The organism is Amycolatopsis samaneae (assembly GCF_039541975.1).
Lineage (GTDB): Bacteria > Actinomycetota > Actinomycetes > Mycobacteriales > Pseudonocardiaceae > Amycolatopsis > Amycolatopsis samaneae.
The window spans coordinates 397,412-452,891 of the sequence record NZ_BAABHG010000008.1 but is presented as its reverse complement, the minus strand read 5'-3'; the positions used below and the strand labels follow the sequence as shown (position 1 = coordinate 452,891).

At 70.7% G+C, this 55,480-nt stretch carries 60 protein-coding genes (2 of these 60 cut by a window edge); 36 read left to right on the top strand and 24 right to left on the bottom strand.

The window, feature by feature from the left end:
* Together ABD987_RS23500 and ABD987_RS23495 are read left to right on the top strand one after the other, a co-directional pair.
* A protein-coding gene (locus ABD987_RS23500; RefSeq protein ID WP_345397443.1) for a helix-turn-helix domain-containing protein crosses the window boundary here: on the top strand, positions 1-647 show its 3' portion. Its footprint begins 154 nt before the window's first position; the window shows 647 of its 801 coding nt (coding positions 155-801); its start codon lies off the left edge, out of view; the stop codon is at positions 645-647.
* 20 nt (positions 648-667) lie between these two features.
* Positions 668-1,030: an antibiotic biosynthesis monooxygenase family protein gene (locus ABD987_RS23495; RefSeq protein ID WP_345397440.1), complete on the top strand. Its 363-nt coding sequence runs from the start codon at positions 668-670 to the stop codon at positions 1,028-1,030.
* On the opposite strand, the gene ABD987_RS23490 is transcribed toward ABD987_RS23495, so the two are convergent.
* Positions 1,003-2,166 carry a C40 family peptidase gene (locus tag ABD987_RS23490; protein ID WP_345397437.1) on the bottom strand — a complete coding sequence of 388 codons (1,164 nt, stop codon included), beginning with the start codon at positions 2,164-2,166 and terminating at the stop codon, positions 1,003-1,005. The two genes, ABD987_RS23495 and ABD987_RS23490, sit on opposite strands and share 28 nt — an antisense overlap.
* An 80-nt stretch (positions 2,167-2,246) precedes the next feature.
* Here ABD987_RS23490 and ABD987_RS23485 point away from each other — a divergent pair, with 80 nt between their 5' ends.
* From ABD987_RS23485 to ABD987_RS23460, 6 genes are all read left to right on the top strand, one after another.
* A complete protein-coding gene (locus ABD987_RS23485; RefSeq protein ID WP_345397434.1) occupies positions 2,247-3,056 on the top strand; it encodes a biotin--[acetyl-CoA-carboxylase] ligase in 810 nt (269 codons plus the stop codon).
* Positions 3,057-3,147: 91 nt separating this feature from the next.
* Entirely contained in the window at positions 3,148-3,723 is a 576-nt protein-coding gene (locus ABD987_RS23480) for a PH domain-containing protein (RefSeq protein WP_345397431.1), read from the top strand.
* The gene (locus ABD987_RS23475; RefSeq protein ID WP_345397428.1) at positions 3,723-4,667 is read left to right on the top strand and encodes a hydroxymethylglutaryl-CoA lyase; all 945 of its coding nucleotides are present in this window, start codon (positions 3,723-3,725) and stop codon (positions 4,665-4,667) included. Before ABD987_RS23480 ends, ABD987_RS23475 begins: the two co-directional genes overlap by 1 nt.
* Positions 4,664-5,245 (top strand): GNAT family N-acetyltransferase, encoded by a 582-nt coding sequence (locus tag ABD987_RS23470; RefSeq protein WP_345397425.1) that lies wholly within the window; start codon positions 4,664-4,666, stop codon positions 5,243-5,245. The genes ABD987_RS23475 and ABD987_RS23470 overlap by 4 nt, the downstream gene beginning before the upstream one ends.
* 116 nt (positions 5,246-5,361) lie before the next feature.
* Positions 5,362-6,237 (top strand): TNT domain-containing protein, encoded by an 876-nt coding sequence (locus ABD987_RS23465; RefSeq protein ID WP_345397422.1) that lies wholly within the window; start codon positions 5,362-5,364, stop codon positions 6,235-6,237.
* The gene (locus ABD987_RS23460; protein WP_345397419.1) at positions 6,234-6,509 is read left to right on the top strand and encodes a hypothetical protein; all 276 of its coding nucleotides are present in this window, start codon (positions 6,234-6,236) and stop codon (positions 6,507-6,509) included. The genes ABD987_RS23465 and ABD987_RS23460 overlap by 4 nt, the downstream gene beginning before the upstream one ends.
* 160 nt (positions 6,510-6,669) lie before the next feature.
* Here the strand turns inward: ABD987_RS23460 and hisN are convergent, their stop codons facing one another.
* Positions 6,670-7,458 (bottom strand): histidinol-phosphatase, encoded by a 789-nt coding sequence (hisN, locus tag ABD987_RS23455; RefSeq protein ID WP_345397416.1) that lies wholly within the window; start codon positions 7,456-7,458, stop codon positions 6,670-6,672.
* Between the two features lie 42 nt (positions 7,459-7,500).
* Here hisN and ABD987_RS23450 point away from each other — a divergent pair, with 42 nt between their 5' ends.
* Entirely contained in the window at positions 7,501-8,211 is a 711-nt protein-coding gene (locus ABD987_RS23450; protein ID WP_345397549.1) for a response regulator transcription factor, read from the top strand.
* Between the two features lie 13 nt (positions 8,212-8,224).
* Complete coding sequence (locus tag ABD987_RS23445) at positions 8,225-9,508, top strand: ATP-binding protein (protein WP_345397546.1); 1,284 nt, start codon at positions 8,225-8,227, stop codon at positions 9,506-9,508.
* On the opposite strand, the gene ABD987_RS23440 is transcribed toward ABD987_RS23445, so the two are convergent.
* The 3 genes from ABD987_RS23440 to ABD987_RS23430 form a co-directional block, all read right to left on the bottom strand.
* Positions 9,509-9,982, bottom strand: coding sequence for a Pvc16 family protein (locus tag ABD987_RS23440; RefSeq protein ID WP_345397413.1), 474 nt, complete (start codon positions 9,980-9,982; stop codon positions 9,509-9,511). It lies immediately after the preceding gene.
* Between the two features lie 3 nt (positions 9,983-9,985).
* The gene (locus ABD987_RS23435; protein ID WP_345397410.1) at positions 9,986-10,618 is read right to left on the bottom strand and encodes a helix-turn-helix transcriptional regulator; all 633 of its coding nucleotides are present in this window, start codon (positions 10,616-10,618) and stop codon (positions 9,986-9,988) included.
* 225 nt (positions 10,619-10,843) lie between these two features.
* Positions 10,844-11,827, bottom strand: a complete 984-nt coding sequence (locus tag ABD987_RS23430) for a GlxA family transcriptional regulator (RefSeq protein ID WP_345397407.1) — start codon at positions 11,825-11,827, stop codon at positions 10,844-10,846.
* A gap of 71 nt (positions 11,828-11,898) precedes the next feature.
* Here ABD987_RS23430 and ABD987_RS23425 point away from each other — a divergent pair, with 71 nt between their 5' ends.
* Positions 11,899-12,669 (top strand): NAD(P)H-dependent oxidoreductase, encoded by a 771-nt coding sequence (locus tag ABD987_RS23425; RefSeq protein WP_345397404.1) that lies wholly within the window; start codon positions 11,899-11,901, stop codon positions 12,667-12,669.
* Here the strand turns inward: ABD987_RS23425 and ABD987_RS23420 are convergent.
* Complete coding sequence (locus ABD987_RS23420) at positions 12,666-13,547, bottom strand: NAD(P)-dependent oxidoreductase (protein WP_345397401.1); 882 nt, start codon at positions 13,545-13,547, stop codon at positions 12,666-12,668. The genes ABD987_RS23425 and ABD987_RS23420 overlap by 4 nt on opposite strands.
* Positions 13,548-13,647: 100 nt before the next feature.
* Here ABD987_RS23420 and ABD987_RS23415 point away from each other — a divergent pair, with 100 nt between their 5' ends.
* Positions 13,648-13,998: a winged helix-turn-helix transcriptional regulator gene (locus ABD987_RS23415; protein WP_345397398.1), complete on the top strand. Its 351-nt coding sequence runs from the start codon at positions 13,648-13,650 to the stop codon at positions 13,996-13,998.
* Between the two features lie 79 nt (positions 13,999-14,077).
* On the opposite strand, the gene ABD987_RS23410 is transcribed toward ABD987_RS23415, so the two are convergent.
* Entirely contained in the window at positions 14,078-14,644 is a 567-nt protein-coding gene (locus ABD987_RS23410) for a flavodoxin family protein (protein ID WP_345397395.1), read from the bottom strand.
* A gap of 92 nt (positions 14,645-14,736) precedes the next feature.
* Here ABD987_RS23410 and ABD987_RS23405 point away from each other — a divergent pair, with 92 nt between their 5' ends.
* From ABD987_RS23405 to ABD987_RS23350, 12 genes are all read left to right on the top strand, one after another.
* Positions 14,737-15,153 (top strand): MarR family winged helix-turn-helix transcriptional regulator, encoded by a 417-nt coding sequence (locus ABD987_RS23405; RefSeq protein WP_345397392.1) that lies wholly within the window; start codon positions 14,737-14,739, stop codon positions 15,151-15,153.
* Positions 15,154-15,209: 56 nt separating this feature from the next.
* Complete coding sequence (locus ABD987_RS23400) at positions 15,210-16,139, top strand: SRPBCC family protein (protein ID WP_345397389.1); 930 nt, start codon at positions 15,210-15,212, stop codon at positions 16,137-16,139.
* Between the two features lie 146 nt (positions 16,140-16,285).
* Positions 16,286-17,071, top strand: a complete 786-nt coding sequence (locus ABD987_RS23395) for a helix-turn-helix domain-containing protein (RefSeq protein WP_345397386.1) — start codon at positions 16,286-16,288, stop codon at positions 17,069-17,071.
* Entirely contained in the window at positions 17,059-17,358 is a 300-nt protein-coding gene (locus tag ABD987_RS23390; protein ID WP_345397383.1) for a DUF397 domain-containing protein, read from the top strand. Before ABD987_RS23395 ends, ABD987_RS23390 begins: the two co-directional genes overlap by 13 nt.
* Before the next feature lie 79 nt (positions 17,359-17,437).
* Complete coding sequence (locus ABD987_RS23385; RefSeq protein WP_345397380.1) at positions 17,438-18,571, top strand: sensor histidine kinase; 1,134 nt, start codon at positions 17,438-17,440, stop codon at positions 18,569-18,571.
* Positions 18,568-19,239 (top strand): response regulator, encoded by a 672-nt coding sequence (locus ABD987_RS23380; RefSeq protein ID WP_345397377.1) that lies wholly within the window; start codon positions 18,568-18,570, stop codon positions 19,237-19,239. The genes ABD987_RS23385 and ABD987_RS23380 overlap by 4 nt, the downstream gene beginning before the upstream one ends.
* A 104-nt stretch (positions 19,240-19,343) precedes the next feature.
* Complete coding sequence (locus tag ABD987_RS23375; RefSeq protein ID WP_345397374.1) at positions 19,344-20,981, top strand: acyl-CoA carboxylase subunit beta; 1,638 nt, start codon at positions 19,344-19,346, stop codon at positions 20,979-20,981.
* A 7-nt stretch (positions 20,982-20,988) separates the two neighbouring features.
* Positions 20,989-21,210, top strand: a complete 222-nt coding sequence (locus ABD987_RS23370) for an acyl-CoA carboxylase epsilon subunit (protein WP_345397371.1) — start codon at positions 20,989-20,991, stop codon at positions 21,208-21,210.
* Positions 21,211-21,266: 56 nt separating this feature from the next.
* Positions 21,267-21,680 carry a helix-turn-helix domain-containing protein gene (locus tag ABD987_RS23365; protein WP_345397368.1) on the top strand — a complete coding sequence of 138 codons (414 nt, stop codon included), beginning with the start codon at positions 21,267-21,269 and terminating at the stop codon, positions 21,678-21,680.
* Between the two features lie 360 nt (positions 21,681-22,040).
* Entirely contained in the window at positions 22,041-23,657 is a 1,617-nt protein-coding gene (locus ABD987_RS23360; protein WP_345397365.1) for a purple acid phosphatase family protein, read from the top strand.
* Between the two features lie 160 nt (positions 23,658-23,817).
* Entirely contained in the window at positions 23,818-24,438 is a 621-nt protein-coding gene (locus tag ABD987_RS23355; RefSeq protein WP_345397362.1) for a PadR family transcriptional regulator, read from the top strand.
* Positions 24,419-26,032 (top strand): DHA2 family efflux MFS transporter permease subunit, encoded by a 1,614-nt coding sequence (locus tag ABD987_RS23350; RefSeq protein WP_345397359.1) that lies wholly within the window; start codon positions 24,419-24,421, stop codon positions 26,030-26,032. The genes ABD987_RS23355 and ABD987_RS23350 overlap by 20 nt, the downstream gene beginning before the upstream one ends.
* Positions 26,033-26,092: 60 nt before the next feature.
* Here ABD987_RS23350 and ABD987_RS23345 read toward each other — a convergent pair whose 3' ends face one another.
* Positions 26,093-27,952, bottom strand: coding sequence for a glycoside hydrolase family 3 protein (locus ABD987_RS23345; RefSeq protein WP_345397356.1), 1,860 nt, complete (start codon positions 27,950-27,952; stop codon positions 26,093-26,095).
* Between the two features lie 120 nt (positions 27,953-28,072).
* Between ABD987_RS23345 and ABD987_RS23340 the strand changes: the two genes are divergently transcribed.
* Positions 28,073-28,702, top strand: coding sequence for a Maf family protein (locus ABD987_RS23340; protein ID WP_345397353.1), 630 nt, complete (start codon positions 28,073-28,075; stop codon positions 28,700-28,702).
* Positions 28,703-28,802: 100 nt separating this feature from the next.
* Positions 28,803-30,155, top strand: a complete 1,353-nt coding sequence (locus ABD987_RS23335; protein ID WP_345397350.1) for a dicarboxylate/amino acid:cation symporter — start codon at positions 28,803-28,805, stop codon at positions 30,153-30,155.
* Between the two features lie 220 nt (positions 30,156-30,375).
* Here ABD987_RS23335 and ABD987_RS23330 read toward each other — a convergent pair whose 3' ends face one another.
* A complete protein-coding gene (locus ABD987_RS23330; protein ID WP_345397347.1) occupies positions 30,376-31,107 on the bottom strand; it encodes a hypothetical protein in 732 nt (243 codons plus the stop codon).
* Positions 31,108-31,156: 49 nt separating this feature from the next.
* Here ABD987_RS23330 and ABD987_RS23325 point away from each other — a divergent pair, with 49 nt between their 5' ends.
* The 7 genes from ABD987_RS23325 to ABD987_RS23295 all read left to right on the top strand — a co-directional run bounded on the left by ABD987_RS23325 (position 31,157) and on the right by ABD987_RS23295 (position 36,839).
* A complete protein-coding gene (locus ABD987_RS23325; protein ID WP_345397344.1) occupies positions 31,157-31,438 on the top strand; it encodes an SAV_915 family protein in 282 nt (93 codons plus the stop codon).
* A gap of 133 nt (positions 31,439-31,571) precedes the next feature.
* Positions 31,572-33,353, top strand: coding sequence for an acetyl/propionyl/methylcrotonyl-CoA carboxylase subunit alpha (locus tag ABD987_RS23320; RefSeq protein ID WP_345397341.1), 1,782 nt, complete (start codon positions 31,572-31,574; stop codon positions 33,351-33,353).
* A 58-nt stretch (positions 33,354-33,411) separates the two neighbouring features.
* Entirely contained in the window at positions 33,412-33,906 is a 495-nt protein-coding gene (locus ABD987_RS23315) for a DUF1707 SHOCT-like domain-containing protein (protein WP_345397338.1), read from the top strand.
* Positions 33,907-33,938: 32 nt separating this feature from the next.
* The gene (locus ABD987_RS23310) at positions 33,939-34,316 is read left to right on the top strand and encodes a DUF1707 SHOCT-like domain-containing protein (RefSeq protein ID WP_345397543.1); all 378 of its coding nucleotides are present in this window, start codon (positions 33,939-33,941) and stop codon (positions 34,314-34,316) included.
* A 75-nt stretch (positions 34,317-34,391) separates the two neighbouring features.
* The gene (locus ABD987_RS23305) at positions 34,392-35,663 is read left to right on the top strand and encodes a sensor histidine kinase (protein ID WP_345397335.1); all 1,272 of its coding nucleotides are present in this window, start codon (positions 34,392-34,394) and stop codon (positions 35,661-35,663) included.
* A complete protein-coding gene (locus ABD987_RS23300) occupies positions 35,660-36,298 on the top strand; it encodes a response regulator (RefSeq protein ID WP_345397332.1) in 639 nt (212 codons plus the stop codon). Before ABD987_RS23305 ends, ABD987_RS23300 begins: the two co-directional genes overlap by 4 nt.
* Before the next feature lie 10 nt (positions 36,299-36,308).
* Positions 36,309-36,839, top strand: coding sequence for a GNAT family N-acetyltransferase (locus ABD987_RS23295; RefSeq protein WP_345397329.1), 531 nt, complete (start codon positions 36,309-36,311; stop codon positions 36,837-36,839).
* Positions 36,840-37,154: 315 nt separating this feature from the next.
* On the opposite strand, the gene ABD987_RS23290 is transcribed toward ABD987_RS23295, so the two are convergent.
* A complete protein-coding gene (locus ABD987_RS23290) occupies positions 37,155-38,894 on the bottom strand; it encodes a glycerol-3-phosphate dehydrogenase/oxidase (protein WP_345397326.1) in 1,740 nt (579 codons plus the stop codon).
* Between the two features lie 238 nt (positions 38,895-39,132).
* On the opposite strand from ABD987_RS23290, the gene ABD987_RS23285 reads away from it, so the two are divergent.
* Both ABD987_RS23285 and glpK read left to right on the top strand, forming a co-directional pair.
* Positions 39,133-39,888, top strand: coding sequence for an MIP/aquaporin family protein (locus tag ABD987_RS23285; RefSeq protein WP_345397323.1), 756 nt, complete (start codon positions 39,133-39,135; stop codon positions 39,886-39,888).
* 34 nt (positions 39,889-39,922) lie between these two features.
* A complete protein-coding gene (glpK, locus tag ABD987_RS23280; RefSeq protein WP_345397320.1) occupies positions 39,923-41,437 on the top strand; it encodes a glycerol kinase GlpK in 1,515 nt (504 codons plus the stop codon).
* A 72-nt stretch (positions 41,438-41,509) separates the two neighbouring features.
* Here glpK and ABD987_RS23275 read toward each other — a convergent pair whose 3' ends face one another.
* From ABD987_RS23275 to ABD987_RS23240, 8 genes are all read right to left on the bottom strand, one after another.
* The gene (locus ABD987_RS23275) at positions 41,510-42,046 is read right to left on the bottom strand and encodes a hypothetical protein (protein WP_345397317.1); all 537 of its coding nucleotides are present in this window, start codon (positions 42,044-42,046) and stop codon (positions 41,510-41,512) included.
* Between the two features lie 53 nt (positions 42,047-42,099).
* Complete coding sequence (locus ABD987_RS23270; RefSeq protein WP_345397314.1) at positions 42,100-42,906, bottom strand: VOC family protein; 807 nt, start codon at positions 42,904-42,906, stop codon at positions 42,100-42,102.
* Positions 42,907-42,993: 87 nt separating this feature from the next.
* Positions 42,994-43,581, bottom strand: coding sequence for a hypothetical protein (locus tag ABD987_RS23265; protein ID WP_345397311.1), 588 nt, complete (start codon positions 43,579-43,581; stop codon positions 42,994-42,996).
* 5 nt (positions 43,582-43,586) lie between these two features.
* On the bottom strand, positions 43,587-44,237 hold the full coding sequence (locus ABD987_RS23260; RefSeq protein WP_345397308.1) for a class F sortase: 651 nt from the start codon (positions 44,235-44,237) through the stop codon (positions 43,587-43,589).
* 151 nt (positions 44,238-44,388) lie between these two features.
* Positions 44,389-45,051 carry a hypothetical protein gene (locus ABD987_RS23255; RefSeq protein WP_345397305.1) on the bottom strand — a complete coding sequence of 221 codons (663 nt, stop codon included), beginning with the start codon at positions 45,049-45,051 and terminating at the stop codon, positions 44,389-44,391.
* 111 nt (positions 45,052-45,162) lie between these two features.
* Positions 45,163-45,789, bottom strand: coding sequence for a hypothetical protein (locus tag ABD987_RS23250; RefSeq protein WP_345397302.1), 627 nt, complete (start codon positions 45,787-45,789; stop codon positions 45,163-45,165).
* A gap of 241 nt (positions 45,790-46,030) precedes the next feature.
* Complete coding sequence (locus tag ABD987_RS23245) at positions 46,031-46,489, bottom strand: hypothetical protein (protein WP_345397299.1); 459 nt, start codon at positions 46,487-46,489, stop codon at positions 46,031-46,033.
* A gap of 77 nt (positions 46,490-46,566) precedes the next feature.
* Positions 46,567-47,970 carry an NAD(P)H-quinone dehydrogenase gene (locus ABD987_RS23240; RefSeq protein WP_345397296.1) on the bottom strand — a complete coding sequence of 468 codons (1,404 nt, stop codon included), beginning with the start codon at positions 47,968-47,970 and terminating at the stop codon, positions 46,567-46,569.
* Between the two features lie 129 nt (positions 47,971-48,099).
* Between ABD987_RS23240 and ABD987_RS23235 the strand changes: the two genes are divergently transcribed.
* Positions 48,100-48,552: a gamma-glutamylcyclotransferase gene (locus ABD987_RS23235; RefSeq protein WP_345397293.1), complete on the top strand. Its 453-nt coding sequence runs from the start codon at positions 48,100-48,102 to the stop codon at positions 48,550-48,552.
* Positions 48,553-48,594: 42 nt separating this feature from the next.
* Here ABD987_RS23235 and ABD987_RS23230 read toward each other — a convergent pair whose 3' ends face one another.
* The 6 genes from ABD987_RS23230 to ABD987_RS23205 form a co-directional block, all read right to left on the bottom strand.
* Positions 48,595-49,437: a DUF559 domain-containing protein gene (locus tag ABD987_RS23230; protein ID WP_345397540.1), complete on the bottom strand. Its 843-nt coding sequence runs from the start codon at positions 49,435-49,437 to the stop codon at positions 48,595-48,597.
* Positions 49,438-49,672: 235 nt separating this feature from the next.
* Positions 49,673-50,983, bottom strand: a complete 1,311-nt coding sequence (locus tag ABD987_RS23225) for an amidohydrolase (protein WP_345397290.1) — start codon at positions 50,981-50,983, stop codon at positions 49,673-49,675.
* A 273-nt stretch (positions 50,984-51,256) separates the two neighbouring features.
* Entirely contained in the window at positions 51,257-51,574 is a 318-nt protein-coding gene (locus ABD987_RS23220; protein WP_345397287.1) for a hypothetical protein, read from the bottom strand.
* 55 nt (positions 51,575-51,629) lie between these two features.
* Entirely contained in the window at positions 51,630-52,628 is a 999-nt protein-coding gene (gene meaB, locus ABD987_RS23215) for a methylmalonyl Co-A mutase-associated GTPase MeaB (protein ID WP_345397284.1), read from the bottom strand.
* Positions 52,629-52,631: 3 nt separating this feature from the next.
* Complete coding sequence (gene scpA / locus ABD987_RS23210; RefSeq protein ID WP_345397281.1) at positions 52,632-54,800, bottom strand: methylmalonyl-CoA mutase; 2,169 nt, start codon at positions 54,798-54,800, stop codon at positions 52,632-52,634.
* Positions 54,797-55,480: the end of a methylmalonyl-CoA mutase family protein gene (locus ABD987_RS23205; protein ID WP_345397278.1), read on the bottom strand. 1,194 nt of this gene lie beyond the right edge of the window; 684 of the gene's 1,878 nt are visible here — the last part of the coding sequence; its start codon lies beyond the right edge, outside the window; it ends in the stop codon at positions 54,797-54,799. The genes scpA and ABD987_RS23205 overlap by 4 nt, the downstream gene beginning before the upstream one ends.

Genomic DNA, 55,480 nt, shown 5'->3' with positions numbered 1-55,480 from the left:
TGGTGCTACGCCTGTCACGCGCTCTGGACATTCCCTTGCGCGAGCGGAACACCCTGCTGCTGGCCGCCGACTACGCACCGGCCTACCGTGAGAGCAGCCTCGACGACGAAACCATGACGTCGATCCGGTCGGCGCTCGACACCATGCTGACCGCGCACGAGCCGTACCCGGCGGTGGTGGTCGACCGCCAGTGGAACGTGGTGACCGGCAACAGGTCCATGGCTGTGCTCATGGACGGCATACCCCCGCACCTGCGGCAGCCACAACCCAACGTGTACCGCTTGGCCCTGCATCCCGACGGGCTGGCGTCGCGACTGGCCAACCTCCACGAGGTCCGAGCGCTCTTCCTCGAACGACTGCTTCGCCAGGTCAACGCCACCGGAGACACCCAGCTGCGCGCGCTGTACGAGGAAGTCAGCCGGTATCCCGTCCCCGCGGCCATGGAGCAGGCCGGCGACGTCGAAAACTCGCCAAGCCCGATACAGGTTCCGCTACGCGTCCGAACTCCCCACGGAGAGCTGTCGATGTTCAGCACCATGGCCACCTTCGGCGCTCCGGCCGATGTGACGCTGTCCGAGCTGGCGATCGAGTTGTTCTATCCCCTGGACGGATTCACCGCGGCCGCGCTCCGCGCACTGGCCTCATGATCGACAGGAGTGTGCTCACCATGAGTGATGGCGTCACGTTCATCAACGTTTTCGAGATCCCCGCGGACCGGGTGGACGAGTTCGTCGGCCACTGGCGGGAACGGGCCGAGCTGCTGCGGGACGCGGCCGGCTTCCGGGATGTCCGCCTGCACCGCGCATTGCTGCCGGATTCGCGGTTCCAGCTCGTCAACGTGGCGCACTGGGACAGCGAGGAAGACTGGCTGGCGGCGACGCGGAACCACGGGAAGTTCCGCTCGTCGGTCGCCGAGGCCGCGCAGATCGCCACCCCCAACCCCGCGCTGTACGAGGTCGTGGTCGAGATTCCCGGACGCGCGGAAACCGCACCAGGCGCTCGTCAGGCGGGGCGGCCCGCGCCGGCGTAGTCGTCACCGCGGGTGTGGTAGGTGTGGATCTGGACCGCCTGGCCCTCGGTCGGCGCGTTGATCATCAGCCCGTTGCCGAGGTAGAGGCCGACGTGGTGGATGTCGACCGCCGGGTTGCCGTAGAAGACGAGGTCGCCGAGCTTCGGCTCCTGGTCGCCGGGCACCCGCTGGGTCGCGAGGTACTGGGTGTGCGCGGTGCGCGGCAACGCGACCCCGGCGCTGTCGTAGGCGGCCTTGGTCAGCCCGGAGCAGTCGAACCCGGCGGATCCCGCCTCGGGACCGTTGCCGCCCCACACGTAGGGCAGGCCGAGCTGGCCGAGCGCGAACCGGGTCGCGCGCACCGCCGGCGTGCCGGACTTCGCCGGGTCGAGCGAAAGCGTCGCGTACAGCTGGGCGGTGCCGAGCACGCGCTGCCGGAACAGCTCCGCCGACGTACTTTTTCCCGCGGAGGCGGCATCAGATCCAGTGTCGTTGCCGCCGCCCGCGAGACTCTTGTAGTTCGCGACGGCCTTCCACCAGCCGTTGCCGCCGCCGAGATCGCCGCCGCCGGAGCACAGCGCCCGCCCGGCCGCCACCGACGCCGAGTCGAGGTCGGTCACCGCGGGCTTCGCGATCCCGGGGACCCCGCCGCCGTATTTGGCCCACTGCGCCGGGGAAAGGCCGAGCGGGCCGCGCCGGGGGTCCGCGGTCCGGCCGTGGTTCGAGTGCGCCGAGCCGACCCCGGCCAGTGTCACCCAGGACAGGTGGCAGCCGGGCTGCTCGGACCGCAGCTGGAGCTCGCCGTTGGCGTAGCCGATGAGCGCGTTCGCCGGGATGTCCAGCGGCCCGGCCAGTTTGTCGGCCCAGTCCTGGAGCGGGTTCCGGCCGCCGCTGGCCCCGCCCTGGCTCGGCTCGGTCGCCTTGACCGGCGCGCTCACCTCGAGCACCGACGGACCGGACGCCGGGGCGCCGGTCTTCGCCGCGGGCACCGGGACGGGCGGCGGCGCGGCGGCCGGGGCGTCCTCGCGGGTCACCAGCCAGCCCGCGGTGGCCAGCCCGGCCACCAGCGGCAGGGCGACCAGCCCGCGCAGGGCCGCGCCACGGGCCCACGAAGTCGGTTTCGGAGCGGCGTCGGGCGCGGGTTCGGGCGGCGTCACGTCGTCCAGGTTAGAAGAGCCCACATCCGGGTAACGAGCGAACGGCTTGCGCGTTAGGGGGACTCTCATATTGTGGGCGCATGGCGTCCATCGATGGTGACCTCCTGCGGGACCGGCTGGGTGACCGGTACGCCGCGGTCGAGGTCGTGCCCAGCACCGGCTCCACCAATGCCGACCTGCGGGAATCCCTCACGAAGGGCGCCGCCGACCGGACGGTGCTGATCGCCGAGGAGCAGACCGCCGGGGTCGGCAGGCGGGCCAGGACCTGGGTGTCGCCGAAGGGATCGGGCCTGTACCTCAGCGTCGGGCTCCGCCCGCACGGCGTGTCGTTCACCGCGCTGGGCTCGCTGTCCATCGTCGCCGGGCTGGCCGTGCGCGCGGCCGCCGAGCGGCTCGGGGTGGACGCGGTGCTGAAGTGGCCCAACGACGTCCTCGCCGGGCCCGCGCACGCGAAGTGCGCGGGCATCCTCGCCGAAGCGATCGCCGGGCAGGACGCCGCCGTGGTGCTCGGGATCGGGCTCAACGTGCTCCCGCTCGGGGAGAACGTCCCGGCGGGCGCGGGCGGGCTGCCCGCGACGTCGCTGGCCGAACAGGGCGCGACGGCCACCGACCGCGGCGAGGTCGCGGCGCTGCTGCTGGCCGAGCTGGACGACCGGGAGCGCCGCTGGCGCCTCGCCGGGGGCGACCTGACCGAGGCCGGGCTGCTCGGCGAGTACCGGCGGCACTGCGCCACGCTCGGCCAGGACGTCGAGGTCCAGCTGCCGGACGGCACCGCGCTGACCGGCAGGGCCGCCGACGTCGACCCGGCGGGGCAACTGCAGGTCGACGTCGCCGACGGCCGCAGGCACACGGTGTTCGCGGGCGACGTCGTGCACGTTCGGCCCGCCTGAGGAGAAACGCCGCGTCACCCGGCCCGGCGGGGCATCGGCGCCGGTACGGTTAGGGCACCAGCGCCACATCACACCCAGGGGAGCGTCCGCCGTGGCCTATCCGGACGACCTGCTCAGCGAGCAGGAGCGCGTCATAGTGCACAGTCACCCGCATTTCAAGATGCTGATCTGGCCGTTCATCGCGCTGATCGTCGTCCTCGGCGGGGGCGGCTGGCTCGCGATACTGGCCAAGGGCGCGGCCGCGCCGTGGAACTCCGTCGGGCTGATCGCGCTCGCCGTCGTCGCGCTCGTGCTGGTGGTGTGGCTGTTCCTGGCCCCGCTGGTGCGGTGGCGCACGACGCACTTCATCGTCACCACCGACCGGCTGATCGCGCGCGAGGGCGTGCTCAAGCGCACCGGCATCGACATCCCGATGTCGCGGATCAACAGCGTGCAGTTCGAGCACGGGCTCACCGACCGGATCTTCGGCTGCGGCACGCTGATCATCGAGTCGGCCTCGCACGAGCCGCTGCGCTTCGACGACATCCCGAAGGTCGAGCACGTGCACACCGTGATCTACCGCGAGGTCAACGACAACCCGTACGACGACTACCGCGAGGGCGGGCCGCAGGACACCGAGCCCCTGCCCCCGCAGGGGCATCCGCCGCGGGGAAACCGGAGGGCCTGATGGGCGCGCGCGAAGCGGGACTGCCTGCGGTCGTCCCCAGCCGCACCGGGCTGCCGAACCAGGTGACCATCTGGGAGGTCGGGCCGAGGGACGGGCTGCAGAACGAGAAGTCGATCGTGCCGGTCGAAGTGAAGCTGGAGTTCCTCGACCGGCTCGCCGGCGCCGGGCTCACCACGCTGGAGGCGACCAGTTTCGTGCACCCGAAGTGGGTGCCGCAGCTGGCCGACGCCGAGCAACTGCTGGCGGGTCTCGACCGCCGCGACGGCGTCCGCTACCCCGTGCTGGTGCCGAACGAACGCGGCCTGGACCGCGCGCTGGAGGCCGGTGTCGCGCACATCGCGATCTTCGCCAGCGCCACCGAGACCTTCGCACAGCGCAATCTCAATTCCACTGTGGACGACCAGTTCGCGATGTTCGAACCGGTCGTCACCCGGGCCCGCGCCGAGGGACTCGAAGTACGCGGCTACCTGTCGATGTGCTTCGGCGACCCGTGGGAGGGCGTGGTGCCCGCCGAGCAGGTCGTCAAGGTCGGCAAGCGGCTGCTCGACCTCGGCTGCTCGCAGCTGTCGCTGGGCGACACGATCGGCGTCGCCACCCCCGGCCAGGTCGAAGCGCTGATCTCGGGCTACCGCGAGGCCGGTACCGAGGTCGGCGCGCTCGCCGTGCACTTCCACGACACCTACGGCCAGGCGCTGTCGAACACCCTCGCCGCGCTCCGCTGTGGTGTGTCCACTGTGGACTCCTCGGCGGGCGGGCTCGGCGGCTGCCCGTACGCGGAGTCGGCGACCGGGAACCTGGCCACCGAGGACCTCGTGTGGATGCTCGACGGGCTGGGCATCGAGCATGGCGTGAACCTGGACGCGCTCGTGGAGACCAGCGTGTGGATGGCGGGAAGGCTCGGCAGGCCGAGCCCGTCCCGTGTGGTGAACGCGCTGGCGGGATGACGAGCTTCGCCGAGCTGACCGGTGAGACCTGGCCGTTGTTCGAGCGGCTGTTCGGGCCCGGCGGGGTGCAGGGCGGCTGCTGGTGCGCGTTCTTCCGGCTGCCCGGCCCCGAGTTCAAACGGCTCGGGCGCGACGGGCGCAAGGAGCACGTCCGGGGCGAAGCGGACGCGGGCAGGCCGCTGGGGCTGCTCGCGCTGGTGGACGGCGAACCGCTCGGCTGGGTCGCGGTGTCCCCTCGTCCCGACAACCCGCGGCTGAAGCGGTCCCCGATCGCCGCGACGACGGTGCCCGCCGACGTCCGGGTGTGGTCGGTGACCTGCTTCTTCGTGCACCGGCGCGGACGGCGGCGCGGGCTGGGGGCGGAGCTGCTTTCCGCGGCCGTGGATTTCGCGGCGCGGGGCGGCGCGGAGGCCGTCGAGGGCTATCCGGTCGAGGTGACCGGGAAGCGGCCGGGCACCGATCTCTACCACGGCACGGTCAAGATGTTCCTCGGCGCGGGTTTCGAGGTCGTCGAGCGGCGCGGCCCGGGACGGGCGCTCGTGCGGCGATGGCTCGCCGACGCGCGGAGACCTGGGTGAGTTCTCCCCCGATCAGGGAAATGTCCGCTGCGAACGGAACCGGGCAGGGGCAAGATGCGTCGAATCCTGTGCCGCCCTTCTGCCGATGGCGGGACGACCGAGCCGGAGGGGGTGCCGTGACCGAGCCGCCGTCGTCGCCAGTGCCGGGCGACACCGAAGTGGAGACCGGTCCGGTCCAGGTGCCGCCGCAGTACGGCGGCCTGCTGGATTCCCGTGGTTTCGACGAGGTGCCGACGCCGCCGTCCGGGTTCGGCGCGCCCGCGCCGTGGCCGCAGGCGGTGTCCGCCGCGATCCCGCCGCCACCGCTGCCTCCGGTCGCGCCGGTGGCTCCGGTCGCGCCGCGCCCGCCCGCGCCGCCGGGCAGGCCGCCGCTCGGGGCGCCGCGGACCGAACGGGAGAGCGTCGTCGCGCTCTTCCTCGTGCACCTGTTCCCGATCGGTCACCTGCCGGTCGCCACCGACCGTCCGGCCCGGCAGCTGCCGCTGCCCGGCGACGCCGGGGCGGTGGGACCGTTCGATCACCCCGACACCGAACTGCTCGACGACACCTCGGCGTTCGAGAACGTGCGTGCCGGCTTCCGCCGCTCGGCCACGGCGCCCTCGGCGACGCCGCCCGCGGACCTGATCGGCGACCACGAACCGGCGTCCGGTACCGAGGAGCGGGACTGGCCGCGGGCCGGGTCGTGGTCCGAGGAGCCCGTCCTCCTGCCGGAGGGCGCCCTGCTCGACCGCTTCGGCGGTGCCGAAGGCCGCGTCTTCGCCGTCGACGGGACACCGTTCGCGCGGCGCTCGCTGCCACCGTCCGCTGTGGACGGTGGGTACCGGCGCTACCGCGTGACCCGGCCGGTGCCGATGTGGCGGTCGGTGTCGCCGGCGTGGTTCGGGCAACCCGGCGGCGGGACGCGGCTGCGTGCCGTGCTGGGCGCGGACGAGCTGGTGACGCTGGGGTTCCTGGCGGATGTCACGGCGGATGTCACGGCGGAGGAACGATGAACACGCAGTCGATCATGCGCTGGCTCACCGCGCTGGGCGTGCCGCCCGAGGTGGTGTCGATCGGGGCCGAGACGGACAACGCCTGGTGCGTGCTGCGGGGCGGGGACGCGAGCGGTGACGCGGGCCCGTCGTGGGAGGTGTTCTGGCGCGAGCAGGGCAACCGGTACGACTGGGCGCGGTTCAGCAGCGAGCAGGTCGCCTGCCACTACCTGTTCGGCAGGCTCGCCTGGGCCCAGGTCGCCCGCGGCGCCGTCGGCCTCCTGCCCGGCTGAGCCACGCCCTGCGAGGCGGCAGCAAAGGTCCCTTGCTCTCTTTCCGCAGGTCAGGGGTGGTCCGTGAATGCCACATTGAGGGACTCAGAGTCCCTCAATGTGGCATTCACGGACCGCTGAAGGCCTTCACGGCGCGCGTCCGCCGCGATGCGAGAACCGGTCAGGTGCGCAGCAGGGTCAGGGCGGCGTCGTGGACCAGGCCGTTGGTGGACAGCGCGCTCCCGCCGTCGTACCGGGCCTGTCCGCCCAGGTCGGTGAAACGCCCGCCCGCCTCGGTCACGATGATCTGCGCCGCGGCGACGTCCCACGGGTTCACAATGCACTCGGCGGCGACGTCCAGCGCGCCCTCGGCGACCAGGCAGTGCTGCCAGAAGTCGCCGAACGCCCGGCTCTCCCAGCACGCGTCGACGAACGCCAGATAGCGCTCGCGCGAGTGGTGTTCGGTCCATGAGCCGAGGTCGGTGGTGGACACATACGCGTCTTCGAGCGACGACACCGCCGAGACCGACAGCCTGCGCTCACCCGCCGCGTCCCGGCCCCAGGCGCCCTCGCCGAGCGCGGCCCACCAGCGGCGGCCGAGCAGCGGCGCGCTGATCATCCCCACCACGGGGGAGCCGTCCTCCACCAGGGCGATGAGGGTCGCCCAGACGGGTACCCCGCGCAGGAAGTTCTTGGTCCCGTCGATCGGGTCGACCACCCAGGCCCGCCCGGTGGCGCCCACGGTGCCACCGCGTTCCTCGCCCGCGACGTCGTCCCCGGGACGTTCCGCGCCCAGGACCTCCCTGATCGCGTCCTCGACCGCGGTGTCCGCGTCGGTCACCGGCGTGCGGTCCGGTTTGCGCTCCACGGCGAGGTCCAGCGCGCGGAAGCGGGCGGTCGTGATGGCGTCGGCCGCGTCGGCCAGCCGGGTCGCGAGGTCAAGATCATGGCGGTATCCAGGCACGGTCACGATGGTTTCACGGCCCGTGGCCGTAAAGTCGACCAGGTGAGCATGGTCCTACTTGCCGAAGACGATCCCGCCATCGCCGAACCGCTGTCCCGGGCACTGGAACGCGAAGGCTACGAAGTCGAGGTGGTCACCGACGGGCCGTCCGTGCTCGACGCCACCGCCGCCCACCGCGTCGACCTGCTCGTCCTGGATCTCGGGCTGCCCGCGATGGACGGTCTCGAGGTCTGCCGCAGACTGCGCGCGAGCGGCACCGAGATGCCGGTCCTGATGCTCACCGCGCGCACCGACGAGGTCGACTTCGTCGTCGGCCTCGACGCCGGCGCCGACGACTACGTCGCCAAGCCGTTCCGGCTCGCCGAGCTGCTCGCCCGTATCCGCGCGCTGCTGCGCCGCCGCGCGCCGGAGGTGCTGGAGGCGGGCGGCGTGCGGATGGACCTCGGTGCCCGGCTGGTCACCGTCGACCTGCGCGAGGTCCAGCTGGCCAACAAGGAGTTCGAGCTGCTGCGCGTGCTGATGAGCCGCGCCGGCCAGGTCGTCAGCCGCGACGAGATCCTCGCCGAGGTCTGGAACGACCTCGAGTCGAAGACCTCCAAGACGCTCGACATGCACATGTCCTGGCTGCGCCGGAAGCTCTCGATCGCCGCCGACGAGGCGGCCGGGCGGCCCGCGAAGTCCCCGTCGGTCCACTCCGGCGACGGCGAACGCCGGATCGCCACCGTCCGCGGCGTCGGCTTCCGCTTCAACACCGAGTGATGATCCCATGACGATGCGCCGCCGGATCCTGCTCGCGATCCTGCTCGCCGTGACGGTCACCGCCGCGGTGCTGGGCATCCCGCTCGGGATCACCACCTGGCGGCTGGTGGAGAACTTCTACCGGGAGAACCTCGCCTCCAACGCCCGGGGCGTCGCGGCCATCCTCGACAACGAGCTCGCCAACGGCCAGGAGATCGACCTCGACCAGGTCCGCGCCGCCGTGCCGCCCAACGGCCAGCTCACCGTGCGCGCGAACGGGCTGATCGAGAAACGCTACGGCACCCCGCCGGGCCCGTCCGCGATCACCGAGAGCGTCCCGATCGCCAGGGAGGGCACGGTCGTGCTGTCCATCCCGGCCGGTCCGATGCACGCCCGCCAGACCCAGGTGACCCTGCTCGTCGTGCTCCTCGTCGTGCTTTCGGTGGGCACCGGCGCCGTGGTCGCCACCGTCACCGCGCGCCGGCTCGCCCGCCCGCTGCGGCACGTCGCCGAACGCGCCGCCAAGCTCGGCGGCGGCGACTTCCGGCCCGACCCCAGCCGCTACGGCGTCGGCGAGCTCGACATGGTCGCCGAGGCGCTCGACGCCTCCGGCAGCGCGCTGGCCCAGCTCGTGCAGCGGGAACGCCAGCTCGTCGGCGACGTCTCCCACCAGCTGCGCAGCAGGCTCACCGCTTTGCAGCTACGGCTGGAACCGCTCACCGTGCACCCCGACACCGAGGTCGCCGAGGAGTCCAAGGCCGCGCAGGAACAGGCCGACCGGCTCGCCGAAGCGCTCGACGAACTGCTCGCCGCCGCGCGCGCCGCGCGCGAGGTCGGCGCGGAACCGGTCGAACTGTCCGAGGCGCTGCCCGAGATGTCACAGGAGTGGCGGCAGCTGCTGCGCGCGCAGGGCCGCAACCTCCGGCTGAAGATCGCCGACGGGCTCACCGTGCGCGTCACCCCCGCGCGGTTGCGCGAGGTGATCGGTGTGCTGCTGGACAACGCGCTCCAGCACGGCGCGGGCACCGTTTCGCTCGCCGCCCGGCGCGGCGACGCGGACGGCACCGTCGTGATCGAGGTCGGCGACACCGGTTCCGGCGTGCCCGACGAACTCGCCCCGCACATCTTCGAGCGCGGGTTCTCCGGCGGCGGTTCGACCGGCGTCGGGCTCGCGCTCGCCAGGGCACTCGTCGAGGCCGACGGCGGCAGGCTCGAACTGTCCGGCAAACGCCCCGCGGTGTTCAGCCTGTTCCTGAAGATCCCGCGCCCCGGTGACGTCGGCGAGGTCCGCTGGCCCGCCGAACGCGTGCCCCGCTGACTACCCGGTGACCCCGGCGGTCACGCTGACCACGAAGGCGGCGCGGGCGGGAATGCCGAAGCTGGGCCACAGATCCGTCGGGTCGGTGCTCGCGAGGGACAGGCGCAGCGGCAGGCAGCCCGCCCCGGCCCCGGCGGGCAGCAGACCCGCCGGGACATGGTCCGCCGCCACCACGGCACACAGCGCGGCGTCGAGCAGCGTGTGTTCCTCGTGCACCCGGCCCGCCCGCGCGGTGACCAAATAGGACAGTGTGCAGCGGCGGGCGGGAGTGACGCCGGTACCCCCGGAACCGGCGTCACGGCCCCCCGCTTCCTCGGCCGTCGCGGCGTGCAGGGAGAAGAGGAACAACTCCAGGCTCCGGCCCCGGTTTTCCTTCTCCCAGGCCGGTTTCGGCGGGTCCAGCCGGATTTCCGTCCCCTCGGGCAGATGAGGCCGGATGAGCAGGCACAACGCCTCGTCGACCTGGGCGATCATGGCCTAGATCAGCCCTTCCCGTAACGCGTAGGCCACCGCGTGCGACCGGTTGCGCAGCTGGAACCGGTTGGTGACGTCGTGCAGGATGCTCTTCACCGTCCGCTGTGAGTAGCACAGCTGGTCGGCGATCTCCTGGGTCGAAAACCCCGAAGCGACGAGCTTGAGCACCTCGGTCTCCCGGCTGCTCATCCCGCCCAGGTGCAGCCCGCGCGGTTGCAGCACCTGGCGTTGCAGGCGGGACACCCGGTTCAGCAGCCCGCCCAGCAGGTCGGGCGGCAGCGCGCCCTCCCCCGCCGCGGCGGCCTTGATCAGTCGCACCAGCGCCTCGGGCCCGGCGTCGGCGCGGCGGGCGACCGCGCAGACCCCGTGCTCGACCGCGCTGAGGATCTCGTTGCCGTCGACCTCACCCGCGACCAGCACGATGCGGGTGAATCCCTGACAGTGCAACGCGGACAGCAGCTGTGTCATCCCCTCGTCGAGCCGGTCGGCGACCAGCAGCGCGACCATCGTCGGCTCCGCGGTGGTCTCGGCCACCACCCGGACCTCGTCGCGCGAACTCAGTGCCAGGCAGACGCCGTTGTGCAGGATCGGATCGGTGGCGCGGACGACCACTGGTGTCCGGTTCGGTTCGAACATCGCTCCCCATTCCCCTCGAACTACTGCGGAGGTCCCACCCCGCCGCCCCATCACCCTGCCGGGCCGGGTGTCCCGGGCACATGGGACCGCTGTCCCGTTGTTGCCCGAAAGACCGGCCCGAAAGCCGTACCGATCACGGCCGTGTTCACACTCGGCATCTCCCCGCACACTCCCCGGCTCGCCAACCACGTTCCCCTCTCGACGGTCGGGATCGGGGACGACCGTTCAGACCGCGCTGCGGAACGTCGTCCGGTAGGCGCTCGGGGACACGCCGAGCGCGGCCTGCAGGTGCTGGCGCATCGACGCCGCCGTGCCGAACCCGGCCTCCTCCGCGACCCGGTCGATCGGCAGGTCGGACTCCTCCAGCAACTGCCGCGCCCGTTCGACGCGCTGCTGCGTCAGCCACTGCACCGCGGACATCCCGACCTCCTCGCGGAAACGCCGGGTGAAGGTCCGGGTGCTCATCGACTCCCGCGCCGCCAGCTCGCGCAGGGTCAGTGGCCGGTGCAAGTGTTCCAGCGCCCACGCCCGCGCGGCGGCCGTCGACGAGGTCGCGGTCTCGGGCACCGGGCGCACGATGAACTGTGCCTGCCCGCCTTCGCGGTGCGGGGAGACCACGGTGCCGCGCGCGACGTCGTTGGCGACGGCGGCGCCGTGGTCGCGGCGGATCATGTGCAGGCACAGGTCGATGCCCGACGCCACCCCCGCCGAGGTCAGCACGTTCCCGTCGTCGGTGTAGAGCACGTCGGCGTCGACCTCGACCTGGGGGAAGCGGGTCTGGAACTCGCACGCCGAACGCCAGTGCGTGGTGGCACGGCGGCCGTCGAGCAGCCCGGCCGCGGCGAGCAGGAACGCGCCGGTGCAGATCGACGCGATCCGGGTGCCGGGCCGGATCATCGCGAGCGCGCGTTCGATGGGCGGGGTGAGCACCCGCGCGTTCGGCTCGTACTCGATCACGGCGGCCGGGACGAGCACGGTGTCCGCCTCCGCCAGCGCCTCCGGCCCCTGGGCGACGGTGAGGGTGAGGTCGGTGTCGGTGCGGACCTCGCCGGGTTCCGGCGTGCAGGTGACGACCTCGTAAAGCGGGGTCCCATCGGCGGCGCGGGCCTGGCGGAACAGCCGGTGCACGATGCCGAGCTCCATCACGAGCATGCCGTGGCGGACCAGCACCGCCACGCGATGACGTCCGGGGTGGGTGAAAACGGCCATGGCTTGATTCTTGCATAGGATGGCCATCGGGCCACTTTTTCGGCAGTGTCCCGATGGCGACCATGGAACCCATGAACGTCTTGTGGATCTCCGCCCATCCCGAACCACGCTCGCTGAACGGCGCGTTGCGCGACGAAGGTGTCGACGCGCTGCGCGCGCTCGGACACGAGGTCCGGGAGTCCGATCTGTACGCCATGCGCTGGAACCCGGTCGTCGGCCACGAGGACTACGCCGCCGATCCGAACGAGCGGTTCTTCGTCGGCCCTCGCTCGGAACAGGCCTTCACGGAACAGACGTTGAGTGCGGACATCGTCGCGGAGCAGGAAAAACTGCGCTGGGCCGACGCCGTGATCATCCAGTTCCCCCTGTGGTGGTACGGAATGCCCGCGATTCTCAAGGGCTGGTTCGACCGGGTCTTCGTCAAGGGCTTCGGCTACGGCACCCGCGCCGCCGACGGCCGTGTCCGGCGCTACGGCGAAGGCGTGCTCGAAGGCAAGCGCGCGATGGTGCTCGTCACCGCCGGAGGCCCCGAACCGACCTTCGGGCCGCGCGGGGTCAACGGGGCGATGGACGAGCTGTTGTTCGGGCTGCAGCACGGAGCCCTGTGGTACACCGGGATGTCCGTGCTGCCGCCCCTCGCCGTGTACGGCGCGAACCGGGTTTCCGACGACCACTACGCACAGGCCGTCGCCGAACTGCGCGACCGGCTCAAGACGTGGGAAGTCACCGAGCCGCTGCCGTTCCGCGCGCAGCACGGCAGCGACTACGACGAGGATCTGGTGCTGCGGCCGGAGATCGCGCCCGGGGTCACCGGCCTCCGGGCGCATCTGGCCGACGGCTAGACAGTCCCCTTCGCGAACACCTCGACAAGGCTGGTGAAGCTGTCCTCACCGTGTCCCGCCGCGACGCCGCGCCGGAACGCGTCCAGTACGGCCGACGGCAGTGAGGAATCGACGCCCGCCTCTTCCGCGGTGTGCACGACGTGCCGCACGCTCGCCTCTCCCATAGCGAGCCGTTCGAGGTCGCCGGGGTACTCGCCGGAGTCGATCCGGGCCGAGACGTAGCCGATGCCCTCGGTGACGGTTTTCAGCATCGACAGGGCGTAGGGCTCGAATTCGGCGGCGGTGATGCCGTTCGCGCGGGCCACCGCGAGCGCGTGCACGTAGGCCACCACCGACGGCCAGAACAGATCCATCTGGAGCTGGTAGTACAACGCCGCGAGTCCGGGGTCCGCACCGCGGTAGTCGGTCCCGGACAGCACGGCGAGGGTGTCCCGATGCGCCGCGAAGACGTCTTCGGGTCCACTGTAGAAAATGGACGCTTCGGGGTTGCCGATCTCCGTCGGCGGTGTCTGCACACCACCGGTCAGCTGCCGGGCGCCGCGCTCGGCGAACCACCGGGCGGCCTCCCGCGCCCGGCCGGGGGTGTCGGAGGTGAGGTTCGCGATCACCTTGCCGGACAAGGCTTCCGCGACCGGTTCGAGCAGGGCGTACAGCACGTCGTAGTCGGTCAGGCTCAGCACGATCAGCTCGGCGGCGCCCAGCGCCTCGCCGATCGTGGCCGCCCGGATGGCTCCCCTGGCCACCAGTTCGTCGGCCTTGCTCGCGGTGCGGTTCCACACCGTCACCGGGTGGCCGTGGTCGAGAAAGGCGCCCGCCATCGCGCGCCCCATGGGTCCGAGGCCGATGACGGTGACGGCCGGTTTCGTGTTCTCTGGCATGTCCGCAATGCTGCTTGTGCGCTTTACTGTGATCAAGTACCTACTTTAGAGTCAGGTACCCACTAAAAGGTAAGCATCAAGCACAGCAAGGAGACCCGGCATGCGGTCGGCGGGAATGTACCTGTGCGGGCTCGACGCGGCGGTCGACGTCATCGGCGGGAAATGGAAGGTGCTGATCCTCTGGGCCCTGCACGCCGGGCCACGGCGCTTCGGCGAGGTGAAGCGGGAAATCGAAGGCATCAGCGAGAAGATGCTCATCCAGTCGCTGCGCGAACTGGAGGCCGACGAGATCGTGCACCGCGAGGTGTTCCACGAGATCCCGCCGAAGGTCGAATACTCGCTGACGCCGTTGGGAAAATCGCTCAACACGGCGCTCGCGCCACTCGGCGACTGGGGCCACAAGCACATGAAGCGGATCGAAAAGAACCGCCACGTCACCCCGCGCCCGTAGGTCCGTGAATGCCACATTGAGGGACTCTGAGTCCCTCAATGTGGCATTCACGGACCTCCCCCGGCGCAGCGAGGCGGCACTAGGCTTTGACGAGGTCTGCGGACGCGAAGAAGGTTTCGGCCTCGCCGAGGGTCTGTGAGTCGACCAGGATGTCGCCGGGCCTGCTGCCGTTGCCGATCAGCACGCCGCCCCAGTGCATCGACAGGTAGTCGGCGGTCTTGCGCAGCGTGCCGACGAGCGGGTCCGCCTGCTCGCGTTCCTCGCTGAGCACGCTGACACCCCACAGCGTCTTGCCCCGCATCCGCGCCTTGAACTCGGCTTCGGGACGGCGCATCCAGCCGGACCAGTAGTCGAGGTAGAGCTTCACGCTCGCGGCCACGCTGTACCAGTAGACCGGCGACGCGATCACCAGGTCGGTCGCGGCGAAGGTCGCGTCCATGAGCAGCCGCTCGTTGCCCTCGGGCACGGCGTGCTCGCCCACGCCGTGCCGCCGGTCCTCGAACGGCTCCAGCGGCACCTCGGGCAGCCGGATCCATCGCTGCTCGGCCGTTTTCGGCAGTTCCTTCGCGGCCCGGCGGGCCAGGATCTCGGTGTTGCCACCCGCGCGAGCGGCGCCCAGCAGGAAGAGATAGCTCCGATCGGACATCGGGACTCCGTTCACCTGAGTTATATGCATGTACACACAAAGACTGTCACTGCATATACTTGAAGTCAAGGGGCCCGGACCGTGGAGGACACATGACCGCCGACGCACAGGCCTGGAGCCGCCTGCTCGTGCTGCACGCGCGCGTCGAGCAGGAGCTGTCCAAGGCGCTGCACCGGAAACACGGGCTCGGCCTCTCCGAGTACCGCGCGCTCGGCAAGCTCACGGAGTCGCCGAAGAGCGGGATGCGGATGCAGGATCTCGCCGAGGCCATCGGCCTCAACCAGAGCTCGGTCAGCCGCATGGTGGGGCGGCTCGAAGACGCCGGGCTGACCTTCCGGGACATCTGCGAAGACGACCGCCGCGGCGTCTACTCGGTGATCACCATAGAGGGCCACAAGCGCTACGCCGACGCCGAACCGACCTACCTCGACGTGCTGGCCACCGCGCTCGCCAAGGCCGAGAGCGACCCCGACTTGGCCTCGGCGGTGGCCGCCCTCCGCTCCGCTTGACGCCTATATTCCTCAGTGGTTATATACGGGCACAGGCAACCACGAAGGAGGCGGCCGTGTCCGGAAGCACGCAGCTGGAAACCGTCGACGAGCGCCCGGTACTGCGCTTCGAGCGCCGTTTCGCGCACCGCGCGGAGAAGGTCTGGCGCACCATCACCGACCCGGCCGAGCTCGCCCACTGGTTCCCCGCCGCGGTGAGCGGCGACCTGCGGCCCGGCGGCGTCCTCACGTTCACTTTTGAAGGTGAGGACAAGGGCACCGACGGCGAAGTGCTGACCTTCGACGCGCCAAGGGAATTCGCGTTCAGCTGGAACTCCGACGCGCTGCGGTGGGTGCTCACCCCGGACGGCGACGGCTGCCTGCTGGAGTTCACGCACACCTTCGGCCGCGGCGAATCCGCGATCGCGCGGCTCGCGGCCGGGCGCAACGCGGCGGGCTGGGACACCTGCCTGGACGCCCTGTCCGCGCGGCTCACCGGCGAAACCCCCGTGCAGCCCACGAACTGGCACGACCGGATGGCCGCCTACGTCGAGGAATGGCACCTCGGCGAGGGCGAGGTCGACGGCGGCGTCCTCCGCTTCCGGCGTGACCTGGTGTGGAAACCGCTCGACGAGGTCTGGCCGCTGCTCGCCCCCGAACCGCTGAAGCCCGGCGACCCGGCCCCGGCCGCCGCGGGCAACGGACGGCTCGTGCCCGGCGAAGTGACCGTCGCCGACGCGCCGCGTGTTCTCGAATTCTCCTGGCTGGACAACGGAAAACCGGCCGGAAGCGTGCGCTGGGAACTCGTCCGCGACGAGCTGGACGGCGTGCGCGCCGAACTGACGCAAACCCTGCCCGGCGACCATCCGGCGCTCGCGGCCGAACTCGCCGCGTGGCACGAACGCATGGCCGCCCTGTTCGCCGCGACGTTCGGCGTCGAGCCGGAGCCCTGGCCCGCCGACCGCGTCGAGGCACTGACCAAGCACTACACGAAGCAAGGTCTCTGAAGGCCACCTTGAGGGCGTTCAAGTCCCTCAAGGTGGCCTTCAGAGACCGGCCCCGTAAGCAGAGTGTCCTTGGTTACAGTGGCGGCACGCGCGACTACTATGCGCAGGGACATATCCGTTCAAGCCGGGGTGAGGACACACCGACGATGGCCCATCGACGCCCGACCGCGCTGGAGATCTGGGGACGCGAACTGGCACTGGCCCGGGGCGCGACCGGGCTGAGCCAGGAAGCGTTCGCCCAGCGCGTGTACGTGTCCCAGTCGCTGGTCGCGATGTGGGAGACCGGCCGCCGCTCGCCGAAAAGCCCGGACCTGGCGCACTGCGAGGAGATCTGCGGTACCAACGGGTACCTGGCCCGGATGCTCGACCTGCTGGTGTCCCGCGAGGTCGACCACGAGTGGATGGACCGCTGGGTGAGCGTCGAGGAACGCGCCACCACATTGCTGTCCTTCGAGCCCACCGTGATCCCTGGCCTGTTGCAGACCAAGGAGTACGCCAGGGCCGTGCAGGACAACGACGATCATGTCGCCGAACGGCTGGAGCGCCAGCGCGTGCTGGACAGCGAGGTGCCGCCGATGCTGGTCGTGCTCCTGCCCGAATACGTCCTGCACCACCGAGTCGGTGATGAGCGCGTCATGCCCGAGCAGCTGACGCATCTGGCGACGATGGCCCGGCGGCCCCGGATCGCCGTCCAGATCGTGCCGCTGGACTCCCCGTGCTACGCCAAGTTCCTCGGGCCGTTCGTCGTGGCTGCCATCGAGGGCGGCCGCGAGGTGGCCTACGTGGATAACCAACTACGCGGCGAGGTGGTGGAGCGCGCCGAGGACGTAGCCTTCTTACGAGCGCAGTTCGACTACTTCCGCGCCGACGCCCTGCCCAACCGGCAGTCCATCGAGCTGATCGAAAGGATCGCGAGCCAATGGCACCCCTGAACTGGCACAAGTCCTCCCACAGCACCTCCAACGGCGGACACTGCGTCGAGGTCGCCCTCCCCTGGCGCAAATCCTCCTACAGCGGCTCCAACAACGGAAACTGCGTCGAGGTCGCCCTCCCCTGGCACAAGTCCTCCCACAGCGGCTCCAACGGCGGCGCCTGTGTAGAGGTGGCCGCCAGCGACCAGTACACCGCCGTGCGCGACTCCAAGGCACCCCACACCGGAATGCTCACCGTCCGTCCAGCCGCCTGGCACGCTTTCACCCGCACCCTCCGGAACCACTGACCCCACCGTGCGTCCGCCCGGGGGATGACCTTCGCCGGGTGGACGCGCGCGGACCGGGCGAGCGATTAGGTTCGTCGGCATGAGATCCCGGGTGTTCCACCGCGTCGCCGACGCGCTGGCCGCGGTGGTGATGGCCGTGGGCGCGGGCGGGAACCTCGCGGCGGGGGCCTGGCCGCTGCCGGGCTGGATGCCACCCTGGCTGGGCTGGACGGTCATGGGCCTGTCCGTGGTCCCGTTGCTGCTCCGCTGGTCATGGCCGCTGCCCGCGTTCACGACCGGGCTGCTGATGATCGTGGTCGCCGCGCCGATCGGCGGCCCGATCGTGGCCGTGCCGCTCGTCGCGACCGGCTGCGCGCTCTACGTCTACACCGCCTACGGCCCACCACGGAAGTCACGCATCGCGCTGGTCGTCGCCGTGGCCGGGCTGGTCCTGGCCGCGACGTTCATCCCCTCGCCCGCACAGTTCGAGACACTCGCCTTCGGGAACGCCGCGTTCGGCGTGTCCTACGCGCTGGGCTATCTGGTGCTCACCCGTCGCGAACAGGCCGAGCAGCTGCGGGAAACCTATGCGCACCAAGCGGTTTCGGAGGAGCGGCTGCGGATCGCCCGCGAGATGCACGACGTCGTGGCGCACAGCATGAGCCTCATCGCGGTGAAGGCGGCGGTCGGCAACCACGTCGCCCTCGAACAGCCCGAAGAGGCCCGCGACGCCTTGCGGGTCATCGAGGACGCCAGCCGCGAGACACTGGCCGAACTGCGCCGGATGCTCGGCGTCCTGCGCGGCGGGACCGACGAACCCCCGGCCCTGCTGGCGCCCGCGCCGACGCTGGCCGATCTGCGGGCGCTCGCGGAACGGACGGGCCAGGCCGGGCCGTCGGTGGAACTGGACGTCGAGGGATTAGCCGAACTTCCCGCCGGCGTGGGGCAATCGGTGTACCGGATCACGCAGGAGGCACTGACCAATGTGGTCAAACACGCCGGGGCGAGCGCCTGCCGGGTGCTGGTGCGCGGTGACGAGGGACAGGTGAGCGTCGAGGTGACCGACGACGGCGCTGGCGGCGCGAACGGTCCCGTCGCGCCGGGGCACGGCATGATCGGGATGCGCGAGCGGGTCGCCGTCTACGGTGGCGAGTTCAGCGCGGAAACCTTGCCCGACAAGGGTTTCCGCGTGTTCGCCCGGCTGCCCTACGCCGACGCGGAGGTGACCGCGTGACCCGGGTGCTCGTCGTCGACGACCAGGCGTTGCTGCGCGGCAGCTTCCGGGTGCTCGTCGACAGCGCGCCGGACCTGACCGTCGTCGGCGAGGCCGGGGACGGCGCCGAGGCGGTCGCGCTCGCGCGGCGGGAGAAACCCGACGTCGTGCTGATGGACATCCGGATGCCGGGCATGGACGGGATCGAGGCGACCCGGCGCATCTGCGGCGATGAGGAAACCGCCGCGACGCGGGTGCTGATCCTGACCACGTTCGACCTCGACGCGTACGTCTACTCGGCGCTGCGGGCCGGGGCGAGCGGCTTCCTGCTCAAGGACACCCCACCGGCCGGCCTGCTCTCCGCGATCGAGGTGGTCGCGAACGGCGACGGGCTGCTCGCGCCGTCGGTCACGCGGCAGCTGATCGCCGAGTTCGCGCGGCTGCCCGATCCCGGCGGAGCCGCCGTGGCCGGGCTCGACGGCGTCACGTCCCGGGAGCGGGAGGTGCTGACGCTCGTCGCGCGGGGGCTGTCCAACGACGAGATCGCCGCGCATCTGCACCTCGGGATCGCCACGGTGAAGACCCATATCGGGCGGCTGCTGCACAAGCTCGCCGCGCGCGACCGCGCCCAACTGGTCATCGCGGCGTACGAATCGGGACTCGTCCGGGCCAACCGGGCGCCGCGCTGACTGACATTTCCCCAGGTCAGCGCCGTTTCCCGGGCGGCAACTCCGGGTGACGTTGCGTACGCCACACCGCCGAAGTGACCAAGCAGTAGCTAAGCTCCCGGTTCATGAGCAGTGCGACGGAGCCGCTCGGGACGCCGCCCGAGGACGAACCCGACATCCACACCACGGCCGGCAAGCTCGCCGACCTCTATCGCCGGTACGACGAGGCGGTGCACGCGGGCGGGGCCCGCGCGGTGGAGAAACAGCACGCCAAGGGCAAGAAGACCGCCCGCGAACGCATCGAGCTGCTGCTCGACGAGAACTCGTTCGTGGAGCTGGACGAGCTGGCCCGGCACCGCTCGACGAACTTCGGCCAGGAGAAGAACCGGCCCTACGGCGACGGGGTGGTGACCGGCTACGGCACCGTCGACGGGCGCGGCGTGTGCGTGTTCAGCCAGGACGTCACGGTGTTCGGCGGCTCGCTCGGCGAGGTCTACGGCGAAAAGATCGTCAAGGTGATGGACCTGGCGATCAAGACCGGCCGCCCGATCATCGGCATCAACGAGGGCGGCGGCGCGCGCATCCAGGAGGGCGTCGTCTCGCTCGGGCTCTACGGCGAGATCTTCAACCGCAACGTCAAGGCGTCCGGGGTGATCCCGCAGATCTCGCTGATCATGGGCGCGAACGCGGGTGGGCACGTCTACTCCCCCGCGCTGACCGACTTCGTCGTGATGGTCGACGAGACCTCGCAGATGTTCATCACCGGCCCGGACGTGGTCAAGACGGTCACCGGCGAGGACGTCACGTTCGAGGAGCTCGGCGGCGGCCGGACGCACAACACGAAGTCCGGTGTCGCGCACTACCTCGGCTCCGACGACGAGGACGCCATCGCCTACGTCAAGGAACTGCTGTCGTACCTGCCCGCGAACAACCTCTCCGAGGCCCCGGTGTTCGAGACCGCGGAGCCGACGGGAGGGTTCTTCGACGAGGCCACCGACACCGACCGCGAGCTGGACACGATCATCCCGGACTCGCCGAACACCCCGTACGACATGCACGAGGTCATCACCCGCGTGCTCGACGACGGCGAGTTCCTGGAGGTGCACGAGCTGTTCGCACCGAACATCCTGGTCGGGTTCGGCCGGGTGGACGGGCACAGCGTCGGCGTCGTGGCGAACCAGCCGACCCAGTTCGCCGGCTGCCTGGACATCGACGCCTCGGAGAAGGCCGCGCGGTTCGTGCGGACCTGCGACGCGTTCAACATCCCGGTGCTGACCTTTGTGGACGTTCCGGGCTTCCTTCCCGGCACCGACCAGGAGTGGAACGGCATCATCCGGCGCGGCGCGAAGCTGATCTACGCCTACGCGGAGGCGACCGTCCCGCTGGTCACGATCATCACGCGCAAGGCCTACGGCGGCGCCTACGACGTCATGGGCTCCAAGCACCTCGGCGCCGACGTCAACCTCGCGTGGCCGACCGCGCAGGTCGCGGTCATGGGCGCGCAGGGCGCGGCGAACATCGTGCACCGCAAGACATTGGCGGCCGCGGCTTCCGAGGGCCGCGATGTCGACGCGCTGCGGGCCGAGCTGATCCAGGAGTACGAGGACACGCTGCTGAACCCGTACGCGGCGGCCGAACGCGGCTACGTCGACTCGGTGATCGTGCCCGCGCACACCCGAGGTCACGTCGCGCGGGCGCTGTCGCTGCTGCGGGAGAAGCGCGAAACCCTGCCGCCGAAGAAGCACGGCAACATTCCGCTGTGAGGCTGTGATGAGTGAATCTCCCGATCGCCCGCTGCTGCGGGTCGTCCGAGGCAACCCGAGCGACGCGGAGGTGGCCGCGCTGACCGCGGTCGTCGCCGCGGCCGCCGCCTCCCCGCCCCCACGCCCCGCCGCCCGCCGCACGTCGTGGTGGGCGGACCGGGCCTCCGCGCTGCGACGTCCGTTGCATCCGGGGGAAGGCGCCTGGCGCGCCTCCGCCCTCCCCCGCTGACTCAGGTCGACGACTTCCTGAAGGCGCACGAGGCCGCCGGACGCGGGCGCCCGGACATGCCCTGCTTCCTCAGCGGCGCCTCCCCGCACGACCGTGTCGAACTGCCCGCCGAGATGTATCGCCTGCTTCGACAGGTGGCGGAGGCACTTCAGAACGGTCTCGCGGTCTCCGTCGCGCCGGTGACCCAGACGCTGACCACCCAGCAGGCCGCGGAGTTGCTGGGGGTCAGCAGGCCGACGGTGATCCGGCTGCTCGACGACAAGGAGATCCCGTTCGAGCGCGTCGGCACCCATCGGCGCATCCTGCTGCGCGATCTGCTGACCTACCGCGATCGCCGACGGGCCGAGCAGTACGCCGCGCTCGAAGCCACCGCGGTCGACGACGCGGAAGACGTCGACGCGACCCTGAAACGGCTACGCAGCGCACGCGGCGAGGTCGCGAAACGGCGACGGGGTAACTCCACCGAGTAATCGGCGGTGCTGCCAAGATGCACCGATGTTCACCGTCCTGCTCGACACGCTCTGAAGGCCACCTTGAGGGACTTCAAGTCCCTCAAGGTGGCCTTCAGAGCCCCGCGAAGGAATGAATGGAAGATTCAGGACACCCCAAGGCCCCCTTGCCGAACACAGTACGAGCGGGGACCGACAGAAACGTGCCGCCGAGACGCGAACGGCCCGCCCCGAAGGCGAAGTGCCGTTAAGCCTCCATTCGAGTCCGTTGTGGATAGACGGGACATTGGCGGAGGTTTCCGGCACCTCCGGGCGTTTTCGTGCCCTGTCGTTCACCAGCTCGTGGTAGCCCGGCGTGCCGCCGCGGGGCACCGTGTCGGGGTGACCGACGACAAAGCCCTCTTCACCGCCCATATCAGCCGTCGCGGCTTCCTCACCGCGGCCGGCGCGGCGGGTGCCGCACTGGCGGTGCCCCTCGCCGGGGAGGCCGCGGCCGATCCCGTGGCCGATCCCACACTCGCGGCGACCGGCCCCACCCCGGAAGCCGCCGCGCACACCCCGGCCGTCGCGGGCCCGCACCTACAGTTCGGCTCGGACGCCTCGGCCGAGGTCGTGGTCTCCTGGCACTCCCTCCAGCCGGTGCGCCGCGCCCGCGCGCTGCTCGGGCACCCCGACGGACGGTACGAGCGCAGTGTGCCCGCGAAAACGGTGAGCTACACCGACGGCAAGTCCGGTCAGGTCGTCTACGCCCACCACGCGCCGTTGCGGGGCCTGCGGCCGGACACCGAGTACGTCTACGCCGCGCTGCACGACGGCGCCGAGCCGGTGATGGCGACCTTCCGCACCGCGCCGCGCGGGCGGGCCGCGTTCACCTTCACCAGTTTCGGCGACCAGGGCACGCCCACCCTCGGCAAGCGCTACACCCCGCCTTCCGGTGTCACGCTGCCGAACCCGCCGTACGTCAACGACAACCTCGGCTCGCCCGCCGCCGGTGACACCACCGCCGGGGTCGAGCGCGTCCGCCCGCTGTTCCACCTGTTCAACGGGGACCTCTGCTACGCCAACCTCGCGACCGACCGGGTCCGGACCTGGTGGGACTTCTGGGCGAACAACAGCCGCAGCGCGCGCTACCGGCCGTGGATGCCGTCGGCGGGCAACCACGAGAACGAGCTGGGCAACGGCCCGATCGGCTACGCGGCGTACCAGACGTACTTCTCGGTGCCCCCGGCGTCCGGGCAGACAGACGTCACGCGCGGGCTCTGGTACTCCTTCACCGTCGGCGCGGTCCGCGTGATCAGCCTCGCCAACGACGACGTCTGCTATCAGGACGCGGGCGACAGCTACGTCCGCGGTTACTCGCGCGGCGCGCAGAAGGCGTGGCTGGAGAAGGAACTCGCGGCGGCCCGGCGGGATCGCGGCGTCGACTGGGTGGTGATCTGCATGCACCAGGTCGTGATCAGCACCGCCGACCAGTTCAACGGTGCCGACCTCGGCATCCGCGAGGAGTGGGTGCCGCTGTTCGACCGCTACGGCGTCGATCTCGTGGTGTGCGGGCACGAGCACCACTACGAGCGCTCGCACCCGATCCGGGGCGCCGCGCCGAACGCGACCCGCACCCCCGTCCCGGCGGACACGAAGACCGACGTCGTGGACACCGGCAAGGGCACCGTGCACATGGTCATCGGGGGCGGCGGGACGTCGGCGCCGTCGAACCAGCTGCTGACCACCCCGCCGCGCTGCCGCGTCGTCACCGCCGTCGGCGCGCCGGACCCGAAGACCGGCAAGCGGCCGCCGGTGTACGTCTCCGAGGACGCGCCGTGGTCGGCCGCGCGGGACGCCGCGCACGCGTACGGCTTCGCGGCGTTCACCGTCGACCCCGGCACGCGGCGCGGCGGAACCACGTCGATGCGGGTCACGTACTACGAGGTCGCGGGCCCGGACGGACAGCTCCGCCCCTTCGAGACCTTCACCCTGCAACGCCGCCGCTCCGACGCCTGACCCGCGACTGTCCGTGGGGGCCTCCCTGAGGGACTCCAGGTCCCTCAGGGAGGCCCCCACGGACAGTCGGGACCGGGATCACACTGGACCGCGCAATAGTCAGCGTCGTATAGTCCATGTGGAATAAACGACCCGGGGCATCGAGGGAGACCAACGGACGATGGCGGCTGCCAAGCTGACGACGCTGGGGATCGCCGTGCTGGAACTCCTGCACGAGCGCCCGATGCACCCGTACGAGATGGCGCAGCTCATGCGGGAGCGCCATGTCGACAACCGCGTCAAGGTGAAGGCCGGATCGCTCTACCACACCGTGGAACGCCTGCTGGGCAACGGTTTTATCGAGGTCGTCGACACCCAGCGCGACGGCAGGAGGCCCGAGCGGACCGTCTACGGCATGACCGGGGCGGGCCGCGACGCCTTCGTCGAACGCAGCACACACCTGCTCGGCGACGTCGCCGAGGAGTACCCGGAGTTCCTCAGCGGGCTCGCGGTCATCCACGAGCTGGGCCGGGAGCGCTCCCTGCGGGAACTCGAACGCCGAATCACCCAGCTGCGCGCGAGGGTCGCCGCGGACCGGACCGTGACCCAGCGCCTGCACGACGACAGCACACCCGAGATCTACTGGCTCGACTGGCGCTTCACCGCCGCCCGCCGCGCCTTCGAGCTCGAATGGGCCGAGCGCCTGCTCGACGAGCTCAAGACCGAAAAACTCCCCTTTGTCTGCGAGCACGAACCGAAGCTCGTTACCGAGAAAGAGAACGATGAACGCAAGACAAGCTAACCCGTGGGCCGCGCTTTCCGCGCTGTGCCTGGGTTTCTTCATGATCCTGCTGGACACGACCATCGTGACCATCGCGATCCCCGCCATGCTGCGGGAACTGAACGCGGGCCTGAACGCCGTCGTCTGGGTGATCAGCGTCTACCTGCTCACCTACGCGGTCCCGATGCTGTTCACCAGCCGCCTCGGCGACCGGTTCGGCCCGAAGCGGGTCTTCCTCGCCGGGCTGGTCGTGTTCACCGCCGCCTCGCTGTGGTGCGGCCTGTCCGGCACCGTCGAGATGCTGATCGTGGCCCGCGCGGTGCAGGGCCTCGGCGCGGCGCTGCTGACCCCGCAGACGCTGGCCTTCGTCACCCACCTGTTCCCGCCCGCGAAGCGCGGCCCGGCGATGGGACTGTGGTCGGGAGTCGCGGGGCTGGCCACGATCGCGGGCCCGCTGCTGGGCGGGGTGCTCGTCGATCACCTCGGCTGGGCGTGGATCTTCTACGTCAACGTGCCGATCGGCGTCGTCGCGCTGGTGCTCACCGTGCTGCTGGTGCCGGACTGGCAGCCGAAGCACTCGCACTCCTTCGACCTGCTCGGCATCCTGCTGTCCGCGGCCGGGCTGTTCCTCGTCGTCTTCGGTGTCCAAAATGGACAGCACTACGACTGGGGCACGGTGTTCGGCTCGATCACGATCGCCGAGATCATCGGCGCCGGGGTGGTGCTGCTCGTCGCGTTCGTGGTGTGGCAGTGGTTCAACAAGCGTGAACCGCTGGTGCCGCTTCGGGTGTTCGTGAACCGCAACTTCTCCGCGGGCACGCTCACCGCGACCACGGTCGGCTTCACCATGACGGGCATGTTCCTGCCGCTGGTGATCTTCATCCAGACGGTGCGCGGGATGAGCCCGAGCATGGCGGGCCTGCTCACCGCGCCGATGTCGCTGCTGTCCGGGATCATCGGCCCGTTCGTCGGCCGGGCCTCCGACCGGATCAACGGCCGCTACCTGGTGATGGGCGGACTGGCCGCGCTCGCGGCCGGGCTCGGCATCGTGGCATGGCAGACGACGCCGGAGACGAACCCGTGGGCGCTCACCCCGGCGCTGCTGGTGTGCGGGCTGGGGATCGGCTGCATCTTCGCGCCGATGAGCAACCTCACCATGGCCGCGGTGGAACCCCGGCTCGCCGGGACGGCGTCCGGGATCTACAACACCTCGCGCCAGGTCGGCGGCGTGCTCGGCAGCGCGGCGATCGGCGTGCTGCTCCAGGCCCGGATCACCGCGTCGATCACCGACGAGACGGCGAAAGCGGCGGCCTCGCTGCCCGAGCAGTACCGGGCGCCGTTCGCCGAGGGCGTCGCCCGCGGCGCGGCCTCGGCGGGCGAGTTCAGTGGGGCGAGCGGCCCGAGCCCGATGCCGGGCCTGCCCGCCGACGTCGCCGCGCACGCCCAGCAGCTCGCGCTCGACGCAGTCCACAATGGACTGACCGACGCGGCGAAGACGACCCTGCTGCTGCCGATCGCGGTGCTGGTGCTCGGCATCGGCGCCGCGGCGATGCTGCGGCGGGTGGCCCCGCGCGCTTCGGCTCCGGCCGAGGCACCGGCCTCCTCCCGGGCGTAGCACGCGGTCTCCTTCGCGGCCTCTGCACGCCGCGAAGGAGACCGCCCCGCGCCGCGGGTCTCAGTGGCGGCGGTAGGACAGGCCGTACCCGTACGGGAACAACGCCTGCTTGCCGTCGCCCGCGTTGATCGGTTCCTGCGCGGAGTTCTTCGGCCAGCTGAAGCTCAGCCTGCCGGTCGGGTCGTAGTCGCCGTAGAGCACGTCCGCGACGCCCGCGCCTTCACTGCCCGGCAGCCACGCGGCGACCAGCCCGTCGAACTCCGGCAGCTGCGCGCCGAGATCGAGCACCCGCCCGGACACGGTGACCACGACCAGCGGCACCCCGGACGCCTTCAGCTTCGCGATCGTCGCGAGGTCCTCGGCGTCCAGCCCGAGACCGTTCGGCCGGTCGCCCTTCCCTTCCGCGTAAGGCGTTTCCCCGACGACGGCGACAGCGACCTTGTAACTCTTGTCGATTCCGTTGCCCGCCTTGTCGAAGGTGACCGTGGTGTTCTTCCCGGCACCGGCGCGGAGGCCGTCGAGGATCGTGGTGCCGGGGATCACCGGGCCGCTCCGCCCCTGCCAGCTCAGTGTCCAGCCGCCCGCCTGGTTGCCGATGTCGTTCGCGTTCTTGCCCGCGACGAAGATCCGGTTGCCGTTCTTCTTCAGCGGCAGCACGCCGTCGTTCTTCAGCAGCACCTGCGATTCCCGGACCGCCTGCCGCGCGAGTTCGCGGTGTGCCCCGCTCCCGAAGTCCTTCTGCAGCGAGCGATCCGTGTACGGATGCTCGAACAGGCCCAGCTCGAACTTCTTGGTGAGGATGCGCCGGTTCGCGTCGTCGATCCGCGACATCGGCACGTGCCCGGCGGCGACCTCGCCCTTGAGCAGCCCGATGAACCTGACGTAGTCGTTGGGCACCATCGCCATGTCGATGCCCGCGTTGATCGCCTGCGCGACCCGTTCCGCGGTCAGGCCGGGAGTGCCGCCGCCGATCTGGTCGATGCCGTTGTAGTCGGAGACGACGAAGCCGGAGAAGCGCAGCTCGCCCTTGAGCAGATCGGTGATCAGGTACTTGTTGCCGTGGTCCTTGACGCCGTTCCAGCTGTTGTAGCTGACCATCACCGAGCCGACCCCGCGGGCGATCGCCGCGCGGAACGGCGGCAGGTGGATCTCCCGCAGTTCCCGCTCGCTGATCCGCGCGTCGCCCTGGTCGACGCCGCCCGCGGTACCGCCGTCGCCGATGAAGTGCTTGGCGGTGGCCAGAACCGACGCGCGGTCGTCGAGTTTCCGGCCCTGGAGCCCGTTGATGATCGCGCTGTTGGCGACGGCGTTGCGCGGGAGTTCGCCGTAGGACTCGTACGTCCGTCCCCAGCGGTCGTCCCTGGCCACGCACAGGCACGGCGCGAAGCCCCACTTGACGCCGGTCGCGGCGGATTCGTTCGCGGTGACCGCGCCGATGCGCTCGACCAGGCGCGGGTCGTTCGCGGCGCCGAGGCCGATGTTGTGCGGGAAGATCGTGGCGCCGTGGACGTTGTTGTGGCCGTGCACGGTGTCGGCGCCGTAGATGGTCGGGATCCCCAGTGGCGTGGCCAGCGCCGCGCGCTGGTAGCCGTCGATCATGTCGGCCCAGCCGGCCGGGCTGTTCGGGTCCGGCACCGAGCCGCCGCCGGACAGGACCGAGCCGAGGCGCGCGTCGGCGGCCTGTCGCGGGGTCGCGGCGGCCCGCTCCCCCTCGGTCATCTGGCCGATCTTGTCGTCCAGGCTCATCCGCTTCATCAGGTCGGCGACCCGGACCGGGACGGGCGCGCGCGGGTTCCGGTAGAGCGGTGCCCGCTCGGCCGACGCCACCGGCGTCAGCGCGGTTCCGGACAGGAGCAGCCCGGCGAGCACGGCGGTCTGCGTCGCGCGCAGTGCTCTTCGGGCGCGGAGGCGGGACGTCATGGGTTCCCTCCGAGAAATGATCCTTCAGGGATATGTTGCGAGTCACAACAAACTAACCGGGCGAACACTGTGCGGCCGGTCACAATTCGGCAACGGGGTGGGCACCGGTACCGTCCGGTCGTGCGTTTCGTTCTCGGTTCCCAGTCCCCCGCCCGACTCGCCGTCCTGCGCGCCGCCGGCCTCGACCCGCGTGTCGTGGTTTCCGGCGTCGACGAGGACGCGGTGATCGCCGCGTCCGCCGGCCTGCACTCCGGTCAGGTGGTCGCCGCGCTGGCCATGGCGAAGGCCGAGGCCGTCGTCGCCACCCTCGCGGGCGAGCGGGGCGACGCGGTGGTCATGGGCTGCGACTCGATGCTCCTCATCGACGGCGAACTGGTCGGCAAGCCGGGCACCGTCGAGATCGCGCGGCGCCGGTGGCAGGCGATGGCGGGCAACTCCGGCGCGCTCCTCACCGGCCACGCCGTCATCCGCGTCAAAGACGGCGAAGCGATCGAGAAGACCTCCGGCACCGAAGCCACGAAGGTCCACTTCAGCACCCCGGACGCCGACGAACTGGAGGCGTATCTCGCGAGCGGGGAGCCGCTCCAGGTGGCGGGCGGATTCACCCTGGACGGCCTGGGCGGCTGGTTCGTCAAGGGCGTCGAGGGCGACCCGTCGAGCGTGATCGGCATCAGCCTCTCGCTGACCCGGACGCTGCTGGCCGAGGTCGGCGTCCGTGTCACGGATCTCTGGCAACCTCCCACATCCTGAGAAGGTCGCCACACGATCGGGTGATTCGGAAGAGTTCCTCCCTGCCTACCGTTCTGCATAACCGGCAGACAGGAACACCCCGAGCTTCCGGAGCGCCCACGTGTCTTTCATACGGACCTACACCAAGCCGAAGGTCTTCGCGGCCGCGGTCCTCGGCTCCCTCGTCGTCGGCGCGCTGCTCGGTGTCGTCGCGCGGAGCACCGAGGCCAAGTGGCTGACGAGCCTGCTCGACCAGATCGGCTCGATCTTCACCACCCTCCTGCAGATCGCCGTGATCCCGCTGGTCTTCACGGCCATCGTGGTCGGCATCAACAGCCTGCGCGGCCTCGGCGGCGGGCGGACCGCGGCCCGGCTCGGCGGCAAGACCGTGCTGTGGTTCGCGATCACGTCGTTCATCGCCTCGCTGATCGGCATCGCGATCGGCCGGATCTTCAATCCCGGCAGCGGCGGCCTCGGCGGGACCGCGGCGACCGCGAAGAACGCCGCCAAGGCCGCGAAGAGCGTCGACCACTGGGGATCGTGGGACGCCTTCGTCAACGGCCTGCTGCCGCAGAACTTCGTGAAGGCGTTCTCGGAGGGTGAGACGCTCCAGGTGCTCTTCCTGGCGCTGGTGATCGGTGCCGCCGCCTACAGCCTCGGCGACAAGGCGAAGCCGTTCGTCGACTTCACCACGAGCGTGTTCGAGATCATCCAGCGTTACCTCGGCTGGATCGTGCGGCTCGCCCCGATCGGCATCATCGGCCTGATCGGCGCGGCGGTGTCGAACTACGGCGACGCGCTGTTCCGGCCGCTGTTCTCCACGACGCTCGCGGTGTACGTCGGCTGCCTGCTGGTGCTGTTCGTGGTGTACCCGATCCTGCTCCGGTTCGTCGCCAAGGTGAGCCCGCTGAAGTTCTTCGCGAAGGCGGGCACCGCGATCCAGTTCGCGTTCGCCTCGCAGTCCTCGTCCGCGACGCTGCCGCTGACCCGCCAGTCCGCGGTGAACCTCGGTGTCCAGCCCGCCTACGCCGCCTTCGCGACGCCGCTGGGCAGCGCGACGAAGATGGACGGCTGCGCGGCGGTGTTCCCGGCGATCGCGGCGATCTTCGTCGCGAACCTCTCCGGGGTTTCGCTGAACTTCTGGCAGTACGCCGGGATCGTCGTGGTCGCCGTGGTCGGCGCGCTGGCCACCGCCGGGACGACCGGCTGGCTGACCGCGTTCACGCTCACCACGTCGTTCATCGGGCTGGACGCCAAGCAGGTCGCGATCGGCCTGGCGCTGATCTACTCGGTCAACCCGATCATGGACATGATGCGCACCGCGACGAACGTGGCGGGCCAGATCGCCGTCCCGGTCATCGTGGCCCGCGGCGAGGGCCTGCTCGACGACGAGGTCCTCAACGCGCCCACCACGCCGCCGCAGCACAGCGACGACGGCGCCGCGGCCCGCACCGCCTCCCCGTCCCCCGCCTGACCAGCGCAAAGCGAGCAAGGGACCTTTGCTCTCGTTGCATGCACGCGCATAGAACGAGAGCAAAGGTCCCTTGCTTCCGTTTGGTCCCGACGCGCGGCGGACGAGCGCCCCAATGTGGCATTGGGTGCGCTGGACGCACCCAATGTGGCGTTCGGTGCGTTGAGCGCACCGAACGCCACATTGGGGCGCTTGAACCCCGCCGAACCCCGCCCGTGCCGGTCTACGAAGGGCAGGCGTGCAGGTCGGTGCGGGTGAGCCGGACGTCGGGCCAGCCCGGCAGGTCCGAGGGCGCGGTCACCTTCCAGGTGCAGCCGATCGAGTTGCCCCCGAGCTCGTACGCCTCGGCCAGCACCGGCGCGGCCTGGCACTGCGGTGTCCCCGGGGTCATGCCGGGGCACTCGTGCCGCACCACGATGACGTCGGGCACGCCGTCCGCGGTGACGTCGTAGAGCGACAGCGTCCCGGCGTCGGCGAAGTACGGCTTCCCCGCGCTCGTCCACCTGCCGCCGCGGTCGACGAGCAGTTCGCCGTAGGCGCCGCCCGGCGCGTCCTTCGCCTCGCCGCGGATCAGGCACGCTGAGGTCACCCCCTCGATGCAGCGCAACGAGTTCTCCCCGAGCCGCACGCCCAGCTCGGCGATCGCCAGCTCGATCACAGTGCCTGGCTCGGGGCCGACCCGGACGCGCCCGGCGCCACCCTCCGCGTCGGCGAGCAGGGCGATCGGGACGGTGCCGACGGTCATCGCCGCGAGCTGGCGGCACGGTCCGGCCCCGCAGGTCGGGGTCGCCGGGACGGGCCCGCGCAGGGGTGGCACCGCCGCGCCGTCGCCACCGTCCGTGGCCGGGCGTGGCCGCAGCACCACGACGACCACCAGCGCCGCCACCGTCACCACTACCGCGAGCAGCGCGGTGAGCAGCGCCGGTCGTGGCGCGCGCAGTCCGGTAGTCCGCATGCCGAGAGCGTAAGCGACCTCGCTCTCGGTGTCCGTCTATGTTGGCCCGGTGACGAACCCCGATTTGCCCGCCGCCCTGTACCTGCCCACCAGCGAGACGCCGAAAGATCACTCGGGCGCGTCGATCGAGCTGCGCCGTACCCCGGACGGCCGGACGGCGCTGGTCGCCTTCACCTCGCTCGACCAGCTCGTCTCCTGCTGCGGCGAGCACCAGCCGTGGGCGCGCGTGGCCACCGAGGACCTGCCCGCGATCCACCGGGCCCGCCCGTACGACGTGATCGTCCTGGACTCGCCCCTGCCCGAAGGGCTCCGCCACACCACCCGCGCCTGAGCTCCGCATCCCGGCGGTACGCGAGATATAACACAGCTCATACTCAAGGGAATCGCGATTTCGATCCGTAGACTTCCCGGATACCGCGCCGTGCGGTCAGCAGAGCAGCTGTCGGGACACGAGGAGGTGCGTGGTGGCCGAGCAGGTCAGCGCGACGGTGACCAAGATCCTTGTCGCCAACCGAGGCGAGATCGCGGTACGCGTGATCAGGGCCGCGAAGGACGCCGGGCTGGCCAGCGTGGCCGTCTACGCCGATCCCGACCGCGACGCACCGCACGTCAAGCTGGCCGATGAGGCCTTCTCGCTGGGCGGCACGACAGCCGCCGAAAGCTATCTCGTGTTCGACAAGCTGCTCGACGTCGCGAAGCGTTCCGGCGCCGACGCGGTTCACCCCGGCTACGGTTTCCTCTCCGAAAATGCCGATTTCGCCCAGGCCGTCCTCGACGCCGGGCTGACCTGGATCGGGCCGAGCCCGCAGGCGATCCGCGACCTCGGCGACAAGGTCACCGCGCGGCACATCGCGATGCGGGCCGGTGCCCCGCTGGTGCCGGGCACGAAGGAGCCGGTCGCCGGCGCCGACGAGATCATCGCGTTCGCCGACGAGCACGGGCTGCCGGTGGCGATCAAGGCCGCGTTCGGCGGTGGCGGCCGCGGGCTGAAGGTGGCGCGGACCCGCGAGGAGATCCCGGAGCTGTTCGAGTCCGCGACGCGCGAGGCGATCGCCGCGTTCGGCCGCGGCGAATGCTTCGTGGAGCGCTATCTCGACAAGCCGCGGCACGTCGAGGCCCAGGTACTGGCCGACCAGCACGGCAACGCGATCGTCGTCGGCACCCGGGACTGCTCGTTGCAGCGGCGGCACCAGAAGCTCGTCGAGGAGGCGCCCGCGCCGTTCCTGACCGACGAGCAGCGCAAGCGGATCCACGAGTCGGCGAAGGCCATCTGCAAGGAGGCCGGGTACTCCGGCGCGGGCACCGTCGAGTACCTCGTCGCCACCGACGGCACGATCTCCTTCCTGGAGGTCAACACCCGGCTCCAGGTCGAGCACCCGGTTTCGGAGGAGACCACCGGCATCGACCTCGTCCGCGAGATGTTCCGCATCGCGCGCGGCGAGAAGCTGCGCTTCACCGAGGACCCGGAGCCGCGCGGCCATTCGATCGAGTTCCGGATCAACGGCGAGGACGCCGGCCGTGGCTTCCTGCCCGCTCCCGGCACGGTGACGAGGTTCGTCGCGCCGTCCGGCCCCGGTGTGCGGGTCGATTCCGGTGTCGAGGACGGCAGCGTGATCGGCGGGCAGTTCGACTCGATGCTGGCGAAGCTGATCGTCACCGGCTCGGACCGGCAGAACGCGCTGGAGCGCAGCCGTCGCGCGCTCGCGGAGATGGTCGTCGAGGGCATGGCGACGGTGCTGCCGTTCGACCGCGTGATCGTGGACGACCCCGCGTTCATCGGCGACGAGAACGGTTTCTCGGTGCACACCCGCTGGATCGAGACCGAGTTCGACAACAGGATCGAGCCCTTCGTCGCGCCGGAAGCGGCCGAAGCCGAGGAGGAGCAGCCCCGGCAGAACGTCGTCGTCGAGGTCGGCGGGCGGCGGCTCGAGGTGTCGCTGCCCGGCGGGTTCGCGCTCGAAGGCGGCGGTGGCGGGACCACGGTGAAGGCGAAGCCGCGCAAGCGCGCGGGCGGGGCGAAGGCGGCGGTCAGCGGCGACGCGGTGACCGCGCCGATGCAGGGCACGATCGTCAAGGTCGCGGTCGAGGAGGGCCAGCAGGTCGAGGCCGGGGACCTCGTCGTCGTACTGGAGGCGATGAAGATGGAAAACCCGGTCACCGCGCACAAATCGGGTGTCGTGACGGGTCTCGCGGTCGAGGTCGGCGCGGCCGTGACGCAGGGCACGCAGCTTCTCGAGCTCAAATGAGCCGAATACGTACGGATGTCATGGCTGGTCGTGACCCGCTCGGCCTACCATCGGTGCTGTGAACGAGGTTCCGTCTCCCGAGCTCCGGATCAGTGACCAAGACCGCGAAGCGGCGCTGACCGCGCTCGGCGAGCACATGAGCGCGGGGCGGATCGACATCGACGAGTTCGGTGAGCGGTCCGCCAGGATCACCGCGGCCAAGACCCGCGGTGACCTGTCGGCGGTCTTCGCCGATCTCCCCCAGCCGCATCCGCGGTTCGACCAGCCGTGGCAGACGGTGTCCGCGCCGCCGGTCCCGCAGGCCACCGCGGCGCCGCCCGCGCCGCGAAGCTCGTGGACACCGGCGCAGCGCGCGGTGGCCGCGCTGACGCCGCTGGTCTGGATCGCGGCGATCGTGCTGATGGTGTCGGCGGGTGTCTCGTGGCTGATCCTCCTGGTGCCGATCGGGCTCACCGCCGTCGGCCGCGGGTTGTGGGGGCAGGACTGGCACGGCCACGACCGGCATCGCGAGCTGCGGGACCGCCGCCGCTACCGCGGTGAAATCGACGGCTGAGCACGAGGACCGTCGTGGGCAACAGACCGGATATGCGGCTTTCCGACGCCGAGCGGCAGGACGCGCTCGAGGTGCTGGAGGAACACGTCCGCACGGGCAGGCTCGATCTCGACGAGTACGACGACCGGTCGGCGAAGGTGACCGCCGCGAAACGGGTCAGCGACCTGGTGCCGTTGTTCGACGATCTCCCGTCGCCGAGACCGGGCGTCCTGCTCGCCGCGCCGGTCACCTCGGCACCGGGCGTGCCGGACACGTCATCCGCACCCGGCCGCTGGCTGAGCGCGAGCGCGGTGCCGATCGCCGCGGTGGTGGCGATCGCGCTGTTCTTCCTCACCCGGGGCACGTTCCTGGTGTTCCTGTTGCCGATCGGGGTGGCGCTGGCCCTCGGCGCCCGCGGGCGGCGCCGCTGATCGATCCACCGAACGGTGGATGCCCGCGCTCATCGGCTGATCCCGCGGACCCGCGCGGACTGCGAGAATCGGCCCATGTGGATGGCGGGCCTGCCGAAGGAGATCGACGCGCGCGGCGAGCGGCTCGGCGGCCCGATCCTCAGTGTGGTCAGCCTGCTCGTGCTCGCCGGGAGCACGGTCTGGGCCGCGTTCGCCACGCACGGCGACCGCGCGTACTGGACCGGCATGCTGGTCGTCGTCGGTGCCCTGGCGGTGTGGCTGCCATTGCTGATCCCGCTGTTCCCCCGCCGGCACGACCACCCCGTGCTGACCGCCTGCTACTACGCCGGGGTGCTGCTCGGGGCCGCGTTCCTGGTCGGCAGGGCCGACCTGTTCACCGCCTTCGCGTCCATGGGGTACTCGCTGGCGTTCGCGTTGTTTCCCGCCCGCTGGAGTGTGTTCGCGGTGGCCGCGACCGCGGTGATGCCGTTGCTGGTCAAGGGCGGCTGGGGACCGGACGCGCATACGCCGTCGTGGGTGATCATGGCCTCGGTGGCGGGGCCGATGCTCTACGCGGCGTGGTTCATCGGGGTGGAAAGCGACCGGCGGCGCCGCGCGAACACCGCACTCGCCGAGTCGAACTCGCGGCTGGAGAAGGCGCTGGAGGAGAACGCGGGGCTGCACGCCCAGCTGCTGACGCAGGCCCGTGAGGCGGGGGTGCTGGACGAACGGCAGCGGATGGCCAGGGAAATCCACGACACGCTCGCGCAGGGGCTCACCGGGATCGTCACCCAGCTCCAGGCCGCCGAGCGGGCCGAGGCCGACCCGTCCCGGTATCGGCGGCACCTGGCGCAGGTGCACACGCTCGCGCGGGAAAGCCTCAGCGAAGCCCGCCGGGCCGTGCAGGCGCTGCGCCCGGAACCGCTCGACGGCTCGCGGCTGCCCGACGCCGTCGCCGAGCTGGCGCGCCGTTTCGCCGAAACCTCCGACGCCGAGGTCAGCACCGAAACGACCGGGGAGGCGCGGGCCCTGCTGCCCGAGCTGGAGGTCACCCTGTACCGGGTCGCCCAGGAGGCGCTGACGAATGCCGGAAAGCACGCGAGGGCAACGAGAATCGGCCTCTCACTGTCCTATTCGGACGATGTGGTGATGCTCGACGTCCGGGACGACGGTGTCGGGTTCCGGCCGGATGCCGGCGAGCACCGGCGTACCGACGGCAGCGGGTTCGGGCTCCAGTCGATGCGGCAGCGGGTCCGCCGGGTCGCGGGCTCGCTGGCGGTGGAAAGCGCGCCCGGCGAGGGCACCGCCGTCAACGCGCAGATCCCGGCGATCCCCGCCTTCGGCGGCGAGGACGGTGAGTACCGGTGATCCGGCTGCTGCTGACCGACGATCATCCGGTCGTGCGGGACGGCCTGCGTGGCGCGTTCACCGGCGAGGCGGACATCGAGGTCGTCGGCGAGGCCGCGAACGGTGCCGAGGCGCTGGCCTTCGTGGCGAAGCACCATCCCGACGTGGTGCTGATGGACCTGCGGATGCCCGTACTGGACGGGGTCGGCGCGATCCGGCGGCTCACCGCCGAGTTCCCCGCCGTGCGGGTGCTGGTGCTGACGACGTTCGATTCCGAGGCCGACGTCCTGCCCGCGATCGAGGCGGGCGCGACCGGCTACCTGCTCAAGGACGCCCCCGTCGGCGAGCTGTTACGGGCGGTGCGCGCGGCCGCGCGCGGGGAGTCCGTGCTGGCGCCGAGCGTCGCCGTGCGGCTGATGGGACGGGTGCGCGAACCCGCGCGGGGCACGCTGACGCGCCGGGAACTGGAGGTGCTGCGGCTCGTCGCGGGCGGGGCGACGAACCGGGTCGCCGCGAGCAGGCTGTTCGTCAGCGAGGCGAGTGTCAAGACGCATCTGCTGCACGTGTACGCGAAACTCGGGGTGAACGACCGCGCGGCCGCGGTGGGCGAGGCCTACCGACGCGGTCTCCTCCAGCCCGACGACGGCCCTGACTAGGCTCGGCCGGGTGGAACCGGTGGAGCTCAACGAAGGGTCGTACCACCTGCGACAGCTGCGCGCGGACCGTCGCCTCGACGACCGGCCCGCGCTGATCGAGGCGTTCGCCGATCCGGCGCATCGCCGGTACGTGCTGAACTACCGCGTCCGCACCCTGGACGAGGCCACCGAGTACATCGCGCTGCGGCTCGCCCAGTGGGCGGGCGACGAGCGGTGCTCGTGGGCGGTGGCCGAACCGGCGACCGGACGGCTGCTCGGCGAGGTGGGCCTGCGGGAACTCGACCTCGTCGCCGGGTACGCGGAGGCGGCGGTGTGGGTACACCCGGCCGAACGCCGCCGGGGCATCGCGAGCACCGCGCTGGACGCCGCGCTGCGCTTCGGTTTCGGCCCCCTCGGGCTCCGCGCGGTGAGCTACCGGTACGAGGAGAGCAACACCGACTCCGCCGCGGTGGCCCGCCGCTGTGGCTTCACCCGCATCGGCCAGGAACCCGAACCCGCGCCGACCGGTGAACCCCTGATCCGCTGGCTCCGCACCGCCTGACCCTCCGCCGCGCCGCCCCGCTGCCCCGCTGCCCCGGGGAGAGCAAGGGACCTTTGCTATCGCTGGGGGCCGCCCCCCCTGCCGCTCGCCAGTCCGTGCGCCAGGTCCGTGAATGCCACATTGAGGGACTCAGAGTCCCTCAATGTGGCATTCACGGACCACGACGCGCCCGCGCGGAGTTGTCCACAACGGCACCGGCTGTCCACAGATTTCCCGCACCCCCACCGCCAAGCCCCCACCCCCCATACGCTGGTTGCAGGGGTGCCCCCGGGAGGGTGGGGGCTGCTCTCTGGGGTAGGGGCGGGGCGGCAGGCGTCAGCTGACGGGTTCGACGAGGCCCGCGCGGGCCTCGGGGGCGGCGGAGCGCAGGGCGTCGGCGGCCTCGTCGCTGGGCTGGGACTGGGATTCCCGTTCGGCCTCGACCCGCGCGGTGTACAGCTCGATCTCGCGCCGGATCTGCTCGGCCGACCAGCCGAGCACGTCGGCGACCAGAGCGGCCACCTGCCCGGCACAGTCGACGCCGCGGTGCGCGTACTCGATCGAGATCCGCGTCCGCCGCGCGAGCACGTCCTCCAGATGCAGGGCGCCCTCGTGGCTGGCGGCGTAGACGACCTCGACACCGAGGTAGTCCGGCGCCGCGTCCAGCGGCTTGAGCAGTTCCGGGCGCCCATCGGCCAGCGAGAGCACCTCGTGCACCAGCGAGCCGTACCGGTCCAGCAGGTGCCGCACGCGGTAGGGGTGCAGCCCGTGCTCCGCGGCGAGGTGATCGGCCTGGTTGACCAGCGCGTGGTACCCGTCCGCGCCGATCAGCGGGACCTTGTCGGTGATCGAGGACGGCGGACGGCCCGGCAGATCGACCACGGCGGCGTCGACGGCGTCGGCCGCCATCACCCGGTACGTCGTGTACTTGCCGCCCGCGATCGCGACCAGCCCCGGCGCGACCCGCGCGACGGCGTGCTCGCGTGAAAGCTTCGACGTCTCTTCGCTCTCCCCGGCCAGCAACGGACGCAGCCCGGCGTACACGCCTTCGATGTCGTCGTGCGTGAGCGGCGTCGCGAGCACCGTGTTGACGTGCTCCAGGAGATAGTCGATGTCGTGCTTGGTCGCCGCCGGGTGGGCGAGGTCGAGGTTCCAGTCGGTGTCGGTGGTGCCGACGATCCAGTGGTTGCGCCACGGGATCACGAACAGCACGGACTTCTCGGTGCGCAGGATCATCCCCGACTCCGAGACGATCCGGTCGCGCGGCACGACGATGTGCACGCCCTTGCTCGCGCGCACCCGGAACCGGCCGCGGCCACCGGAGAGCCGCTGCAGCTCGTCGGTCCACACCCCGGTGCAGTTGATCACCGCGCCGGCCTGGATCTCGGTCTCCCGCCCGTCCTCGACGTCGCGCACCCGCACGCCGGAGATCCGGTCCGCCTCCCGCAGGAACCCGACGACCTGGGTGGAGGTGCGCACGACCGCGCCGTAGTGCGCGGCGGTGCGCGCCACGGTCATGGTGTGCCGGGCGTCGTCGGACTGCGCGTCGTAGTACCGGATCCCGCCGATCAGCGCGGACCGCTTGAGCGCGGGAACCATCCGCAAAGCACCCGCACGGGTGAGGTGTTTCTGCCCGGGAACCGACCGGGCGCCGCCCATCGTGTCGTACATCAGCAGACCGGCCGCGGTGTAGGGACGCTCCCAGACGCGGTGCGTCAGCGGGTACAGGAAGCTGACCGGCTTCACCAGGTGCGGGGCGATGGTGGTGAGCATCAGCTCACGCTCGCGCAACGCCTCCCGCACCAGGCCGAACTCGAGCTGCTCCAGGTACCGCAGCCCGCCGTGGAACAGCTTGCTGGACCGGCTGGACGTACCGGACGCCAGGTCACGGGCCTCGACCAGCGCGACTCGCAGCCCGCGGGTGGCCGCGTCGAGCGCGGTGCCCGCGCCGACGACACCCCCGCCGATGACCACCAGATCGAAGGTCTCCCTGCCGAGGCGCTGCCAGGATTCTTCGCGATTCAGCGGTCCCAACCGGGCCGGGTTCTGGTCGCCTTCGCGCTGAGAGCTGGTCACGTGACACTCCTCCTCGGGTACTCAGGGTTCCAGCATGGCACGTCCCGGTGACCATCCGCGCACCCTGGGATGACACGTGTGGCGGAACCCTCGGCGATCTTGAAACATGACTGCGGACGGCGCTGGAAGCAACTCGTACGCACAGGTAACGTCCCCGGGACGTGGGTCGGCAATGGCGCCGTGCGACGCGACCGAGTTCGGCCCTGCGCAAAGTGTCCAGTGTGGAGGTCGGAAGAACGTGAGTGCTGGAGCCATCTTCGTATGGGAGCTGCTGGGGACAGCGGCACTCATCCTGCTCGGTAACGGTGTCGTGGCGAACCACGTGCTACGCAAGAACAACGGTCACGGCGCGGGGACGCTGTTCATCACCTTCGGCTGGGCGTTCGGCGTGTTCACCGGCGCCAGCATCGCCGCGCCGACCGGCGCGCACCTGAACCCGGCGGTGACGCTGGGCCTGGCGATCGCGACGCCGGAGAAGGTGCCCTGGTCGAACGTGCCGTTCTACATCCTCGGCCAGATGGTCGGCGCCATCCTCGGCGCCGTGCTGTGCTGGGCGGTGTACAAACTGCAATTCGACGATCACCCCGAACCGCGCGAGACGCTGGGCATCTTCTCCACCGCGCCGCAGATCCCGAACAAGCCGTGGAACCTGGTCACCGAGATCATCGGCACCTTCGTGCTGGTGGCCTGGATCCTGCTCAGCCCGGTCTACAGCACCGGCTCCGACGGGACGCCGAACTTCGGCAACGGCGCGCTCGGCTACGCCGGAGTGTCCTTTGTGGTCCTGGTGATCGGCATCTCGCTCGGCGGGCCCACCGGCTACGCCATCAACCCCGCCCGCGACCTCGGCCCGCGGATCGCCTACGCCTTCCTGCTGCCGATCAAGGGCAAGCGGGACGCGGACTGGGGCTACTCCTGGGTCCCGGTCCTCGGCCCGCTGGTCGGCGGCGCGCTGGCCGCGCTGCTCTACCTCGGCGTGCACAACCTGACCTGAGCCCCTCCCCAGCAACGACTTTGGAGCCGACAGCATGACTTCCTACGTAGCCGCGATCGACCAGGGCACCACGTCGACCCGGTGCATGATCTTCAACCACTCGGGCCGGGTCGTCGCCGTCGACCAGCGCGAGCACGAGCAGATCTTCCCGAAGGCCGGCTGGGTCGAGCACGACGCCGAGGAGATCTGGGAGAACACCCGCGCGGTGGCCGCGGGCGCGCTGGCCAAGGCGGACCTGCAGCCGGGCGACATCGCCGCGGTCGGCATCACCAACCAGCGCGAGACCACGCTCGTCTGGGACCGCACCACCGGCAAGCCGGTGTACAACGCGATCGTGTGGCAGGACACCCGCACCGACCGCATCGCCGCCGAGCTGGGTGCCCTCGGCGGCGGGCAGGAACGCTACCGCGCCAAGACCGGGCTCCCGCTGGCGACATACTTCTCCGGGCCGAAGATCAAGTGGATCCTCGACAACGTCGAAGGCGCCCGCGAGAAGGCCGAAGCGGGCGACCTGGTCTTCGGCAACATGGACACCTGGGTGCTGTGGAACATGAGCGGCGGCACGGAGGGCGGCGTACACGTCACCGATCCCACCAACGCCTCCCGCACCCTCCTGATGGACCTCGACACGCTTTCGTGGGACGCCGAGATCGCCGCGGAGATGGGCATCCCGCTGTCCATGCTGCCGGAGATCCGCTCCTCCTCGGAGGTGTACGGCCAGGTCCGCGCGCGGGGCGCGCTGGCCAACGTGCCGATCGCGGGCATCCTCGGCGACCAGCAGGCCGCGACCTTCGGGCAGGCGTGCCTTTCCCCCGGCGAGGCCAAGAACACCTACGGCACCGGCAACTTCGTCCTGCTCAACACCGGCACCGAGAAGGTGCTGTCGGAGAACGGCCTGCTCACCACGGTCTGCTACAAGATCGGCGACAACGACACGGTGTACGCGCTGGAAGGCTCCATCGCGGTCACCGGCTCGCTCGTGCAGTGGCTGCGCGACAACCTGGGCCTCATCTCCTCGGCCGCCGAGGTCGAGCAGTTCGCCACCACCGTGGAGGACAACGGCGGGGCCTACTTCGTCCCGGCGTTCTCCGGCCTCTTCGCGCCCTACTGGCGCTCCGACGCGCGCGGCGCCATCGTCGGCCTCACCCGGTACGTCAACAAGGGCCACATCTCCCGTGCCGTGCTGGAGGCCACCGCCTTCCAGTCACGCGAGGTGATCGAGGCGATGAACGCCGACTCCGGGGTCCCGCTGAAGTCGCTCAAGGTGGACGGCGGCATGGTCGTCAACGAACTGCTCATGCAGTTCCAGGCCGACATCCTGGGCGTGCCGGTGATCCGCCCGGTGGTCAACGAGACCACCGCGCTGGGCGCCGCCTACGCCGCCGGACTCGCCGTCGGTTTCTGGGCGAGCGAGGACGACATCCGCACCAACTGGGCCAAGGACAAGCAGTGGGACCCGTCGATGGACGAGGCCCGCCGCGAATCCGAGTACCGCAACTGGAAGAAGGCCGTCACCAAGACCTTCGACTGGGTCACCGACGAGGACTGACCGCTCCGGTGGTGAGGGGCCTTCACCGTCGCCCGGCGACAGCGAAGGTCCCTCGCTCCCGCGGGCCGCGGGTCACGGCACCAGGGCGTCCGCCAGCGCGCCACCACCGGTCTGCGGCGCCCCGCCCGGCCGGACCTTGACCTGGCCGCCCTGCTGCACGGGCGCGGGTTTCGCGGGCGAACCCGACGGCGGCTTCGGCGGGGCGGACGAGCCCGGCCCCGGCAGCACGGTGAAGGTGGCAGTCAGCGTCTTCCCGTTGTACTTGCACAGGTACGTCGCGCGGTAGGTGCCGGGACGGGAAGTCGCCTTGCCCTCCCCGCTCCACACCCCCTCGATACCGGCCTCCTTGGACAGCTGGATCGGCACCGCGAAACCGTCCGAACGCGCCTGCTCCGTCGCGCCGCAGATCGGATAGCCCGCCGTGACCTTGAGCGTCTCCCCCGCCCGCACCGGATTCGGCGCGATACCCAGGGAGTCCGCCGCGGCCGCGGGCCCCGCCGTCACGAGCGCGACCGAGCCCCAGAGCCCGGCCGCGACCAGTCCGGCCAGCGCCCGGGAACGGCCGGGCAGTACACCTTTGCGCGTTCTCGCGTGCGTTTCTTTCGCCATATTCGGAATACGCGCGAAGCCACTATGAAGTTGTCGGCGGAACGAACACTTTCTCAGGCATCCCACCCTTCCGGGTTACCCGAGCGCTGGTTCGGCGCGATCAGCCGGAACGCCGCGCCCTGATCGTCCACGACCGGCACGGTCCGGCCGTACGGTGAGTCACTGGGTGCGGCCAGCACCGTGCCGCCCAGCTCGGTCACCTTGGCCGCGCTCGCGTCGGCGTCCGCGACGGCGAAGTACGTCGTCCAGTTCGCGGGTACCTCGGGCGGGGTGTCCGCGGGCAGCAGGCCGATGCCCCCGGCCGGACGTTCACCGAGGTCGAGCGTCGCGTACCGGAAGTCGCCCGCGGAGATGTCGCCGAACGAGTAGCCGAAGACCTCGCCGTAGAACGTTTTCGCCGTTTCGTAGTCGCGGGTCATGATCTCGTTCCACGCCTGCGTTCCCGGCGCGTCCAGCACCTGTGTGCCGAGGTGCTCACCCGGCTGCCACAGGCCGAAAACGGCACCGGTCGGATCGGCCGCGATGGCCATCCGCCCCGACACCCCCACGTCCATCGGCGCCGCCAGCACCTGACCGCCCGCCGAGGCGACGGCGTCCACCGTCTTGTCCACATCGGACACCGCGAGGTAGGTGGTCCACACCGTCGGCATCCCGGCCTGGCCCGGCGGGATCTCGCCGATCCCGGCGACCGGACGGCCGCCCAGCGTCGCCATTCCGTAGTTGCCCGTCTCCTCGCCACTGAGCTCGACCTCCCAGCCGAGCAGCGCGCGGTAGAAGGCGATCGCCTTCCGCTGGTCGGGTGCCATCAGGTCCACCCAGCAGGGCGTCCCGTCCGGCCAGCGCTCGTCGCGGAACAACATGTCGGATCTCCCGGTTCGTAGGTCGCACCGGCTTGTGCCGGCGGTCACAGTGTCACACCGGGGACCGACAAAAACGGGCCCGTCCGCTCAGCCGGCCGTCCCGCCGTCACCCGTCTGAGGGGCACCGACCGGAATTCGGCGCACCTGGTGCCCGCCGGACGACGACGGCTTGACGGCCGGACGCGGCACGGGACGGGAAACCACCGGGGCGGTGGGAGTGGTCGTAGCGGGCTTCGGCACCTTGACCTCGAAGTTCCCGCTGACGGTGCGCTTCCCGCACATCGCGGCGACCGGGTAGAACCCGGCCCGCGCGTCCCGCCGCACGTGCCCGATCGCGTTCTGGATCAGCTTCGGCGTTTCGGTCGCGACCTCGAACGGCTCGAGGTCGAGCGCCGGCGAGGTCACCTCCCCGAACTCCGCACGCGGGCAGCCGACCGCGACGAGCACGTCGTCGCCCGGCAGCGCCGGTTGCAGTGAGATGGACACGAAGGGATAGGGCGTGGCGTCGGCGTCCGGCCCGGCTCCGGGTTCCGGCTCGGCCCCGGTGCTCGGTGCCGGGCCGGGATCCGCGGCCGGACGCCCGGACGTCGAGGGCGGCGCGGGATCCGCGAACCCGGTGGCGGGCACCGTCAGCGCCATGCCACACGCCAGCGCGAAGGCGATCGACAACCTCATCCTGGTCACCCCGCCATCAGGTGCGCGTAGACGATGATGTTGTCCAGATAGCTGTGCGCGCTCCGGTCGAAGGCCCCGCCGCACGTGATCAGCCGCAGCTCCGGCCCGGCGGTGTCCCCGTAGACGGCGTCGGTCGGGAAGTGGTCCTTGGGGACCTGGTCGACCTTCGTGACCGCGAACCGCGCGGTCGTACCGTCCTTACGGGCCACCGAAACCTCGTCACCGGGCTTGAGTTCGCGCAACCGGTAGAAAATCCCCGCCTGCTTGTTTCCGTCGACATGGCCGAGAATCACCGCGGGCCCCAGTTCCCCCGGTGTGGGACCGTTTTCGTACCACCCGGCCTGCAGCGGGGTCTCCACCGGCGGCACCTGCACCGTGCTGTCGGGGTTGAGTCCCAGCGGAACGAGCGAAGACCGCGCGGCGATCTTCGGGATGTCCAGGGAAACCGGCGCCGACTTGGCCATTCCCGGCGCCGGGAACGCGGTGGCCGCCGGGCCCGTTCCCGGCTGCTGCTGCGCACTCACCGACGGCTGGGCGGGCGTCTCGCCGCCGGACCCGGTCGTCGAGAACACCAGCACCAGCGCCGCGATCACGGCCAGCAGAACCACCACGAGCGCGATCAACGCCCGTCGGCTCCGCATCATCGTCGATGTCATTCCATCCCCTCGGTACTGCGGCCGCGCACCCGGCCGGCGGCGAGCGCGGGCCGCCCCGTCCCCCGGCGAGGCGGCCCGCTGGTCCCCACGTCGGAAAGACGTGAGAGGTGATCGGCGGAGTTGCCCCGCCGAGGTCACGATTCGAACCCGATCAGCGCTGCGCGGAGCGACGGCGATACACCGCGAAACCGGCGCCGCCCGCCGCGAGCACGCCGAGTGCTCCGGCCACCGCGAACGGCGTGCCGTCGCCCGCCGGGTCGTCGGTGCCACCGGTCTGCGGCGCCCCGGACGGGACCTTCCCCACCTGCTTGGCCGGTACCGGTTTGGCGGGTGCCTGCTGAGCGGGCGCGTCCTTGACCACGAATTCACCGGTGACCTGGGTGCCGTAGCAGGTGAACGAGATCGTGTAGGTCCCCGGTTTGGCCGTGCTGGGGATGGTCGCCTTCGCGGACAGGACGGAGATGTTGTCCCAGCCGACCATTCTGAGCTCCCCTGTGCCCAGCAGCGACGAGGTGTACTGAGGATTTGTCCGGAAGTTTTCCCAGCACTGGGCGTCGATGATCACCTCCTGACCTGGTACGGCCCCGGAAGCCGGGCCGAGGTTGATGTAGCCCGGCACCTGGCCCGGCTTGAGCGGCGGAAGGGTTTTGCTGGTGGTGGGAGCGGGCGCCGAAGTCGTGGGAGCCGGCGCCGAGGTGGTGGGGGCGGGTGCCGAGGTGGTGGGGGTCGGTTCCTCCGCGGCGAACGCGGTGAACGGGGCCACGAGCACGAATCCGGCGGCCAGTCCGGCGGCGAGAACGGCAGAGCGCTTCACGAAATACTCCTGATGAAATCGAAGATTCTTTGGGATGGTCACGGCGGATTTTCGCGCGCAGAAAACAGTCCGGGCCGATACCCGGACTGTTTCCTTCAGCTGGATACGTCGTCAGTCTTCGGCGCGACGGCGCCGGTAGAGCACACAACCGGCGGCACCCGCGGCCAGCACACCGAGCGCTCCCGCCGCGGCGAACGGCGTGCCGTCCTCCACCGGTCCGTCGGTGCCACCGGTCTGCGGGGCCCCGGCGGGCACCTGCGTCACCTGCTGCGCGCCCAGCACGGTGAACGAGGTGGCTATCTCGGCGACACCGCAGAAGAACGAGGCGGGGTACTTGCCCGGCTTCGCATCCTTCTTCACCACGGCTTTCCCCCGCGAAGCGGCCGCCTTGGCGGGGTCGTCCTGCGGGCCACTCGGGCTCAGCGCACCGAATTCGAGAACCGGCGAGGCCAGTTTGCCGATGCCGCTGGCCTCGCAGCCGACCAGCACGGTGATCGTGTCACCCGGGCGCGCCGCGCTCGGCTGCAACTTCAGGAATGCCTTGGGGTTGCCCGCATGAGCGGGCGGCTCCGTCGTGGGCGTCGTGCTGGTCGGCGGTGCCGTCGTGGTGGTCGGGCCGGTCGTCGGCGTGGTGGACGTCGTCGGCGTGGCGGTAGGCGAATCGGTCGCGAAAGCGGCGGGCGCCGTGGCGAGAACCCCGGCGGCGGCGAACGCGACGAGAACTGCGGAACGTTTCATGAGATACCCCTGAATATCATTGTCCGGGCAGGAGAAGGAGAAATACGATGCCTCGCGCACAGTTCCCCCTGCCGCGTTCCGCACCTTTTTCCAACACCTCGAAGACGCCGCTGGGGCGCCCCCGGTTGTCCGCCTGGATAACGAACAGATCGCGATACGCCAACGCCGCGACTTCCTCGTCCGGCGCACGAAAAAGCCGCCGGGAACACGGGTTCCCGGCGGCTTTTCCTCGGCGGTGTGGCTACGCGGCCATGCTCCCGTCGCCTGCCTTCGCGGCGCCCGACGGCACCGCGGCGACCTGCGGGGCAGGCACGGAAAACATTGCGGTGTAAGGCTTTCCCTCACAGTTCACGGTGAGCGGGTAGGTCCCGGCCCCGGTGCCGGGGTTGAGCGTCGCCACCGCGCTGACGTTCGCGTGGATCCGCATCACCGGGCCGAAGTCGTAGCGGTCGAAGGTCAGCACCGGTGACGAGAACGTCGCCGTCTTCGGTGCCGGGCACTGGGCCAGCGCGACGTTCTGTTCGTCCCGCACCAGCTTGTTCACCCACCCGTGCCGGGCGGCCGTGTCGACGTTGAGCTGCACGGTCACGTCCGCCGCCGGAGACGGCGGGGGCGCGGGGCTGGGCTGCGCCACCGCCGGAACGGCGAGCACGCCCGCCCCCAGTACCGCCGCCGCGACCAGAACCGCCCTCTTGCGCACCCTCGAACCCCTTGTCTTCACGAGCATTACACCGGTCAGGACGCGACAGGCGGGACGGGGTTGCGCCGCGCGCGCGATCAGTCCAGATCGTCGTGACGCATGAGCTGACGGCCCGCCTCGGTGATCGACCCGGACAGCGACGGGTACACCGAAAATGTCAGTGCCAGGTGGTCCACTGTGAGCTGGTTCTGGACGGCGAGCGCGATGGGAAGGATGAGCTCGCTCGCCGTCGGCGCCACGACCACCCCACCGACGACCACGCCGGTGGCGGGGCGGCAGAACAGCTTCACGAAGCCGCGGCGGAGGCCCTCCATCTTCGCCCTGGCGTTGGTCGCGAGCGGGAGCATGATGGTGCGCGCGGGCACCTCACCGGAGTCGATCGCCTGCTGGCTGATGCCGACGGTGGCGATCTCCGGGTGGGTGAAGACGTTGGCGGCGACGGTCTTGAGCTTGATCGGCGCGACGCCCTCGCCCAGCGCGTGCCACATCGCGATCCGGCCCTGCATGCTGGCCACCGAGGCGAGCATCAGGACACCGCTGCAGTCACCGGCGGCGTAGATGCCGGGGACGCTGGTGCGCGAGACCCGGTCCACGGTGATGAAGCCGCCGGGCCCCGGCTCGATGCCGACCCGCTCCAGGCCGATGTCCGCGGTGTTGGGGATGGAGCCGACGGTCATCAGGGCGTGGCTGGCCTCGATGACCCGCCCGTCCGCGAGGTGGACCTCGACGCCCTTCTCGGTGCGCTCGACCCGGTCGGCGCGGGCGTGCTTGACCACCTCGGTGCCGCGCTGGGAGAAGACCTCCTCCAGCACCGCGGCGGCGTCGGCGTCCTCGTGCGGGAGGACCCGGTCGCGGCTGGAGACGACGGTGACCTTGACACCCATCTCGGTGTAGGCGGAGGCGAACTCGGCGCCGGTGACGCCGGACCCGATCACCGCGAGGTGCTCGGGCAGCTCGGCGAGGTCGTAGAGCTGGCGCCAGTCGAGGATGCGCTCGCCGTCCGGCACGGCGCCGGGCAGCACCCGCGGGGTGGCGCCGGTGGCGATCAGGACGACGTCGGCGGGCAGGGTCTCGGATTCTCCATCCGAACGAGTGACAGCGACCTTGTGTGTGGCGAGGCCGGGCTCGTCGTCGCAGAAGCGCGCCGTGCCGATGACCACGCGAACGCCCTCGCGCTGCACACGGGCCCGGATGTCGGCGGACTGCGCGAGCGCGAGACCTTTCACCCGTCCGTGGACGGTCGGGAGGTCGATGCCGGTGTCCGCGAGGTCGGTGTTGATGCCGAGCTCGGCCAGATCGTGCAGCTTGGCCAGTGCGCCGGACGAGGCGATGAACGTCTTCGACGGCACGCAGTCGTAGAGCACACAGGCGCCACCGAGGCCGTCACGCTCGACGATCGTCACGTCGGCGCCGTGCTGCGCGGCGACCAGAGCCGCTTCGTAACCCGCCGGGCCACCGCCCATGATCACGATCCGGGTCACCTGGGTCCTCCTAGTACGTGCGTACGGGGTGCGGCTTCACGGTACGCGGGCAGGTTTACGGACAAACGAAGTGGCCGGACACGCCATGTACGTCCACTCGGGTGACGGATGGGTCGCTAGGCTGTCGGCGTGCCGTTGTATGCCGCGTACGGATCGAACATGGAGCCCGCCCAGATGCTGGAGCGCGCCCCGCACTCACCGATGGCCGGCACCGGCTGGCTGGAGGGCTGGCGGCTGACCTTCGGCGGCGAGGACCTGGGCTGGGAAGGCGCGCTGGCCACCATCGTCGAAGACCCCGGTTCGCGGGTGTTCGTCGTGCTCTACGACGTCATCTCGCTGGACGAGGACGGGCTCGACCGCTGGGAAGGCGGCGAGCTCGGGATCCACAACAAAATCCGCCTCCGGGTCCAGACGATGGACGGTTCGGTGCTGGCCTGGCTCTACGTCCTCGACGCCTACGAAGGCGGCCTCCCCTCGGCCCGCTACCTCGGCGTCCTCGCCGACGCCGCCGAAGCCGCCGGAGCCCCCGCCGACTACGTCGACAACCTCCGCACCCGCCCCTGCCAAGGCATCACCGGCTGATCACGCGAGTTCCGCCTTCAATCACGCGAGTCACGTCGCCAATCACGCGAGTTGCGCGGAACGTTGCCTGAACGCGGCTCGTAGCTCCGCCAACAACCGCGTCGAGTCACGAAGGTCGGCAGCCGACGCCCGGATCGTGATCCACCCACGCCCGGCCATCCGGGCATCCCGCTCGGCGTCATAGCCGAGACGCTCCTCATGGGCGGCGAATCCGTCGTACTCCATGGCGATACGTAGTTCCGGCCATGCGAGGTCAAGAACATACAGCTTCCGGCCGTCGATCGTCGTGATCACGTATTGAGTCTCCGGCACCGGGAACCCGGCCTCCACAACGATCAGTCGAAGAATGCCCTCCGACGGCGATTCGGCGCCTCCGGTAGCGAGCGAGAGCAGCATCTGTGCCCTGTGGATACCGCGCCTGTCGCGCCGATCGACGAGGCGGCCCCGGACGTTGGCACGCAGCACCTCGCGATGACTCGGCACCAGACCATGCATCGCCTCTTCGACTGCGGCGAACGCAGTTCGCTTCTCACCGTCGCAGAGGTAGTCAGCCAGCGCGAGCTCCAACGAGAACGCGGCTAGCCCGTCAAGTTCGACCACATCGGACAACTGGAATTCAGCTCGGTGCACCACAAGCCCACGCCGGGACCCAACCCGCCTCGCGTAGGGAACGGTCACATGGATTTCGGACTCGTCGACCGCCGATAACCCATGCAGGGCAAGCGATGTCGCACCGGAAAGTGCGGCTGGCTGGCCAACCGCGAGAAGCGCTGCCTGAGCCCGCGTCGGCAACTTGAGCAAGTCGGCCGCGTGCACGACCACACCCCGCCACGGCTGGGCCAGTACGCCGTTCGTCAGCCCTGCGAGGACCGCTCTCCTACCCAGAATCTTGTCGGCCTCAGCACGTGAGACCACACCATGTCTTCCTCCCCAACCAACCACACTACGAGAATCGGACGCCGGAACGATCCCGGAAAGAGCCTCTTCCAGACCTGTGGACAACTGGCCTGGTTGTGGACAACTCTGTGCACACCTGTTCCGCCTCGTTAGAGCGAACACACGTGTTTAGGAACGTCAGTCGCGTGACTAAAGACGTAACTCGCGTGATTGGGGACGTAACTCAGGCGAGGGTGGCTAGGGCGGTGTGGACCAGGGTGCGGACGCCGACCAGGAGGGCGCGTTCGTCGAGGACGAAGGTGGGGCGGTGGATGTCGGACATGGGGGCGGTGCCGCCGGCCCAGACGCCCAGGCGAGCGAAGGCGCCCTTGACGTGTTCGAGGTACCAGCCGAAGTCTTCGCCGCCGGAGGACTGTTCCGTCCCGGCAAGCGCTTTCTCGCCCAGTGCGGCCTCGACACCGGCTCGCATCAGGGAGACGCTCTCGGCGTCGCTCACCACCGGCGGGACGCCGCGGCGGTAGTCCAGCGAGAACCCGACCCCGGTCGGCGCGAGCAGCGACTCCACCGACGAGGCGACCAGCGGTTCGAGCATGGTCCAGACCTCGTGGTCGGCCGTGCGCAGCGTGCCCCGCAGCAGTCCCTCCTGCGGGACGGCGTTGGCGGCCTGTCCGGCGTGCACCGCGCCCCAGACCAGCACGGTCCCGGACCGCGGGTCGACCCGCCGCGACAGCACCGACGGCAGCGAAGTGATCACCGTGCCCAGCGCGTGCACCAGGTCGGCGGTCAGGTGCGGGCGCGAGGTGTGCCCGCCGGGCGAGGTCAGCCGCAGCTCGATGAGGTCGGCCGCCGAGGTCAGCGCGCCGACCCTGGTCCCGACCCGCCCGGCCTCCAGCCGCGGATCGCAGTGCAGCCCGTAGATCCGCTCGACGCCGTCGAGCGCGCCCGCGGCGATCATGTCCAGCGCGCCGCCGGGCATGACCTCCTCGGCGGGCTGGAAGATCAGCCGGACCCGGCCGGGCAGCTCGGGCGCGCCGGCCAGCGCGCGGGCCGCGCCCAGCAGGATCGCGGTGTGCGCGTCGTGCCCGCACATGTGCGCGGCGCCGTCCACGGTCGAGGCGTAGGGCAGCTCGGTCGCCTCGGTCAGCGGCAGCGCGTCCATGTCGGCACGCAGCGCGACGCAGCGGTCACCCTGACCGATGTCGCAGACCACGCCTGTCCCGCCGGGCAGGACCCACGGCTTGAGCCCGACGGTGCGCAAAAGGGTGACGACCAGTTCGGTGGTCGCGAACTCGTGCCGGGACAGCTCCGGGTGCGCGTGGATGTGCCGGCGCCACGCGATGACGTCGGTCGCGTTCGCGCGGAGCCAGTCGTCCAGCCAGAACGGACCGCGTCCCTCGCCGATGTCCTGCACCGGAGCCATGTCGACCCCGGCTTCGGAGATCAGCGCGTCGGGCGCCTCGGCCGTGGTGACCAGACGACCCTCGGAGTCGTTCTGGTCGCCTGGAACGTCCGGTCGTGAATCGAGCACCGTCACGCCGCACCTCCTCCCGCAACACGGCTGGCCGACCCGATGCCCGAGATGGACGTATCGGATGTCACGCAACGTGCCGTCAATCCAGTCTTACCCATTTGCCGACGATCGTGCACCATGCAGGCGGCAAGAGGCGCCTTCACGACGGCGAAGCAAGACGGCCGGTAGTGGATCTGCGACGAACGGCGTCGGCGAGTTCGGCCTGGGTGAACGGAGCGTGCTGCTCGGCTCGCGCTTGGTCGCGACAGGGAACCGGCGGGAACCGCCGGAATCCGGTCAGCCCGCCTTGGCCTTCTTACGCTGGCGACGGCCCAGGATGACGATCAGCAGGAGCAGCGCGGCGACGACGCCCGCGATGATCTTGTTGCGACTCTTCTCTTTGTTCGCTTTGTCCGTTTCGGCCGGATCCAGCACCGGCCCGGGAGGCTGCTGCGCCAAGGCCACCCTTGCCGTACCGGGAGATGGCGCGCTCACGGACAACACGGGGGAGGAAACGGCGCGGACATTCGCGACCGGTGCGGCCTGCGCGGGCGCGGCGCAGAGCACCACCAGCCCCAGCAATCCCGTGACCACCAGACTCCGCAGCTTCGTCATGACTTCCCTCCGTCACCGGTGCGTCCCACATTGTGCCCGCTCCCCGGCCCCGGCGTCACCCGCCACGCGGGGGTGCGGAGAACGCGTCGAGGATCCGCTGCGCCGCGAGGGTCGCGGTCAGCTCGCCGTCGCGGACCGCGCGTTCGACGTCCGGGACGACCCCGCGCACGCCCGGATGCGCCGACAGGCGGCCGAGCAGTTGCTCCCGCACCATCGACCAGGTCCAGTCGACCTGCTGCTGCCGTCGCCGCCGCGCGAGCTCGCCGGTCGAGGCCAGCTGGTCGCGGTGCCGGACGATCTCGGCCCACACCCCGTCGAGACCGGTCCCGGTCAGCCCGCTGCAGGTCAGCACCGGTGGCGTCCACGCCGCGTCCGGGCCGTAGATCATCCGCAACGCGCCGGACAGCTCGCGAGCCGCCCGTTTGGCCTCGCGCTCGTGGTCACCGTCGGCCTTGTTGACGGCGATGACGTCGGCGAGTTCGAGCACGCCCTTCTTGATGCCCTGTAGCTGGTCGCCGGTCCGCGCCAGGGTCAGGAACAGGAAGCAGTCGACCATGTTGGCCACGGTGACCTCGGACTGCCCGACGCCGACGGTCTCGACCAGCACGATGTCGAACCCGGCGGCCTCCATCAGCACGATCGTCTCGCGGGTGGCCCGTGCGACGCCGCCGAGCGTCCCCGAGGTGGGCGACGGCCGGATGAACGCGTTCGCGTCCACCGCGAGCCGGGCCATCCGGGTCTTGTCACCGAGGATGGAACCACCCGTCCGGGTGGACGACGGGTCGACCGCCAGCACCGCCACGCGATGCCCCGCCGAGGTCAGGTCCGTGCCCAGCTGGTCGATGAATGTCGACTTGCCGACACCGGGCACGCCGGTGATCCCGACCCGCTGTGCCCCGCCCGCCTGCGGCAGCAGCTCGACGAGCAGCTCCTGCGCACGGGCACGGTGATCCTCGCGGTTCGATTCGACGAGCGTGATCGCCTTCGACAGCGTCCCCCGGTCACCCGCGAGGACTCCCTTGGCGTACGCCGCGACGTCGATCTTGCGTGGCAACGCTCAGGACTCCTGGGCGGAGAGCTGGGACAGCAGGTCGATGGCCGCGTCCGCGATGACCGTGCCGGGCCCGAAGATCGCCGCCGCGCCCGCCTCCCGCAGCGCCGGGTAGTCCTGCGGCGGGATGACGCCGCCGACGACCACCATGATGTCGGAGCGGCCCAGCTCGGCCAGTTCGTGCCGCAGCGCCGGGACGAGCGAGAGGTGCCCGGCGGCCAGCGACGACACGCCGATGACGTGTACGTCCGCCTCGACGGCCTGTCGCGCGACCTCGGCCGGGGTGGAGAACAGCGGGCCGACATCGACGTCGAAGCCGATGTCGGCGAAGCCGGTGGCGATCACCTTCTGGCCGCGGTCGTGCCCGTCCTGGCCCATCTTCGCGACCAGGATGCGCGGGCGGCGGCCCTCCTCCTCGGCGAACTCGTCGACCAGTTCGCGCGCCTTCTCGACGTTCTGCGACTTGCCGACCTCCTCGCGGTACACACCGGAAATCGTACGGATCTGCCCGGAGTGCCGCCCCCACAGCTTCTCCAGCGCGTCCGAGATCTCCCCGACCGTGGCCTTCGCGCGGGCCGCGCCGATCGCCAGCTCCAGGAGGTTCCCGCCCCGCTGGGCGCCCTCGGTCAGGCGCCGCAACGCGTCGTCGGTGGCCGCGGCATCGCGCTCGGAACGCAGCCGCCGCAGCTTTTCGAGCTGCTGCGCGCGGACACCGGCGTTGTCCACTTTGAGCACGTCGATCTGCTCGTCCTCGGTCAGCTGGTACTTGTTGACCCCGATCACCGGCTGACGGCCGGAGTCGATCCGCGCCTGGGTGCGCGCGGCGGCCTCCTCGATGCGCAGCTTCGGGATCCCGGCGTCGATCGCCTTCGCCATCCCGCCCGCCTGCTCGACCTCGGTGATGTGGCCCCACGCCTTGAGCGCGAGGTCGTGCGTGAGCTTCTCGACGAACGCGCTGCCGCCCCACGGGTCGATCACCCGCGTGGTGCCGGATTCCTGTTGCAGCACCAGCTGCGTGTTGCGGGCGATGCGCGCGGAGAAGTCGGTCGGCAGCGCCAGCGCCTCGTCCAAAGCGTTGGTGTGCAACGACTGTGTGTGCCCCTGGGTGGCGGCCATCGCCTCGACGCAGGTGCGGACGACGTTGTTGTAGACGTCCTGCGCGGTCAGCGACCACCCGGACGTCTGGGAGTGCGTGCGCAGCGAAAGCGACTTCGTCGACTTCGGATCGAAGCCCTTCACCAGCTTGGCCCACAGCAGTCGTGCGGCGCGGAGTTTGGCGACCTCCATGAAGAAGTTCATGCCGATGGCCCAGAAGAACGACAGCCGGGGGGCGAACTTGTCGATGTCCAGTCCGCCCGCGCGGCCGGCGCGGATGTACTCGACGCCGTCGGCGAGGGTGTAGGCGAGTTCGAGGTCGGCGGTCGCTCCGGCCTCCTGCATGTGGTAGCCGGAGATGGAGATGGAGTTGTACTTCGGCATGTGCTGCGAGGTGAAGGCGAAGATGTCGGAGATGATCCGCATCGACGGCTGTGGTGGGTAGATGTAGGTGTTGCGGACCATGAACTCTTTGAGGATGTCGTTCTGGATGGTGCCGGCGAGTTTCTCCGGCGGGACACCCTGTTCCTCGGCCGCGACCACGTACAAGGCCAGCACCGGCAGGACGGCGCCGTTCATGGTCATCGACACGCTCATCCTGTCCAGGGGGATCCCGTCGAACAGCTGGCGCATGTCGTAGATGGAGTCGATCGCGACACCCGCCATGCCGACGTCGCCGGACACCCGGGGATGATCGGAGTCGTAGCCGCGGTGGGTGGCGAGGTCGAAGGCGACGGAAAGCCCTTTCTGCCCGGCCGCGAGGTTGCGGCGGTAGAAGGCGTTCGACTCCTCGGCGGTGGAGAAACCCGCGTACTGGCGGATGGTCCACGGCTGGTTGACGTACATCGTCGGGTACGGGCCGCGCAGGAACGGGACCATGCCGGGATAGGTGTTCAGGAAGTCCACATCGGACAGATCCTCGGCGGTGTACACCGGCTTGATGCCGATGCCCTCCGGCGTTTCCCAGTCCAGCGCGTCGGGTCCCTTGCCGGTGGCCTCCTGGACGGCCCGTGCCCAGTCCGCGCGCTCGCCCGGCGGCGTGGTGCCCAGCTCGACGTCGGCGAAGTTCGGCACGGTCATCGCGAGACTCCCAGCTGGGCGTGGATTCCGGTGAGGATTTCGAGCGCGTCGCAGCCGGTGAACACGTACCCGCCGACGCCGGGGAGATCCTGGGGTTTTCCGGCCAGCAGCACGGTTTCCGCACCCGCTTCGGCGAGCGCGGCGGCGGCCGTGGCGGCTTCGGCGGCATACGCGTCGTCCGTACCGCACAGGCAGGCGATCTTCGCGCCGCTGGCGCGGAACTCGCCGGGCAGGTCGTCGGTGGCGCCGGGGTTGACCGGTTCGAGGCCGCCCGCCTGGAAGAGGTTGGCGGCGAAGGTGGCCCGCCCGGTGTGCGCGGCGACCAGGCCGAGCGTGGCGAGGAAGACGCGGGGCCGCGCGCCGTGTTCGGCGAGGTGGGCGTCGGACGCGTCGCGCAGCGCTTCGTACCCCTCCGCGTAACGATGCCGGGGCAGCCCGCCCTCCACAGTGGACGGCGCGGGCGCGCGGACGACCGGTTTCTCCGCCAGGTCCGGGAATTCGCTGACGCCGGTGAGCGGGTCACGCCGGGCGGCGAGCCGTTTCGCGCGCTTGTCCCAGGTCTCGGCGAGCCGGGCGGCCAGCGCGCCGGAGGCGAGCGACGCCTCGATCCCGCCCTCGGCCTCGATCGCGGTGAACTCCGCCCACGCGGCGCGGGCGAGCTCGTCGGTGAGGTTCTCGAC

Coding starts and splice junctions, on each gene's coding strand:
- ABD987_RS23250 (WP_345397302.1), bottom strand. CDS start 45,789: ATGAAACGTTCCGCAGTTCTCGTCGCGTTCGCCGCCGCCGGGGTTCTC.
- ABD987_RS23375 (WP_345397374.1), top strand. CDS start 19,344: ATGAGCAGTGCGACGGAGCCGCTCGGGACGCCGCCCGAGGACGAACCC.
- ABD987_RS23370 (WP_345397371.1), top strand. CDS start 20,989: ATGAGTGAATCTCCCGATCGCCCGCTGCTGCGGGTCGTCCGAGGCAAC.
- ABD987_RS23350 (WP_345397359.1), top strand. CDS start 24,419: ATGAACGCAAGACAAGCTAACCCGTGGGCCGCGCTTTCCGCGCTGTGC.
- ABD987_RS23475 (WP_345397428.1), top strand. CDS start 3,723: ATGGGCGCGCGCGAAGCGGGACTGCCTGCGGTCGTCCCCAGCCGCACC.
- ABD987_RS23385 (WP_345397380.1), top strand. CDS start 17,438: ATGAGATCCCGGGTGTTCCACCGCGTCGCCGACGCGCTGGCCGCGGTG.
- ABD987_RS23265 (WP_345397311.1), bottom strand. CDS start 43,581: ATGAGGTTGTCGATCGCCTTCGCGCTGGCGTGTGGCATGGCGCTGACG.
- ABD987_RS23415 (WP_345397398.1), top strand. CDS start 13,648: ATGCGGTCGGCGGGAATGTACCTGTGCGGGCTCGACGCGGCGGTCGAC.
- ABD987_RS23270 (WP_345397314.1), bottom strand. CDS start 42,906: ATGTTGTTCCGCGACGAGCGCTGGCCGGACGGGACGCCCTGCTGGGTG.
- ABD987_RS23330 (WP_345397347.1), bottom strand. CDS start 31,107: ATGCGGACTACCGGACTGCGCGCGCCACGACCGGCGCTGCTCACCGCG.
- glpK (WP_345397320.1), top strand. CDS start 39,923: ATGACTTCCTACGTAGCCGCGATCGACCAGGGCACCACGTCGACCCGG.
- ABD987_RS23435 (WP_345397410.1), bottom strand. CDS start 10,618: ATGTTCGAACCGAACCGGACACCAGTGGTCGTCCGCGCCACCGATCCG.
- ABD987_RS23365 (WP_345397368.1), top strand. CDS start 21,267: ATGCCCTGCTTCCTCAGCGGCGCCTCCCCGCACGACCGTGTCGAACTG.
- ABD987_RS23390 (WP_345397383.1), top strand. CDS start 17,059: ATGGCACCCCTGAACTGGCACAAGTCCTCCCACAGCACCTCCAACGGC.
- ABD987_RS23345 (WP_345397356.1), bottom strand. CDS start 27,952: ATGACGTCCCGCCTCCGCGCCCGAAGAGCACTGCGCGCGACGCAGACC.
- ABD987_RS23305 (WP_345397335.1), top strand. CDS start 34,392: ATGTGGATGGCGGGCCTGCCGAAGGAGATCGACGCGCGCGGCGAGCGG.
- ABD987_RS23405 (WP_345397392.1), top strand. CDS start 14,737: ATGACCGCCGACGCACAGGCCTGGAGCCGCCTGCTCGTGCTGCACGCG.
- ABD987_RS23470 (WP_345397425.1), top strand. CDS start 4,664: ATGACGAGCTTCGCCGAGCTGACCGGTGAGACCTGGCCGTTGTTCGAG.
- ABD987_RS23485 (WP_345397434.1), top strand. CDS start 2,247: ATGGCGTCCATCGATGGTGACCTCCTGCGGGACCGGCTGGGTGACCGG.
- ABD987_RS23450 (WP_345397549.1), top strand. CDS start 7,501: ATGGTCCTACTTGCCGAAGACGATCCCGCCATCGCCGAACCGCTGTCC.
- ABD987_RS23220 (WP_345397287.1), bottom strand. CDS start 51,574: ATGACGAAGCTGCGGAGTCTGGTGGTCACGGGATTGCTGGGGCTGGTG.
- ABD987_RS23460 (WP_345397419.1), top strand. CDS start 6,234: ATGAACACGCAGTCGATCATGCGCTGGCTCACCGCGCTGGGCGTGCCG.
- ABD987_RS23410 (WP_345397395.1), bottom strand. CDS start 14,644: ATGTCCGATCGGAGCTATCTCTTCCTGCTGGGCGCCGCTCGCGCGGGT.
- ABD987_RS23310 (WP_345397543.1), top strand. CDS start 33,939: ATGCGGCTTTCCGACGCCGAGCGGCAGGACGCGCTCGAGGTGCTGGAG.
- ABD987_RS23260 (WP_345397308.1), bottom strand. CDS start 44,237: ATGACATCGACGATGATGCGGAGCCGACGGGCGTTGATCGCGCTCGTG.
- ABD987_RS23445 (WP_345397546.1), top strand. CDS start 8,225: ATGCGCCGCCGGATCCTGCTCGCGATCCTGCTCGCCGTGACGGTCACC.
- ABD987_RS23275 (WP_345397317.1), bottom strand. CDS start 42,046: ATGGCGAAAGAAACGCACGCGAGAACGCGCAAAGGTGTACTGCCCGGC.
- ABD987_RS23425 (WP_345397404.1), top strand. CDS start 11,899: ATGAACGTCTTGTGGATCTCCGCCCATCCCGAACCACGCTCGCTGAAC.
- ABD987_RS23430 (WP_345397407.1), bottom strand. CDS start 11,827: ATGGCCGTTTTCACCCACCCCGGACGTCATCGCGTGGCGGTGCTGGTC.
- ABD987_RS23420 (WP_345397401.1), bottom strand. CDS start 13,547: ATGCCAGAGAACACGAAACCGGCCGTCACCGTCATCGGCCTCGGACCC.
- ABD987_RS23440 (WP_345397413.1), bottom strand. CDS start 9,982: ATGATCGCCCAGGTCGACGAGGCGTTGTGCCTGCTCATCCGGCCTCAT.
- ABD987_RS23355 (WP_345397362.1), top strand. CDS start 23,818: ATGGCGGCTGCCAAGCTGACGACGCTGGGGATCGCCGTGCTGGAACTC.
- scpA (WP_345397281.1), bottom strand. CDS start 54,800: ATGACCGTGCCGAACTTCGCCGACGTCGAGCTGGGCACCACGCCGCCG.
- ABD987_RS23395 (WP_345397386.1), top strand. CDS start 16,286: ATGGCCCATCGACGCCCGACCGCGCTGGAGATCTGGGGACGCGAACTG.
- ABD987_RS23495 (WP_345397440.1), top strand. CDS start 668: ATGAGTGATGGCGTCACGTTCATCAACGTTTTCGAGATCCCCGCGGAC.